The 56824-nt window shown below is 71.4% G+C and carries 54 protein-coding genes, 1 pseudogene and 1 riboswitch (1 of these 56 cut by a window edge); of the genes and pseudogenes, 33 read left to right on the top strand and 22 right to left on the bottom strand.

What is annotated here, in order from left to right; all coding sequences use genetic code 11:
• The 7 genes from H483_RS31530 to H483_RS31505 form a co-directional block, all read left to right on the top strand.
• A protein-coding gene (locus tag H483_RS31530) for a TIGR03767 family metallophosphoesterase (RefSeq protein WP_017837318.1) crosses the window boundary here: on the top strand, positions 1-1278 show its 3' portion. The gene continues 510 nt to the left of window position 1, outside the view; only the last 1278 of its 1788 coding nucleotides appear in the window; its start codon lies beyond the left edge, outside the window; it ends in the stop codon at positions 1276-1278.
• An 8-nt stretch (positions 1279-1286) separates the two neighbouring features.
• Positions 1287-1628, top strand: a complete 342-nt coding sequence (locus H483_RS31525; RefSeq protein ID WP_017837317.1) for a hypothetical protein — start codon at positions 1287-1289, stop codon at positions 1626-1628.
• The gene (locus H483_RS31520) at positions 1625-2248 is read left to right on the top strand and encodes a hypothetical protein (RefSeq protein WP_152427983.1); all 624 of its coding nucleotides are present in this window, start codon (positions 1625-1627) and stop codon (positions 2246-2248) included. Before H483_RS31525 ends, H483_RS31520 begins: the two co-directional genes overlap by 4 nt.
• A gap of 137 nt (positions 2249-2385) precedes the next feature.
• Positions 2386-3678 carry a lipase family protein gene (locus tag H483_RS31515; RefSeq protein ID WP_017837315.1) on the top strand — a complete coding sequence of 431 codons (1293 nt, stop codon included), beginning with the start codon at positions 2386-2388 and terminating at the stop codon, positions 3676-3678.
• A 172-nt stretch (positions 3679-3850) separates the two neighbouring features.
• A complete protein-coding gene (locus H483_RS0119755; RefSeq protein ID WP_017837314.1) occupies positions 3851-4360 on the top strand; it encodes a MarR family winged helix-turn-helix transcriptional regulator in 510 nt (169 codons plus the stop codon).
• Complete coding sequence (locus H483_RS31510) at positions 4357-5778, top strand: MFS transporter (RefSeq protein ID WP_017837313.1); 1422 nt, start codon at positions 4357-4359, stop codon at positions 5776-5778. The genes H483_RS0119755 and H483_RS31510 overlap by 4 nt, the downstream gene beginning before the upstream one ends.
• 20 nt (positions 5779-5798) lie before the next feature.
• Positions 5799-6506 carry a lysoplasmalogenase family protein gene (locus H483_RS31505; protein ID WP_042329904.1) on the top strand — a complete coding sequence of 236 codons (708 nt, stop codon included), beginning with the start codon at positions 5799-5801 and terminating at the stop codon, positions 6504-6506.
• A 226-nt stretch (positions 6507-6732) separates the two neighbouring features.
• Here H483_RS31505 and H483_RS31500 read toward each other — a convergent pair whose 3' ends face one another.
• Together H483_RS31500 and H483_RS31495 are read right to left on the bottom strand one after the other, a co-directional pair.
• Positions 6733-8094 (bottom strand): alpha/beta hydrolase domain-containing protein, encoded by a 1362-nt coding sequence (locus H483_RS31500; protein ID WP_152427982.1) that lies wholly within the window; start codon positions 8092-8094, stop codon positions 6733-6735.
• Positions 8095-8329: 235 nt separating this feature from the next.
• Positions 8330-8830 carry a hypothetical protein gene (locus tag H483_RS31495; RefSeq protein ID WP_031264954.1) on the bottom strand — a complete coding sequence of 167 codons (501 nt, stop codon included), beginning with the start codon at positions 8828-8830 and terminating at the stop codon, positions 8330-8332.
• Between the two features lie 150 nt (positions 8831-8980).
• Between H483_RS31495 and H483_RS31490 the strand changes: the two are divergent.
• From H483_RS31490 to H483_RS31480, 3 genes and pseudogenes are all read left to right on the top strand, one after another.
• A pseudogene (locus tag H483_RS31490) lies at positions 8981-9805 on the top strand (acyl-CoA thioesterase).
• Positions 9806-9834: 29 nt separating this feature from the next.
• Positions 9835-11469, top strand: a complete 1635-nt coding sequence (locus H483_RS31485) for an acyl-CoA dehydrogenase family protein (RefSeq protein WP_017837307.1) — start codon at positions 9835-9837, stop codon at positions 11467-11469.
• Positions 11470-11672: 203 nt separating this feature from the next.
• Positions 11673-13043 carry a cytochrome P450 gene (locus tag H483_RS31480; protein ID WP_017837306.1) on the top strand — a complete coding sequence of 457 codons (1371 nt, stop codon included), beginning with the start codon at positions 11673-11675 and terminating at the stop codon, positions 13041-13043.
• 151 nt (positions 13044-13194) lie between these two features.
• On the opposite strand, the gene H483_RS31475 is transcribed toward H483_RS31480, so the two are convergent.
• Positions 13195-14829, bottom strand: coding sequence for a long-chain fatty acid--CoA ligase (locus tag H483_RS31475; RefSeq protein ID WP_017837305.1), 1635 nt, complete (start codon positions 14827-14829; stop codon positions 13195-13197).
• A gap of 65 nt (positions 14830-14894) precedes the next feature.
• A complete protein-coding gene (locus H483_RS31470; protein WP_042329903.1) occupies positions 14895-15308 on the bottom strand; it encodes a carboxymuconolactone decarboxylase family protein in 414 nt (137 codons plus the stop codon).
• 163 nt (positions 15309-15471) lie between these two features.
• A riboswitch (cobalamin riboswitch) is annotated at positions 15472-15532 on the top strand.
• A 113-nt stretch (positions 15533-15645) separates the two neighbouring features.
• On the opposite strand from H483_RS31470, the gene H483_RS31465 reads away from it, so the two are divergent.
• Genes H483_RS31465 through H483_RS31450 form a run of 4 tightly spaced genes read left to right on the top strand, consistent with a single transcriptional unit; the run spans position 15646 to position 19221 of the window.
• Positions 15646-16563: an ABC transporter substrate-binding protein gene (locus tag H483_RS31465; RefSeq protein ID WP_017837303.1), complete on the top strand. Its 918-nt coding sequence runs from the start codon at positions 15646-15648 to the stop codon at positions 16561-16563.
• Positions 16560-17588 (top strand): iron ABC transporter permease, encoded by a 1029-nt coding sequence (locus tag H483_RS31460; RefSeq protein WP_017837302.1) that lies wholly within the window; start codon positions 16560-16562, stop codon positions 17586-17588. Before H483_RS31465 ends, H483_RS31460 begins: the two co-directional genes overlap by 4 nt.
• Positions 17585-18385, top strand: a complete 801-nt coding sequence (locus H483_RS31455) for an ABC transporter ATP-binding protein (protein ID WP_017837301.1) — start codon at positions 17585-17587, stop codon at positions 18383-18385. The genes H483_RS31460 and H483_RS31455 overlap by 4 nt, the downstream gene beginning before the upstream one ends.
• Positions 18385-19221: an MBL fold metallo-hydrolase gene (locus H483_RS31450; protein ID WP_017837300.1), complete on the top strand. Its 837-nt coding sequence runs from the start codon at positions 18385-18387 to the stop codon at positions 19219-19221. The genes H483_RS31455 and H483_RS31450 overlap by 1 nt, the downstream gene beginning before the upstream one ends.
• Here the strand turns inward: H483_RS31450 and H483_RS31445 are convergent.
• The gene (locus H483_RS31445) at positions 19218-19850 is read right to left on the bottom strand and encodes a TetR/AcrR family transcriptional regulator (protein ID WP_042329913.1); all 633 of its coding nucleotides are present in this window, start codon (positions 19848-19850) and stop codon (positions 19218-19220) included. The two genes, H483_RS31450 and H483_RS31445, sit on opposite strands and share 4 nt — an antisense overlap.
• The gene (locus H483_RS31440; RefSeq protein WP_017837298.1) at positions 19843-22275 is read right to left on the bottom strand and encodes an MMPL family transporter; all 2433 of its coding nucleotides are present in this window, start codon (positions 22273-22275) and stop codon (positions 19843-19845) included. The genes H483_RS31445 and H483_RS31440 overlap by 8 nt, the downstream gene beginning before the upstream one ends.
• A 196-nt stretch (positions 22276-22471) precedes the next feature.
• Here H483_RS31440 and H483_RS31435 point away from each other — a divergent pair, with 196 nt between their 5' ends.
• From H483_RS31435 to H483_RS31400, 9 genes are all read left to right on the top strand, one after another.
• Entirely contained in the window at positions 22472-23866 is a 1395-nt protein-coding gene (locus H483_RS31435) for an MBL fold metallo-hydrolase (protein WP_031264952.1), read from the top strand.
• Positions 23867-23971: 105 nt separating this feature from the next.
• Positions 23972-24568 (top strand): rhodanese-like domain-containing protein, encoded by a 597-nt coding sequence (locus H483_RS31430; protein WP_017837296.1) that lies wholly within the window; start codon positions 23972-23974, stop codon positions 24566-24568.
• A gap of 42 nt (positions 24569-24610) precedes the next feature.
• The gene (locus H483_RS31425) at positions 24611-25510 is read left to right on the top strand and encodes a sulfite exporter TauE/SafE family protein (RefSeq protein WP_017837295.1); all 900 of its coding nucleotides are present in this window, start codon (positions 24611-24613) and stop codon (positions 25508-25510) included.
• Between the two features lie 49 nt (positions 25511-25559).
• On the top strand, positions 25560-26105 hold the full coding sequence (locus H483_RS31420) for a DUF421 domain-containing protein (RefSeq protein WP_017837294.1): 546 nt from the start codon (positions 25560-25562) through the stop codon (positions 26103-26105).
• 76 nt (positions 26106-26181) lie between these two features.
• The gene (locus H483_RS31415) at positions 26182-26679 is read left to right on the top strand and encodes a hypothetical protein (protein ID WP_017837293.1); all 498 of its coding nucleotides are present in this window, start codon (positions 26182-26184) and stop codon (positions 26677-26679) included.
• Positions 26680-26881: 202 nt separating this feature from the next.
• Entirely contained in the window at positions 26882-27793 is a 912-nt protein-coding gene (locus H483_RS0119740) for a linear amide C-N hydrolase (protein WP_371204551.1), read from the top strand.
• A gap of 152 nt (positions 27794-27945) precedes the next feature.
• Positions 27946-28926 carry an ABC transporter substrate-binding protein gene (locus H483_RS31410; protein WP_017837291.1) on the top strand — a complete coding sequence of 327 codons (981 nt, stop codon included), beginning with the start codon at positions 27946-27948 and terminating at the stop codon, positions 28924-28926.
• Positions 28923-29942, top strand: coding sequence for an ABC transporter permease (locus tag H483_RS31405; protein ID WP_017837290.1), 1020 nt, complete (start codon positions 28923-28925; stop codon positions 29940-29942). The genes H483_RS31410 and H483_RS31405 overlap by 4 nt, the downstream gene beginning before the upstream one ends.
• 2 nt (positions 29943-29944) lie before the next feature.
• Positions 29945-30736, top strand: a complete 792-nt coding sequence (locus tag H483_RS31400) for an ABC transporter ATP-binding protein (protein ID WP_017837289.1) — start codon at positions 29945-29947, stop codon at positions 30734-30736.
• A 39-nt stretch (positions 30737-30775) separates the two neighbouring features.
• On the opposite strand, the gene H483_RS31395 is transcribed toward H483_RS31400, so the two are convergent.
• The 6 genes from H483_RS31395 to H483_RS31370 all read right to left on the bottom strand — a co-directional run bounded on the left by H483_RS31395 (position 30776) and on the right by H483_RS31370 (position 37250).
• On the bottom strand, positions 30776-31648 hold the full coding sequence (locus tag H483_RS31395; protein WP_031264951.1) for a glycosyltransferase family 2 protein: 873 nt from the start codon (positions 31646-31648) through the stop codon (positions 30776-30778).
• Entirely contained in the window at positions 31645-32706 is a 1062-nt protein-coding gene (locus H483_RS31390; protein WP_017837287.1) for a glycosyltransferase, read from the bottom strand. Before H483_RS31390 ends, H483_RS31395 begins: the two co-directional genes overlap by 4 nt.
• 30 nt (positions 32707-32736) lie before the next feature.
• Positions 32737-33855, bottom strand: coding sequence for a glycosyltransferase (locus H483_RS31385; protein ID WP_017837286.1), 1119 nt, complete (start codon positions 33853-33855; stop codon positions 32737-32739).
• 130 nt (positions 33856-33985) lie between these two features.
• Positions 33986-35359: a glycosyltransferase gene (locus H483_RS31380; protein ID WP_042329911.1), complete on the bottom strand. Its 1374-nt coding sequence runs from the start codon at positions 35357-35359 to the stop codon at positions 33986-33988.
• Complete coding sequence (locus tag H483_RS31375) at positions 35356-36378, bottom strand: hypothetical protein (protein ID WP_017837284.1); 1023 nt, start codon at positions 36376-36378, stop codon at positions 35356-35358. The genes H483_RS31380 and H483_RS31375 overlap by 4 nt, the downstream gene beginning before the upstream one ends.
• 5 nt (positions 36379-36383) lie before the next feature.
• Positions 36384-37250 carry a WcbI family polysaccharide biosynthesis putative acetyltransferase gene (locus H483_RS31370; RefSeq protein WP_017837283.1) on the bottom strand — a complete coding sequence of 289 codons (867 nt, stop codon included), beginning with the start codon at positions 37248-37250 and terminating at the stop codon, positions 36384-36386.
• A gap of 61 nt (positions 37251-37311) precedes the next feature.
• Between H483_RS31370 and H483_RS31365 the strand changes: the two genes are divergently transcribed.
• Complete coding sequence (locus tag H483_RS31365) at positions 37312-38490, top strand: glycosyltransferase (RefSeq protein WP_017837282.1); 1179 nt, start codon at positions 37312-37314, stop codon at positions 38488-38490.
• Positions 38491-38498: 8 nt separating this feature from the next.
• Here the strand turns inward: H483_RS31365 and H483_RS31360 are convergent, their stop codons facing one another.
• Positions 38499-39176: a DNA alkylation repair protein gene (locus H483_RS31360; protein ID WP_017837281.1), complete on the bottom strand. Its 678-nt coding sequence runs from the start codon at positions 39174-39176 to the stop codon at positions 38499-38501.
• A gap of 51 nt (positions 39177-39227) precedes the next feature.
• On the opposite strand from H483_RS31360, the gene H483_RS40380 reads away from it, so the two are divergent.
• The 4 genes from H483_RS40380 to H483_RS31345 all read left to right on the top strand — a co-directional run bounded on the left by H483_RS40380 (position 39228) and on the right by H483_RS31345 (position 42135).
• Positions 39228-39446, top strand: a complete 219-nt coding sequence (locus H483_RS40380; protein WP_017837280.1) for a pyrimidine dimer DNA glycosylase/endonuclease V — start codon at positions 39228-39230, stop codon at positions 39444-39446.
• 3 nt (positions 39447-39449) lie between these two features.
• Entirely contained in the window at positions 39450-40613 is a 1164-nt protein-coding gene (locus H483_RS0119735; protein ID WP_017837279.1) for an alpha/beta hydrolase, read from the top strand.
• A gap of 97 nt (positions 40614-40710) precedes the next feature.
• Entirely contained in the window at positions 40711-41148 is a 438-nt protein-coding gene (locus H483_RS31350) for a nitroreductase family deazaflavin-dependent oxidoreductase (RefSeq protein ID WP_017837278.1), read from the top strand.
• Between the two features lie 57 nt (positions 41149-41205).
• A complete protein-coding gene (locus H483_RS31345; protein ID WP_017837277.1) occupies positions 41206-42135 on the top strand; it encodes a patatin-like phospholipase family protein in 930 nt (309 codons plus the stop codon).
• 18 nt (positions 42136-42153) lie between these two features.
• On the opposite strand, the gene H483_RS31340 is transcribed toward H483_RS31345, so the two are convergent.
• Positions 42154-43410 carry a glutaminase gene (locus tag H483_RS31340; protein ID WP_017837276.1) on the bottom strand — a complete coding sequence of 419 codons (1257 nt, stop codon included), beginning with the start codon at positions 43408-43410 and terminating at the stop codon, positions 42154-42156.
• A gap of 173 nt (positions 43411-43583) precedes the next feature.
• Between H483_RS31340 and H483_RS31335 the strand changes: the two genes are divergently transcribed.
• Complete coding sequence (locus H483_RS31335; RefSeq protein ID WP_031264949.1) at positions 43584-44183, top strand: fasciclin domain-containing protein; 600 nt, start codon at positions 43584-43586, stop codon at positions 44181-44183.
• A 159-nt stretch (positions 44184-44342) separates the two neighbouring features.
• Here H483_RS31335 and H483_RS31330 read toward each other — a convergent pair whose 3' ends face one another.
• A complete protein-coding gene (locus H483_RS31330) occupies positions 44343-45803 on the bottom strand; it encodes an FAD-dependent oxidoreductase (RefSeq protein ID WP_017837274.1) in 1461 nt (486 codons plus the stop codon).
• A 79-nt stretch (positions 45804-45882) separates the two neighbouring features.
• Positions 45883-47364, bottom strand: coding sequence for a PLP-dependent aminotransferase family protein (locus H483_RS31325; protein ID WP_017837273.1), 1482 nt, complete (start codon positions 47362-47364; stop codon positions 45883-45885).
• Between the two features lie 96 nt (positions 47365-47460).
• Here H483_RS31325 and H483_RS31320 point away from each other — a divergent pair, with 96 nt between their 5' ends.
• A complete protein-coding gene (locus tag H483_RS31320) occupies positions 47461-48726 on the top strand; it encodes a pyridoxal phosphate-dependent aminotransferase (RefSeq protein WP_017837272.1) in 1266 nt (421 codons plus the stop codon).
• A 189-nt stretch (positions 48727-48915) separates the two neighbouring features.
• Here H483_RS31320 and H483_RS31315 read toward each other — a convergent pair whose 3' ends face one another.
• The 4 genes from H483_RS31315 to H483_RS31300 form a co-directional block, all read right to left on the bottom strand.
• Positions 48916-50103, bottom strand: coding sequence for an alpha/beta hydrolase family protein (locus H483_RS31315; RefSeq protein WP_017837271.1), 1188 nt, complete (start codon positions 50101-50103; stop codon positions 48916-48918).
• A 76-nt stretch (positions 50104-50179) separates the two neighbouring features.
• The gene (locus tag H483_RS31310) at positions 50180-50701 is read right to left on the bottom strand and encodes a glutathione peroxidase (protein ID WP_042329901.1); all 522 of its coding nucleotides are present in this window, start codon (positions 50699-50701) and stop codon (positions 50180-50182) included.
• A gap of 67 nt (positions 50702-50768) precedes the next feature.
• Positions 50769-52133, bottom strand: a complete 1365-nt coding sequence (locus H483_RS31305) for an MFS transporter (protein WP_017837269.1) — start codon at positions 52131-52133, stop codon at positions 50769-50771.
• Positions 52134-52295: 162 nt separating this feature from the next.
• The gene (locus tag H483_RS31300; RefSeq protein ID WP_017837268.1) at positions 52296-52637 is read right to left on the bottom strand and encodes a transglycosylase family protein; all 342 of its coding nucleotides are present in this window, start codon (positions 52635-52637) and stop codon (positions 52296-52298) included.
• A gap of 293 nt (positions 52638-52930) precedes the next feature.
• On the opposite strand from H483_RS31300, the gene H483_RS31295 reads away from it, so the two are divergent.
• Positions 52931-53812: an alpha/beta fold hydrolase gene (locus tag H483_RS31295; protein WP_017837267.1), complete on the top strand. Its 882-nt coding sequence runs from the start codon at positions 52931-52933 to the stop codon at positions 53810-53812.
• Positions 53813-53831: 19 nt separating this feature from the next.
• Here the strand turns inward: H483_RS31295 and H483_RS31290 are convergent, their stop codons facing one another.
• Positions 53832-54296 carry an SRPBCC domain-containing protein gene (locus H483_RS31290; protein WP_017837266.1) on the bottom strand — a complete coding sequence of 155 codons (465 nt, stop codon included), beginning with the start codon at positions 54294-54296 and terminating at the stop codon, positions 53832-53834.
• 96 nt (positions 54297-54392) lie between these two features.
• On the opposite strand from H483_RS31290, the gene H483_RS31285 reads away from it, so the two are divergent.
• Positions 54393-55274: a TspO/MBR family protein gene (locus H483_RS31285; RefSeq protein WP_017837265.1), complete on the top strand. Its 882-nt coding sequence runs from the start codon at positions 54393-54395 to the stop codon at positions 55272-55274.
• Here the strand turns inward: H483_RS31285 and H483_RS31280 are convergent.
• Positions 55244-56053: a hypothetical protein gene (locus tag H483_RS31280; RefSeq protein WP_152427981.1), complete on the bottom strand. Its 810-nt coding sequence runs from the start codon at positions 56051-56053 to the stop codon at positions 55244-55246. The two genes, H483_RS31285 and H483_RS31280, sit on opposite strands and share 31 nt — an antisense overlap.
• Positions 56054-56169: 116 nt before the next feature.
• On the opposite strand from H483_RS31280, the gene H483_RS38220 reads away from it, so the two are divergent.
• Positions 56170-56697 (top strand): DMT family transporter, encoded by a 528-nt coding sequence (locus H483_RS38220; protein ID WP_017837263.1) that lies wholly within the window; start codon positions 56170-56172, stop codon positions 56695-56697.
• Positions 56698-56824 lie beyond the last annotated feature (127 nt).

The following is a 56824-nucleotide window of genomic DNA, read 5'->3' as shown; positions in this document are numbered from 1 at the left end:
CATTCTCACCTCGAACTGCGGTGGTACATCGACGTCCTCGACGGGGTACCGGTGACCCCGAACAGCGGGTCCCCGACCCTGTTCGAGGGCGTGCAGGCCTGGCAGGACGCCCAGTGGGCGTACCGACCGGAGGACCCCTCGGGCGGCGCGTTCGGCGACTACGGGTTTCCCCGGCTGCCGGACCTGTTGTCCCAGGCCATGTCACGCCCCGTCGAGTCGGTGGGCCTGCCGGTGCCGTGGTATTCCGTGTACGGCAATCACGACACGCTCCTGCTGGGCACCTTCGGTCTGTCCCCCCAGCTCCGTTCCCTCGCGGTCGGTTCGCAGAAGTCCCACACGCTGGGCGCCACCGCGTCGTCGGCGCTCAGTGGATACGCCGCGACCGCGAGTCCGTTGCAGCGGCTCGGTGACGCGTTGGGTGTCCGGTCGGGCACCAGACCGGGATTCCGTGGGGTCACCGCGGATCCGCGGCGGTACCTGTTCGAGCAACGCGAGTTCATGGCCGAGCACTTCGACACCACGGAGACACCCGGCCCCGTCGGGCACGGATTCACCCAGCACAACCTCGACTCCGGGGAGACGTGGTGGACCGCGGACCTGACGCCCCACGTGCGCGTGTTCGGCCTCGACACCTGTAACGCCGTCGCGGGTGCCGACGGGGCGGTGCCGGGCGACCAGTTCGAGTGGCTCAGGGGCCACCTGGATCGCGCGCAGTCAGAGCAGAAACTCGTCCTCATCCTGACCCACCACAACAGCATGACCCTGGAGAACCGGGCGCGGCGACCGGGGTCGACGGCCACCCTCCACGGCGCCGACGAGTTCGTCGACCTGCTGCTGGCATACCCGGTGGTGATCGGCTGGCTCAACGGGCACACCCACCAGAATCAGATCCTCGCCCACCGCGGACGCGACAGCGGCTTCTGGGAGATCACGACCGCCTCCTGCATCGACTTCCCCCAGCAACAGCAGACCGTCGAGATCGTCGACAACCGGGACGGGACGCTGTCCCTGTTCACGACCGTTCTCGATCACGCGTCGCCCGTCACCCCGGGCTCCTCGGGCGGCTACCTGGACCTCGCATCGCAGAGCAGGGAACTGGCCGCCAACGACTGGGCCGAGAACCCCCTGATGAGACGCGGCTCGGCTCTCGACCGCAACACCGAACTCCTGCTGCCCGCCCCGTTCGACCTGGACGCGATCACGGATGCCTCACTGGAGGAGCAGCGCCTGCGTGAGCGCGCTCGACTCGTCGCCTACGAGCAGCGAGCGCAGCGATGAGGCGCCGGATGAGACGTGCGACGGGGGGAGCGATCTTCGCACTCGCACTGGCCGGATGCTCGCAGATCGACGCGCTCGCGCCGGTGGGGGGAGCCGAGATCGCGGACCTTCGATACGCGACGAACGAGGTCCTGCTCGAGCAGGGGGTCGAGATCCTCGTCGCGCCGGTGTGCGAGGGCCACGGGGCAACGCTGAGATGCGTGGGGGAGACCGTCGGCAACGAGACCATCACGGCGACGCTGACCTCCCAGGACGGCACGACATTCGACCTCGAGGTCGGGGAGAACCTCCTCTACTCCGGCTCTGTCCAAGCGGTTCTCGACCGCAACGGCACGGTGGGTGCACGATGAGCGGTGGGCGCACGATGAGCCGCTGGCGCACGACGGCCGGCACCTGGCGGGGCTGGGCCCGGGGTGCGACTGTGACGCTCCCGGTCGTGATGGTCAATGCACTCGTCCAGGCCCTGCTGACGGTCGGCGATCCGACCCCCGAGGCCGGGTGGGGATTCGCTCTCCGCGTGACGGTCTCGGGTCTGGCGATGATCGTCGCACTCTGGCTGGTCGTCGGCGCGGCTGCTGCCGCGGTCCGCCCCGACGAGGGGTTCTCCGCGCCTCCGGTGCGGCTCCTGGCGGGTTCCGCGCTGGCGGTCCTGCTCGGAGTCCTCGCCGGAGTCCTCTCACCGATACTGCCGATCGTCATCGCGTCCGCGGCGCTGCCCGTGCTGTCGGCGCTGGCCGCGACGCCGAGGGGGGCCGCCCGTCGCACTATCGCGCACTCCCCCGGCCGCGCCGCCCTCGCCTTTCTCGGGACCGTGCTGGTGCTCCTCGTCAACTGGATCGTGGCGCTGGTGCTCGGATTCTTCGTCACCGGGCCGATTTCGGCCGCGCTCACGTGGGTGGTCTTCGGATTGAGCGCGACGCTTCTCGCCGCCTGGTGGGCCACGTTGCATCGCCGGGCCGCGGGCGCCTGATCGGGGGGCCCTCCCCCCTCCCGGCGGCGGCGCTCTACACTCCGTTCGTCAGTGATACTCGCCACACCAAGTCCGGGGGGACCGTGCTACTTCGTCGAACCGCGATGTGCGCTACCGCACTCGCCAGCGCTCTCGCGATGACCATCGGGGGTGGGGCCGTGGCCGCGCCCGTCGCCTCGGCCCAGGGCTCGTCCAACGATCCTGCTCCCGCGTTCTACCAGCCGCCGGCCCAGTTGCCCGCCGGCGCGGGCGCGCTCATCAAGACCGAGGCGTTCCCGCTCGCCGGTGCCCTCCCGCCGATTCCCGGGGCGGAGTTCGTCTCCGACGGTGCCGGGCCGATCTCGACCGACGCCCAGCGGATCATGTACACCTCCGTCGGGTCGAGAGACCAGCAGATCGCGGTGACCGGGACCTACCTCCAGCCCCGCGCCCCGTGGGCGGGCCCAGGACCGCGGCCGCTCGCGGTGCTCGCACCGGGGACCCAGGGGATGGCCGACCACTGCGCGCCGTCGAAGACCTTCCAGAATCTGGCCAACGTCCGCACGGACCCGCCCGGTGTCGGTTTCGGCTACGAGCTCATCCAGGCCTACGCGTTCCTGGCCCGCGGTTACGCGGTCGCGATGACCGACCTCGAGGGCCTGGGCACACCCGGCCTGCACTCGTACGTCAACCGCGAGGCCTCGGCCCGCGCGGTGCTGGACCTCGCCCGGACCGCCCCGCAGATCCCGGGTGCGGACATCGGCCCCTCGCCGCGCACCGTGTTCTCCGGTTACTCGCAGGGCGGCGGCGCGGTGGCGGCAGCGGCCGAACTGCACCCGCAGTACGCGCCCGAGGTGAACCTGGTGGGTACCGCGGCGGGCTCCCCGCCCGCAGACCTCCTGGCCACACTCGAGCAGGCCGACGGGTCGGCGATCGCCGGGGTGATCGGGTACGCGCTCAACGGTCTGGTCGACGCCTATCCGGAGATGGGTCCACTGCTGGACCGCTATCTCAACGACGAGGGTCGGGGGATGCTCGCCGCCACCTCGCAGCAGTGCATCGGCGAGACCGCCATCCAGTTTTTCCACCAGCACACCAACCGCTACACGACGTCCGGCCAGTCGGCCGGCGAGATCGCCAGGCAGGATCCGGCAATCATGAGCTACCTGGAGCGCGAGCGGATCGGTCGCGTGGTGCCCAGCACGCCGGTGCGGATCCTGTCCCCGGTGAACGACGACATCGTGCCCGGCCACCAATCGCTGCAGCTCGGCCGCGACTGGTGTGCGCAGGGGGCCGCGGTCGAGATGGTCATCGACCGCACCCCGCCGGTGGCCACCGGGCTGGTGATCAACCATGCGGTGCCGATGCTCACCGGCCTCGGCGGGACGGTACAGTACCTGGCCGACCGGATCGACGGGGTACCGGCGCCGGCCAACTGCGGGACGTACTGAGCGGCGACCCCGCGCCCCCGCTGCACCATCCTGCATCGCCAAGAGCGTTCCGAACACGTCCGCCGAGAGGCAGGTGTTCGGGACGCTCTTGGCGTTGAACCGCCGCGCGCCAGCGGAGGCGACGGACCGGTCCCGCAAGTAGATTGCGCAAGCAACTTGTACAATCGCTCGGATGACCGACCAGACCGACCCCGCGGCCAGCTCAGACCCGGCCGGTTCAGACCCGAGCAGCGCCGCGCCCACCGACCCGGCCGCGCCCGTCGACCCGACAGCCCTGGCCGCCGACCTGCGCGAGGCGCTGCGCCCGCTGTGGCGGCGTCTCGGCGAGCACCGGACGCTGTCGATGGGAAAGGTCGGGATCCTGGCCCGCCTCGACCGCCACGGCGCCCTCACCGCGACCGACCTCGCCGCGCACGAGCGGATCAGTCACCAGGCCGTGGCGGGCGCGGTCCGCGAACTCGAGGAGATGGGGTTGGTCTCCCGCCGCCCCGATCCCGCCGACGGCCGACGGGTCCTGATCTCCCTCACCGGGACCGGCCGCACACGCCTGGACGGGGAGCGCTCGGCCGGACAGGAGTGGCTGATCCACGCGGTCACCGACGAGCTCAGCGAGACCGAGCGCGCCACCCTGGCCGCAGCTGTGCCCCTGCTCGGCAGGCTGGACGCCGAGGGCACGAGGTGACCTCGACCGACCGCGCTCCCGCACCCCGCTGGTTCCTCCAGGCCCTGGTCTACGCCGGGCTCACCAGCGCGATCGTCAGTTCCCTGGGCATGCTGCTCGTGCCGTCGGTGGCAGGCGAGTTCGGCATCACCGTCAGCGCCGCGCAGTGGATGCTCACCGTGAATCTGCTGGTGGGCGCCGTGGCCACCCCGATCATGGGTCGCCTGGCGGACGGCCCTCACACCCGGCGGTTGCTCCTGGTGTCGCTGGCGGTGATCTTCACCGGATCGGTTATCGCCACCGTGGCCACGCATTTCACGATCTTCCTGATCGGCCGGGCACTGCAGGGCCTGCTCTACGGCACCGTCCCGGTCACCATCGCCCTGGCCCGCCGACACCTGAGCTACTCCGAATCCCAGCCGGCCATCTCCACCCTGTCGGTCACGGTCTCCGTGGGGATGGGTCTGGGCTACCCGCTCACCGGCCTGCTGGCCGCGGGGTTCGGCCACCGGTCCGCGTTCGCCTTCGCCGCGCTGTTCGTGGCCACCGCGGCGGCCGGGGTGTGGCGCTTCGTCCCCGCCGGGCCCGATCCACTCGCCCCGCGGACGCCCCTCGACCTGCCCGGAGCCGTTCTGCTGGGCGTCGGCCTGGCCACCCTGCTGCTGTGGATCTCCGAGGCCCAGGGCTGGGGCTGGACCTCACCGCGCGCCCTGGGGGCCCTCGCGGTGGCCGTGGCCGCCCTGACCGCGTGGGGCGGGCACAGTGTGCGGACACGGCACCCGCTGATCAACCTGCGGGTGGTGCGCCGTCCCGAGGTGCTACTGGCCAACGCGACCGCGATCGGGCTGGGCACCGCCCTGTACATCGGCCTGTCGATCGCGAGCCTGGTGGCCCAGGCCCCCACCGATACCGGCTTCGGCCTCGCTGTCCCGCTCATGTGGGCGGGCTTCATGATGGCGCCGCTGTCCGTCGGCAGCTTCCTGGCCAATCGCGTGGTCCGGTCGCTCTCCCGCCGAGTCGACATGGCGGCCTTCCTGCCGATCGGTGCGGCGGTGATGACGGCGGCGTCGCTGCTGCTGTGGTCAGCGCACGGCAACTTCCTCACGCTCGCCCTCGGGATGTTCTTGTTCGGCGCAGGGATCGGTTCGGGGTACGCCGCCATGCCCGCGCTGATCGCCAGGAGCGTGGCCGTGGACCAACTCGGCAGTGCCGTGAGCTTCAACCAGGTCCTGCGCACGGTCGGCGGCGCGGTGGGTGCCGCACTGTCCGCCGCCGTGCTCGCCGCGCACCCGTCCGAGTCGACCTACTCCACCGACGAGGGCATCACCATGGCGTTCGGCGTGGGCGTGCTGTGCTGCGCCGCGGTGATGGTGGCGTTGACGGGGCACGCCGTCGCGCGACGACGACGAGGTGGCGCATCCCCCGGCGCGCGGCGGTGACCGACGATAGCGTCGTGGGAATGCGCGTACTGAGCTGGGCCCCCGTCACCGTGGTCACGGCCGTCCACCTGATCGCGCTGCTGACCGGTTCCGACGCGGTGGCAGCGTGGTCGCAGGTGTTACTCATGCCCGCGCTGGCGGTGGTGCTGCTCGTGTCGCCGCCCGGCGACCGCGGTCCCGCCTGGCCCTGGGCACTGGCCGCCTTGGCTGCCAGCTGGGTCGGGGACTCGCTGCCCAAGGTGATGCCGGAGGACGCGCAGTTCCTGGCGATGATCGGCGGGTTCGCCGTGGCCCAGGTGCTGTGGATCGTCGCGTTCACCCGCGTGGACCGGGGCCGGTCGCCGTTCGCGTGGACGCTGCTGCTCGTCGTGGTGGCGGCAGCGCTGCTGGCGGTGACGGTTCCGGAGGCCGGGATGCTCGCCCCGGCAGTGGTGGTATACGGGCTGCTGCTGCTCGCCGTGGCGTGGCTGGCGTCGAGCCACGGCTGGGTCGGCGCGCTCGGCGGCGCCCTGTTCGTCCTGTCCGACGGCCTCATCGCGCTGGGCGCCTTCCGGCCGGACCTCGTCGACTGGGCGGGCCGCGACCTCGTGGTGATGGCCACCTATGTGGGCGCCCAGGCGCTGTTCGTGGCGGTCATCCTGCTCACGCGATCACCCGAACTCACCTGGGGCCGGGCACCCCGCCGCGGCACACGTGTCCGCTCACCTCGCGGCCGGCATCCGCGCTAGCGCCCGCGCGGTCTGCCTGCCCCCGCTCGGGGCCATGCACTCCGGCCCGCGCAGTGGTGCACGCGGGCGTTCATCGACAGGGGCGGGCGGGCAGGCGCGGGAGCGGATGCCGAGGAAGTAGCGAGCGGTCGGGCAGACGCGGGAGCGGATGCAGGGGCAGCGCCGGGATGACGCCTCACCAGGTGAGACGCTCCAGTCGGGCGTCCGCCAGGACCTCCTCGCGGTCCTAGGGCAGGAGGAATCCCTCGGCGATGAGCCGGTCCGTGGCCGCGCGATAGGCCGCCAGGTACTGCTCACGACCCGACTGCCCTCCCCTTGCCTGCGCTCCCCTTGCCTGCGCTCCCCCTGCCTGCCCGCCGCCCGGCCACCGCTCCCGCAGCACCTGCTCGGGGAGCTCCACGGTCCGCCCAAGGAGCATGCACAGCGGCTGCGCCTCGGGATGCGGCACACCGGTGAGCTGCTCGACCGGGGCCTCCACGACGGGGGTCCGCACGCCACCCCGGCCATTGCCCATCTCGTCGGTGACGACTTCGTCGTCACCGATCTCCACCGGCGGCGCGGCCGGCGGGCGCGCACCACCGGCGACCCAGGACACCAGGTGCCTCAGGGCGGCGCGGAGGACGAACACCTGCTGCCCGCTGTTGACCGGGCCGTGGCAGTCGACGAACTGCGCGAACTCACCCAGCTGGTAGAGGTCCGCGTGCGCCTGGCCGGCGATCTCCCAGGTCACCACGAACTCCGAATCGGGCTGGCGGGCGGGCAGGGAGGCGATCCGGCCGATCAGGTCGCCCTCCGCCTGCACCACCATCACCGGCGCACCGACGTCCTCGCGGAGCGACGCCGGGCCGCGACTCAGGGCGGCGACGATGTCGCTCCCGCGGCCCCGGTCGTCGAAAGGCAGGTACCCGGCTCCGCGACTGTGGAGCAGGAACGCGTCGAACACCCCGACCCGTGGGTGGACGCCGTTGACGTAGGAGGTCAGCGCGAACGCCGACTGCGACTCGCCCACCGCGATCACCGACCGCGCGCGAAGGCCCGCGAGCGGCCCGACCCCGTCCGGCTCGCGCACGTAGCGTCCCACCTGCGTGACGATGTCGTAGGCGTACGCGTCGCCGGGGTGGTGCAGGTCCCCGTAGCGTTCGGGCCGCTGGGACCGGAGCCCCGTGGTCTGGCCACCGAGGCCCACCGCCGCGTCCCCGCCCTCGACCGCGATGAACTGGGCCGACACCCCGACCCAGGCGTGACCCGCCCGGAGGATCTCGTCCGCGAGGTAGGTGTAGTCCGGCGCGGCGTCCTGCCCACCACTGACGTTGAGCCACTCCACCAGGACCACGCCGCTGAACGCCTCCGGCTCCGGCCGCCGCACCAGGACGCGGGTCGCGAAGGGCGCGGACTCCGCCTCGGTGAGCTCAAAGCGCCCGTCGCCCGGTGTCGCCACAGGATCGTAGGAGACGGCCTCTCCGCTGCACGCCCACTCCGACTCGGTGAACCCGGCCGCCGCCAGGTCCGGGGCCGCACGGCCCGACATCGGCGGGACGGGCCTGCCCCCCGTCAACTCTACGAATGTGGCTCGCCGGGATCGGTGCATGGACCGATTGTGCCCGTTGGCGTCGCCCGGGCGACCCCCTTTCGGGCCGGGGAAGCCCGGTACCCGACGGACCCGAGCTCTTCCGCGGCTTCTGCACCCGTGTGCCCGAGACGGCCGGCGGGATGTCAGGGCGCCCCGTCGGCTACGGCGCCGGGGGCCGCGACCGTCGCCGCGACCGTCGTCGCTGACCCCGCGGTCGCCGTCGAGGTATCGGCGGCAGCCCCCGTCGCCCTAATCAGAGGGTCATCCCGGGCGGCAGCGAACCGACCGGGGTCGCGTCCCCCGCGCCGGCGAACGGGTTCCAGACGTAGACCGTGGATTCGTAGACGGACGCCGCAGTCGGTTGACCCGCCACCGGCTCCTGCTGCACGCGCAACTCCACGTGGAAGTCGCTGTGCTGACCGAGCAGGACGCGCGGCGTGGTGCCGGGCTGCGTCGCGACCTGCTCGCCTCGGTGGAAGAGCACGACACGGGTGGGCGACGAGGCCGTCCCGCCCGCGGTCTCCAGGAACAGGTAGCCGAGTTCACCGCACAGGTTTCCGCTCTGCCCGACCGTCCACCCGACACCGTCGAACGGCCCGGGGGTCTGAGAGGCGATCCGCTGCACGTCCACCGAACACCCGGCGGGCGGCGGCATGAGGGAGTCGGTGTTGACCGCGGAGGCAGCGGGCGCCCAGGACGCGAGCAGGCCGGCGGTCAGGGCCGCGGCGGTGAGTGTTCTGACGGTTCCGGGCATCGGGATCGCCTCTCCGATCGAGCCCACCGAGTGGTGACTTGGATCACACTATAGGACCACCGTGAGTTGTGGCCGGGCGCTCCCCGACCCCTCGGTACGGTGGGACCACCCGGCGGCGCACCCCTCACGCCGCCCGATGAGGAGAGCGCCGTGACCGGTCAGAACACCCCTGGACACCCTCTGGACCGGGCCGTCGCTCTCGAACGCGGCGGTGAGAACCTGGTCCGGGGCCGGACCGTCGACGAGTGGGCCAACATGGTCGGGCCGTTCGGCGGGACGACCGCGGCGACGATGCTGCAGGCGATCCTGCAGCACCCGGAGCGGCACGGTGACCCGCTGGCTCTGACGCTGAACTACGCGGGCCCGGTCGCCGAGGGGGAGTTCGAGATCGACGTGCTGCCGACCCGCACCAACCGCTCCAACCAGCACTGATGGCTCGAGATGCGCCAGGGCGATCACGTGGTCACCACCGCCACGGCGATCACCGCGCTGCGCCGCGAGACGTGGTCGGAGACCGAGGTCGGCCCACCCGAGGTCCCGGCACCCGAGGGCATTCCCTCTGCCGCGGCGGACCGCGGGGTCAGGTGGGTGGACAACTACGACATGCGGTTCGTGACGGGGGCGTGGCAGTCGGTCGAGGACGGGGAGACGAGCCCGGATTCGACGACGACGATGTGGATCCGCGACTCCCCACTCCGCCCTCTCGACCACGTCGCGCTCACCGCGATGTGTGATTCGTTCTTCCCCAGGTCGTTCCTCCGACTCGGCCGGCCGATCCCCGCGGGGACGGTCACCCTGACGATCCACTACCTGGCCACCACGGACGAGATCGCGGCCCAGGGCACGGACTTCATCCTGGGCAGCGTCCACGCCCACCGGTTCCACGGCAACTACCACGATGAATCGGCGAGACTGTGGAGCCGCGAAGGCACCCTGCTCGCCACCAGCCACCAACTCATGTACTTCAAGTCCTGAACACCACGGACCGGAGGAGGGCCCAGCTCATGTCGACCAGCCGACACCACACGACCCACGAGGTCCTCAACCAGGCGCCGCCGCGCGTGGACGTGGACGAGTTCGCCCTCAACACCGCCCTCCGCGAGGCCGTGGAGGTCTTCGCCCCCGGTGCGGGCACCGATCTCTTCCACGAGATCGGCCGACACGTGGGAACCGAGCAGTACCAGCACGACGCGGAGCTGGCCAACACCCTGCCTCCGGTGCAGCACGCCCACGACCGGTGGGGCAACCGGGTGGACGAGATCGAGTTCCACCCCTCGTACCACCGGATCATGGAGTACTCGGTGTCCCGAGGGCTCCACACCTCGGCGTGGGCCGACCCCGGACCGGGCGCGAACGTCGAGCGGGCGGCGGGGTTCATGCTGGTCTCGCAGATCGAGGCCGGCCACGGGTGCCCGCTGTCCATGACTCACGCCGTGGTGCCGTCCCTCCGGCTCAACCCCGGGCTGGCCGCGGAATGGGAACCGGCGCTCCTGTCCACCGTCTACGACCCCGAGCTGCGGGATCCGGCAACCAAGTCGGGGGTCCTGTTCGGCATGGCGATGACCGAGAAGCAGGGCGGCTCGGACGTCCGGGCCAACACCACCACGGCCACCCCTATGGGCGACGGCCTCCACATGCTGCGCGGCCACAAGTGGTTCTGCTCGGCCCCGCAGTCGGACGCCTTCCTGGTGCTGGCGCAGGCTCCGGAGGGCCTGAGCTGCTTCCTCGTCCCCCGCGTCCTCCCGGGCGGCGAGCGCAACCCCTTCCTGGTCCAGCGCCTCAAGGACAAGCTCGGCAACAAGTCCAACGCCTCGTCCGAGGTGGAGTTCGACGGCACGCTGGGCTGGATGGTCGGCGAACCCGGCCGCGGGGTGCGCACGATCATCGAGATGGTCGGGCGCACCCGCCTGGACTGCGTTCTGGGGTCGACCGCGGGCATGCGTCAGGGCGTGGCCGAGGCCGCATGGCACGCCCGACACCGGGCCGCGTTCGGCGCGACCCTGGTGGACCAGCCGGCCATGGCCGCCGTCCTGGCGGACCTCCAGCTCGAGGCGGAGGCCGCCACCTGGACGGCGACCCGCCTGGCCGCGGCGTATGACGACGACGAATCCGCCGCGTACCGGCGGCTGGCCACCGCGGTCGCCAAGTACTGGACGTGCAAGCGCGGACCCCACCACGCCTACGAATCGCTGGAATGCCTGGGCGGCAACGGCTACACCGAGGCGTTCCCGCTGGCCCGCCGCTACCGCGAGCAGCCGGTGCTGGCGGTGTGGGAGGGCTCGGGCAACGTCATCGCGCTCGATGTCCTGCGCGCGATGGCCCGCGAGCCGGAGTCGGTGGCCGCCTTCGATGCCGAGTTGGCCGCCCAGACCGGGCACCACGAGTTGTTCGACCGGCACATCGAGCGTGTCCGCGGGCTGATCGGGCGGGCGGCGTCCGATCCCGCCGCGGCGCCCGCGATCGCACGGCGACTCGTCGAGGCCATGGCCCTGGGCCAGCAGGGCGCAGTCCTGCTCGCCCACGCCCCGGCACCGGTCGCCGAGGCGTTCTGCCTGGCCAGGCTCGGCGATGATCGCTCGGCCGAGTACGGCGCGCTTCCCGACGGGGTGGATGTGGCGGCACTGGTCGCCCGCGCCTGATCACGGGACCGGGCACCACCGCGCGGCACCCGGAAGCCGCGCGGCGCCCGTTGCCCGGCACCAGTCCCCCGCTCCCTGGTAGCCGCGCCGATCTCGCTGTCCGGCACCGCCGTTCGGAGAAACGACACCGCCAGTTTCGCTATTCAGCTGACAACTGTGTGAAGGTGGTCACAGACTGGAGGGACCCGACAAAGAGGTGCAGTATGTCAATCGATGGCGATCCGCGCGATCCGGTCTACCGGCCGGGCCCGGCCCCCCTCCGCTCCCACCTGCCGATCCTGGGCAGGACGCTCGAGTACGTCGAGAACCCACTGGCGACCATGGCCCGTCGGTACCGCGACCACGGGCCGGTCTCGGAACTGAACTTCCTCGGGTCCACGTGGACCGCGCTCATCGGCCCCGACGCGTGCCAGATCGCCCTGCAGAACGCCGACAAGGCGTTCGCCAACGGGCCCGGGTGGGGCTATCTCGTGGGCCCGTTCTTCGACCGCGGGTTGATGCTGCTGGATTTCGCCGAGCACCACCACTATCGCCACCTGATGCAGGAGGCGTTCACCCGCCCCCGACTCGAGGGGTACGCCCGGACCCTGGCCCCACTGGTCGAGCGGGGGATCTCGAGCTGGACACCCGGCCGGGCGTTCGAGATCTACCCCGCCCTCAAGTCGCACACCCTCGACCTTGCCACCGAGGTGTTCATGGGCGGGACCGAGTACGCCGAGCCCGGGGAGATCGAGCGCGTCAACACCGCCTTCGTCGACTGCGTGCAGGCCGCCAACGGGTACATTCGCTCGACCGCGCCAGTGCCGTTCACCAAGTGGGGTCGCGCGACCCGTGGCCGGCGCCTGCTGGAGGAGTTCCTCCGGCGGCACCTGCCCGCCCGTCGCGCCAACCCCGGCGAGGACCTGTTCTCGGCCCTGTGTCAGGTGGCCGACGCCTCCGGCGGGATCGACGACGACGACATCATCAACCAGATGATCTTCCTTCTGATGGCCGCGCACGACACTACGACCAGCACGGTCACCTCGATGGTCTACGAACTCGGTCGGGACCGTGAATGGCAGGAGCGCTGCCGGCGGCAGTGTCTGGAACTGGGCTCATCCCCGACGCTCGCCGAGATCGAGGGGCTGTCCGACCTGGACCTGGTGATGAAGGAGACGCTGCGGTTGCACCCGCCGGTCCCGGTGCTGGCCCGGCGGGCCGTCAAGGACACCGAGGTTCTCGGTGTGCGGATCCCGGAGGGCCGGCTCGTCTCGGTGATGCCGCTCCTGTCGCACCACATGCCCGAGTACTGGACGGACCCGGAGCTCTTCGATCCCGAGCGGTTCGGAGAGGGCCGGCGCGAGGACAAGTCCCACCGCTACGCCTGGGAGCCGTTCGGCGGCGGGGTGCACAAGTGCCTCGGCATGATCTTCGCCAACCTGGAGTCCAAGCTCGTCCTCAGCGCGCTGCTCCGGCACTTCGAGTGGTCGGTACCGCTGGAGTACGTCCCGCCCATGAAGAACGACTCGCTGCCCTTCCCCGGTGACGGGCTGCCGGTGTCCCTGCGGCCCCTCGCGACGGCCCGCGCCGGCTGAGCCGACCCAGCCGACTGGCCTCCCGCCCGCGCCTGCCGCCCGCCACTCAGCCGACGAGAAGAGCGTTCCGCGCACCTGATCTCGGGCGATGTGCGCGGAACGCTCTTGACGACGGGGGGCGGCCCGCGTTGGTGGGGCGGCCCGCCCGGGGCTACTGCTCCAGGGCGTTGACCACGGTGAGCTCGCCGTCGGAGTGCGAGACGCGGATGCGCTTCTTGTCGAGTTTGCCGACGGAGGTCTTGGGGATCTCGTCGACGAACGCGAACTTCTCCGGCACCTGCCACTTGGCCATCCGGCTCTCGAGGTGCGAGCGCAGATCCTCGACGTCGGGGTCGGCCACCCCCTCCTTGACCACGATAGTGGCCAGCGGACGCTCGTCCCACTTGGGGTCGGGGATACCGATCACGGCCGCCTCGGCCACGGCCGGGTGCTCGAGGAGGTAGTTCTCCACCTCGACGGAGGAGATCCACTCACCGCCGGACTTGATGATGTCCTTGGCTCGGTCCGTGAGCTGAAGGAACGCCTCGGGACGGACGTAACCGACGTCGCCGGTGCGGAGCCAGCCGTCGTCGAAGGAGTCCGAGCTGTCGACCTTGTAGTAGCTGCCCGTGATCCAAGGTCCACGCACCTGGAGTTCACCGACGGACTCGCCGTCCCAGGGCAGTTCCTGGCCGGCGTCATCGACGATCCGTGCCTTGACCCCCGCGATGAACCGGCCCTGCGTGGTGCGCAGTTCGAACTGCTTGTCCTCCGGCAGGTCCGCCTTCGGCCGCGACAGGGTGCCGATGGGCGAGGTCTCCGTCATGCCCCACGCGTGGATGATGTCGATCCCGTAGTTCTCCTTGAACTTGCGGATCAGAGCGGGCGGGCAGGAGCTGCCGCCCACCACCACGGCACGGAAGCTCGACATGTCGATGGGGTGATCGACCGAGTAGGCGTCGACGGCCTGCCAGATCGTGGGGACGGCGGCGGCCAGAGTCGGCCGCTCGGAGGCGATCATCGCGGCCAGCGGCTCCGGCTGGAGGAAGCGCTCGGGCATGAGCAGCGACGCGCCCACCAGGAACGCCGCGTACGGCAGGCCCCATGACATCGCGTGGAACATGGGGACGATCGCCAGCACGTTGTCGTCGAGCGAGATGTCCATCCCGTCGGACATGCACACCTGCATCGAGTGCAGGTAGATCGACCGGTGCGAGTAGACGACCCCCTTCGGGTCACCCGTGGTGCCCGAGGTGTAACACATCGCGGCGCCGGAGTTCTCGTCGACCTCGGGCCACTCGAACTCGGTGGGCTGGGCCGCCAGGAGCGCCTCGTAGTCGTGCACCTGCACGCCCTCGGGTGCCTCGAGGTTCGCCGCGCCGCCACCGGTGACGATCACGTGCTCGACCGTCGAGAACCGCGGCAGCAGGGGCTGCAGGAGCGGGATCAGGCTGGGGTCGACGATCACGACCTTGTCCTCGGCGTGGTTGGCCACGAACTCGAGCTGATCCGGGAACAGCCGGATGTTCAGGGGGTGGAGCACCGCGCCCATCGAGGGGATGGCCAGGTACGCCTCCATGTGCTCGGAGTTGTTCCACTGGAAGGTCGCGACACGCTGGTCGGCGTCGATCCCCAGTGATCGCAGGGCGTGGGCCAGCTGCGCGGCGCGCCGGCCCAGCTCCCCGAACGAGATCTTGCGGGGGCCCTGATCGGTCCAGGTGGTGATGACCGCGTCCGAGTGGACGGTCGCGCCGAACGTCAGGATGGTGCTGATGTTCAGCTGTTCCGGCTGCATGGTGCTGCGCATGCGAGGGGCTCCTGTTCAGGGGTGTCGGGTATCAGGGGTGTCAGGGGTCACTTCTGGACGCGACCCTACCTGTCGTCCAGCGCGTCGAAGACCTCCTGGACCGTCTTCATGGCCGAGAGGGCCGCCGGCGCGCCGCAGTATCCCGAGGCGTGGATGACGGCCTCGGTGATCTCTTCGCGGGTGAGGCCGTTGGTCAACCCTCCGCGCACGTGGCCGGCCAACTCGGCGTTCGCCCGCAATGCCACGAGCATGCCGATGTTCAACAGGCTCCGGTCCCGCCGTCCCAGTCCCGGACGGGACCAGATGTTGCCCCACACGTTCTCGGTGACCACGTGCTGGATGGCCTCGGACGCGGTGCCCTCGGCCCGGTCCATCGCGCGGTCCACGAAGTCGTCGCTCATCACCTCACGTCGGGTCGCGAAGCCCCGGGCCCGCAGATCCTCGGCCGTAGGCCCCTCGCCTGAACCTGTCGTCGTCATCTGGTGGTCCTTCCCGTCGGTGCGTGGTTGCCGCTGTGTGATTGCCGCTGTGTGACACCCGGCGTGCCCGGGCGCGGTCACAGCCCATCCTGCCGTCGCCCCGGTGGTCCGCTACCCTCGGAGGGTCCGGCTCCCTGCCGGACACCCGTGGTACCCGGCGGAAGTCGGTGTGAGTCCGACGCTGTCCGCGCAACTGTGATCCCGCTCCGGGCGGGCGAGCCAGGTCGGCCGGGGCCGCGACACCGTACGAACTGACCTCGCACGAAGGGCGGTTGCGTGCCGTGGCGTCCGCGCCGCAGCCGAGCTGCACTCGTCCGGGCGACCACCGGAGGATGCCATGACCGAGTCCCGAGCCCGGGCCCTGCCCGGATCCCGCTCCCTGTTCGCCGCCGTCCTCACCGTCGTAGCCCTGGTCGCCTCGGCGTGTTCCGGGGCCGACGACAACGACGCCGGCCCCACCACCACAGGCCCCGGCGGCGGCGAGCCCGACGCGATCGTCTCGCTCAGCCCCACCACCACCGAGATGCTGTACGCCGTGGGGGCCGGCGACCGGGTGGTCGCGGTGGACGAACGCTCGGACTTCCCGGCCGACGCCCCGGTCACCGACCTGTCGGGATACACCCCGAACCTCGAGGCGATCCTCGGGTACCAACCGGATCTCGTCGTGGCCACGGATGACATCGGCGACATCGTGGCCGGGCTCGAGCGGTCCGGCGTCGAGGTCCTGCTACTCCCCGCCGCTCGGACCCTGGACGACACCTTCACCCAGATCGAGCAGGTCGGCGCGGCCACCGGAACCGTCGGCGAGGCCGCCGAGCTGGTCTCCCGGATGCGCGGCGAGATCGACGAGATCGTGGCCTCGCTCCCCGAACGCGAGACCCCGCTGACCTACTTCCACGAGCTCGACGACACCTACTACACCGTCACCGACGACACCTACATCGGCGAGGTGTACTCCCTGCTCGGGCTGACCTCGATCGCGACCGGTGACGACGCCTACCCGCAGCTGTCCGAGGAGCTGATCCTGGAAGCGGACCCGGACCTGGTGATGCTCGCCGACGGCCAGTGCTGCGGGATCACGCCGGAGGTCGTGGCCGAGCGGCCCGGGTGGAGCGAGCTCGGCGCGGTCAGGCAGGGCCGCGTCTTCGTGCTCGACGAGGACCTGGCCAGCCGGTGGGGGCCGCGCGTGGTGGACTTCATGCGCGAGGTGGCCGGCATCGTCGCGACCGTCCCCGAGAGGGAACCCGCCTCGTGACCCGTGGGTCGCCCCGCCCCGCCCTGGTGCTGGGCGGGGCGACACTGTTGTTACTCCTGGCGCTGCTGGCGGGCACGCTCGTCGGGCCCGCCGGGTTGACCCCGCGCGGGGTGTTGCTCGAGCTGGTCGGCCAGCTGCCGTTCGTGCACGTCGACTCGGGGCTGACGCCCCGCCAACAGGTGATCCTGTGGGAGATCCGGATCCCGCGGGTCGCGCTCGGGGGGATCGTCGGCGCGATGCTGGCGATCGCCGGCGCCACCTATCAGGGCGTGTTCCGCAACCCGCTCGCCGACCCCTATCTCCTGGGAGTGTCCAGCGGCGCCGGGCTGGGCGCCACACTGGCGATCGTCCTGGGCGGGGCCGTGGGATCGGCGATGGTGCCACCGGCGGCGTTCGTCGGCGGCATGATCGCGGTGATGGCCACCTACGCCCTGGGCCGCAGTGTCGGCGGCGGGCGGACCGAGGTCGTGATCATCCTCGCCGGGGTCGCGGTCGCCGCGTTCGCCAGCGCCGTCCAGACCTTCTTCATGCAGCGCAACGACGAGACCCTGCGGCAGGTGTACTCGTGGATGCTCGGTCGGCTCACGACCAGCGGATGGGCCGAGGTGCGGACCGTCCTGCCGTACGTCGTCATCTCGGTCGCGGTGATCGCCCTTCACCGGCGCACCCTCGACGTGATGTCCGTGGGCGACGTCGAGGCCTCCACCCTCGGCATCGCCCCGGCCCGGGTGAGGCTGGCGCTGATCAGCGTCGCCACCCTGGGTACGGCGGCGGTGGTGTCGGTGAGCGGCCTCATCGGATTCGTGGGCATCGTGATCCCCCACGCCGTCCGCATGGTGATCGGCCCCGGCCACCGGTTGCTCCTCCCGCTGTCGCTGCTGGTGGGGGCCGCCTTCCTGGTCCTCGCCGACCTCGTCGCGCGCACCGCGATGAGCCCGGGCGAGCTGCCGATCGGGGTGGTGACCGCCGCGATCGGCGCGCCGTTCTTCCTGTTCGTCCTGCGCCGCAGTCGGGGGGTCATATGACCTCCACCCGGGATGCGACGACGGCGTTGTCCTGTCGCGGCCTCCACGTGGCCCGGGACGGTGTGCCGGTTCTGCACGGGATCGACCTCGCCGTGCCGACCGGGTCGTGGGTCTCCCTGGTCGGGCCGAACGGGTCGGGCAAGACCACGTTGCTCTACGCGCTGGCGGGGCTCATCCCGTCCCGGGGCGAGGCTCAGGTCATGGGTCTGGCGACGCGACGAGCCGGTCGCCGGCCGGTCGCCCGGATGGTGGCGCTGATGCCGCAGCGCCCGGTGGTCCCGGAGGGCGTGAGCGCCCGAGAGCTGATCCGGCTGGGCCGCACTCCCCACATCCCCCGGTTCGGGACCGAGACGCCCCACGACCACGCCATCGTGGAGAGCGTGATCGACCGACTGGCCCTCCACGACCTGGCCCCGCGCATCGCCACCACGCTGTCCGGGGGCGAACTGCAGCGGGTGGTCCTGGCCCGGGCCCTGGCACAGGAGCCCCGCGTGTTGTTGCTGGACGAGCCGACGAGTGCACTGGACATCGGGCACCAGCAGCAGGTCCTGGACCTGGTCGACTCGATGCGCCGCGAGAGCGGGCTCACCGTGGTGGCGGCCATGCACGACCTCACCTCCGCCGCGCACTACGGCGAACGCGTGGTCATGGTGGACCGTGGCCGCCTGGTCGCCGATGGCACCGGCGAGGAGGTTCTCACCGTCGAGCGACTGGCCGAGGTGTACGACGCCCGGGTCGAGGTCCTCGACCGCCCCGACGGCCGCGCCGTGCTGCCGCTCCGCGAGCCGGGGGCCTGATGGAGATCGTGCTGCTGGGCACGGGCGCGGCCGACGGGTGGCCCAACCCGTTCTGCCGCTGCGACTCCTGTTCCGACGCCCTCCGCCGCGGGGACGTGCGCGGGCAGACGGCGGCGTTGGTCGACGACGAGGTGCTGATCGACTGCGGCCCCGAGGTGCCGGGGGCCGCGTGCCGTCACGCCCGGACCCTCGCGGGGGTCCGACACCTGCTCCTCACCCACGCCCATTCCGACCACCTCGGACCCCAGTTCCTGCTCTCCCGGTCCTGGGTCTCCGGGGCCTGCGACCTCGAGGTGATCGGCCCCGCCGGCGCGCTCGAGGCGTGTCGGCCCTGGGTCGGTGCCGGAGACCCGGTCCGGTTCCTCCCGGTGGTGGCCGGGGACCGGATCTCTGTCGGCGGGTACGACGTGCGGGTCCTGCCCGCGGGCCACCGGGTCTTCGACGACGGTGACGCGGTGCTCTACGACGTGACCGGCCCCGACGGCCGCCGCGTCCTGTGGGCCACCGACACCGGCCCGTGGCCCGCCGGATGGTTCGCGGCGGTCCGGGACGCGGCATACGACGCGGTGTTCCTCGAGGAGACGCTGGGCGACCGGGAGGAGATCTCGGACGCCCACCTCGGGCTGGGGAGGTTCGGCGAGATGGTCGGGACGCTGCGGTCCGTCGGGGCGATCACGGACCGGACCGAGGTCGTGGCCGTGCACCTCGGTCACCACAACCCGCCGTTCGACCGGCTGGTCCCGCGGCTGCGCGAGCACGGAGCCCGGCCGGGAGTGGACGGCGAGGTGGTGAACTGTGGGCCGCCCCGACACGCCCGTGCCCGGCAGACGAGCTAGTCGGATCCCGCCTGACCCGGGGTCGTCCGGAACTCGTGACCGGCTCCCTTCTCGAACAGGTCGAAGGCCTCGTCCATCACCGCATCCCGCTCGTCTCCCTCACCGCCCGGCTCGCCCTCGGGCGGCTGGTGCCGGAGAACCGACGCGCCGGCCGCGAGGCCCAGGTCGACGATCACGCGGACCCGGAACGGGCTCAGATGCGGGGCCCGGCGTTCCACGGCCGCGTACAGAGGATCGAGCACGTTGGCAGCGCAGTCCCGCTCCCCGGTGCGGAGCAGCAGCATGACCTGCTCACCGACCACGAGCAGGTTCTCCGCCGCGACGATGTCGTCCTGTGATCGCCCGTGGGACTCCCGGAATATCGACCGCAGGACGTCGAGCGGGGACATCCCCGCCGGCGCCCCGTCCACACGACGGACCCACTCGGAGACCTGTTCGCGCAGGAAGTGCAGGAACGCGTCCTCGCGGTGCGCGAAGTAGTTGTGGAACGTGCGGGTGGAGACACCGGCGCGCTCGGCGATCGCGGACACCGTCGCCCCGTCCAGCCCCTCGGCGACCAGGAGTTCGACCGCGGCCACCGAGAGGCGGGTGAGGGTGTCCGCCTTCTTCCGCGCCCGCAGGTCAGCCATCGGACCGCGTCCCGGAATCACCGCCGTCTGCGTCACCGGGAAGCTCGTGCCTGCCCGGCCCCGGGCTCTGATCGACGACGGTCTCGGCGGAGTGCCGTCCGGACCCCTGTTCGGCCTCCAACGCCGATCCCTCCACGTCGACGGCGGGCAGGATCCTGTCCAGCCACCGCGGCAATCCCCAGGCCCGCTCGCCGAGGAGGAACATCACCGCCGGGATGATCGTCATGCGCACCACGAAGGCGTCGAACAGGACGGCGATCGCCAGCGCGAAGCCCATCACCTTGATGAACTGCTCGTCGATCGTCATGAAGGCGGCGAAGACGCTGATCATGATCAGGGCGGCGGCGGTGACGACGCGGGCTCCGTGCTTGAAGCCGTTGGATACCGCGTTGTGCGCGGTCTTGCCGTGCACCCACCCCTCGCGCATGCGGGTGACGAGGAAGACCTGGTAGTCCATCGCGAGGCCGAACACTATGCCGATGAGCATGATCGGCAGGAAGCTGATGACCGGTTGCGGGTCGGAGATGATCCCGAGCCAGCCCTCCTGCCAGATCGCCACGGTGATGCCGAAGGTCGCCGCGACCGAGAGACTGAAGCCCAGCGCCGCGATCAGCGGTACCCAGATCGACCGGAACACCAGCATGAGCAGGATGAACGCGAGTGCCAGCACGATGGCGATGTACGGGATCAGGACCTCGGTGAGTCGTTCGGAGATGTCCTCGTAGATCGGGCTGACGCCGGTGACGGAGTAGGTCCCCCCGGTCTGCTGCTCGAAATCCGCGGCCCCGGCCCGGATCTCCGCGAGGGCGTCCGCGGCCCGCTCGTCGGTGGCCCCGTACTCGGGTGTGATGAGGACCTGTGCTGCGTCACCCGCCTCGTTGGTCTCGATGATCTGGGCGTTCCGGACACCGTCGAGTGCCTGGATGTCCGCCGCCGCGGTGGCCCACGCCGCCGGACGCTCCTCCTCGGGCACCTGCAGGGTGTCCACGAGGGCGATCATGGGCGCGTTGCGACCGGGGCCGAACGCCTCGTCCGTCATGTCGTAGGCCGTGCGGTTCGGGGTACCGGGGGCCATAGTCCCGTCGGACGGCATGGCCAACCGCAGTTGCGTGGCGGGCAGCGCCAGCAGGATGAGCAGCAGGATCCCGGCGGTCGCGAAGAGGACGGGACGGGCGCGGATCCGGCGGACCCAGGTCAGTCCCATCGTCGGGTTCTCGTCCTCCGGGTCGGGCGCCCTGACGCCCTTGACCCGGGCCGCGAAGAGCCGGATCCCGACGGCGCCGAGGATGGCGGGCAGCAGCGTGATGGCGACCAGCACGGCGATGGCGACGGTCGCGGCGGCGGACAGCGCCATCGCGGTGAGGAACGGGATGTTGATGATGGACAGGGCCGAGAGGGCGACCAGGACGGTGAGCCCGGCGAAGACCACCGCGGAGCCGGCCTTGCCGACCGCCAGCCCGGCCAGGTGCGCGCGGGTGGACGCGTTGATGCTCTTGAGTTTCTCGGCGAGTTCCGCGGGCTCGAGATCGTTGCCGCCGATGTGTTTGACCAGCTCGGTGCGGAAGCGGGAGACGATGAACAGCGCGTAGTCGATGCCCACCGCGAGGCCGATCATGGACGCCAGCGTCGGCGTCATGGTGTTGATCGTGTCCGTGAAGGCCGTGGCGGCGAAGATGCCCGCGATGCCGATCCCCACGCCGATGACCCCGGTGAGTAGCGGCATCCCGGCGGCGATCATCGAACCGAACGTGATGAGCAGGATCACCGCGGCCACGGCGATGCCGATGAGCTCGCCGATGGCGCTGATCTCCGAGAGCTGGAAGGCGTTGCCGGAGTAGGCGATGGTCAGGTCACCCTCGTGCGCCGCGACCACGTCGGCGAAGGCCTCGCGGTCCTCCGCGGTGATGTCCATGGTGGTGTCCGCGTCGAACAGGATCTGGACGGTGCCGGTCGTCTCGTCGGCGCTCAGTGGACTCACGGCCGCGATGTCGGCGTCGATCTGTTCCTGCGGGACCCCCTGGGCGGCCTGGGCCTCGGTGAGCTGCTGCGCCACCCCCTCTGCGGCGATCACCGGGTTGACGATGGCATCCGTGCCGGCGAGGAAGTCCAGCTCCCGCACCTCCCCGAGGAAGGCGTCGACGTCGTCCGTGACCGCCGGATCGACGAGGGTGCTGCCCTCCGGGGCGCGGATGACGACGGTCCCCGACGGCGCGTCCAGCTGGTCACCCGCCCCGGCGAACCTCTGTTGCATCTCGTCCTGGGTCTCGATCGACTCGAGGCCAGGGATCGAGAAGGTGGTGCTGGTCTGCTGGGACATGGTGGCCGCGGCGGTGCCGACGCCGAGGATCACCAGTACCCAGGCGGCGATGAACCGCCATCTGAAGAGGTAGGCGGTCCGCCCGATGCGGTAGAGGAATGACGCCATGCGCTGGCTCCTGGTGCGTAGGTGCTGGTAGCGATCCTTCGCAGTTTTGCATGCCGACTGCACGATTGCACAGTCCGTGCAAGAAGATGTGGCGTAGGACACCCCCGAGGGGCCGACTCGTCGCCTTGCAGATACCCCCCGGGGTATGTATGGTCGGGAACACCGCACCCGAACCCCGATCGACAAGGAGATCTCGATGCTTCTCGAGCGCATCTACGACGAGGACCTCGCCCAGGCCGGCTACTTCATCGGCTGCCAGGCCAAGGGGGAGGCCGTGGTGGTCGACGCCCGTCGCGACATCCGCGAGTACCTCGACCTCGCCGCGCAGCACGGTATGACCATCACCGCGGTCACCGAGACCCATATCCACGCCGACTACCTGTCCGGCACCCGCGAGCTCGCCGAGGCGACCGGCGCGACCGTCTACGTCTCCGGCGAGGGCGGCGACGGCTGGCAGTACGGCTTCTCCGCCGAGCGCCTGCACCACGGCGACCGGCTCACGCTGGGCAACATCACGGTCGAGGCCGTGCACACCCCGGGCCACACCCCCGAGCACCTGTCGTTCCTCATCACCGACGGCGCCTTCGCCGATACCCCGGGGTACATGCTGACCGGCGACTTCGTCTTCTCCGGCGATCTCGGTCGACCGGACCTGCTCGACGAGGCCGCGGGCGGTATCGACACGCGCTTCGCCGGTGCCACGCAGATTTTCCGCAGCCTGAAGGAGTCGTTCGTCTCACTGCCCGACCACGTCCAGGTCTTCCCCGGCCACGGCTCCGGCAGCGCCTGCGGCAAGGCGCTCGGTGCGCTGCCGTCGACCAGCGTCGGTTACGAGCGTCGCTACGCCTGGTGGGCCGGGTATATCGAGCGCGACGACGAGCAGGGATTCGTCGACGAGCTGCTCGAGGGCCAGCCGGACGCGCACGCCTACTTCGGCCGCATGAAGCGGCAGAACCGTGACGGCCCGACCGTGCTCGGACCGCTGACCCCGCTCCGCGAGTACGCCCCGGCCGAGCTCTCTGCCGCTCTGGAGTCCGATGAGGTCGTCGTCGTCGACACCCGGGGCCAGGACGAGGTCCACGCCGGCACCGTCCCCGGGGCGCTCAACGTCCCCGGCGTCGACAAAGCCGCCTCCTTCGGCGCCTGGGTCTACGACCCCGAGAAGGAGGACACGCCCCTGGTTGTCCTGGCCGAGGACGGCGAGACAGCCGAGTCGCTGCGCGACCACCTGCTGCGCGTGGGCATCGACACGGTCACCGGGTACACGACCACCTTCGAGGGGCTGCCGATGACGACCCCCGAGATGATCGGGCCCGACGAGCTGGCCTCGTACGACGCCGCGATGGTCCTGGACGTCCGCAACAAGACCGAGCACGCCGACGGTCACATCCCGGGCTCCGAGCAGCTCAGCGGCGGCCGGGTCCTGTGGAACCTCGACCGGCTGCCGACCGACGGGCCGATCGTCACGTACTGCCAGAGCGGCGTGCGCAACTCGGTCGCGGCCAGCGCCCTACGCCGCGCCGGCTACCGCGTGGTCGAGCTCGAGGGCAGCTACGCCGCCTGGTCCGAGCACAATCTCGTCTCCGCCTGAGCGGACCCACCCCACACCCCGGGGGCCGGACCACCCGTCCGGCCCCCGGCTCCGCGGCGACCCGCCGCCGCTCCCACTCGCCACACGAAAGGGCTGACACCACCCATGCTCTCCACCCTCACCCACGCGCCGACCATCACTCCGGCCGACCTGCGCGACGCGATGGACTCCGACACCCCGCCCACAGTCATCGACGTGCGGACCGGCGCCGAGTTCTCCGCGCTCCACGTCCGCGGCTCCTACAACGTGCCGCTGTCCCTGCTCGCAGAGCACGGCGAGGAGTTCGCCTCCCGCCTGCCCGGGCAGGTCGTCCTCATCTGCCAGTCAGGCAACCGCGCCCGACAGGCAGGTGAGCGACTCGAGACCGTGGGCGTCGACCCCGACACCGTGACCGTCCTCGACGGCGGCATCGCCGGTTACGAGGCCGCCGGTGGCGAGATCGTCCGTGGGAAGGGCGTCTGGGCGATGGACAGGCAGGTCCGGATGGTCGCCGGCTCGCTCGTCCTGGCCGGCGTCACCGCCTCCAAGGTCGTCTCCCCGAAGTTCGCCTACCTGGCGGGCGCGATCGGCGCCGGGCTCACGTACTCCGCCGCGAGCAACTCCTGCGCCATGGCCGCGGGCCTGGCCAAGATGCCGTGGAACCGCTCGGCCGACGAGCCCGGCCTGGGCACCGTCCTGGACTCCCTGCCCACCCGCCCCTGATCCACCGCGACCCCGGCGCCTCCGCCGGAGAAAGGCACTGCCATGGAGATCACCCTGATCATCGTCGTGGCGCTGGCCGTCCTGGTCGGCCTGTCCCTGGGCGTGCTCGGCGGGGGCGGTTCCATCCTCGTCGTCCCGCTGCTCACCTACATCGGCGGACTCGACCCCAAGGAGGCCATCGCCACCTCGCTGTTCGTCGTGGGCGCCACGTCGCTGGTCAGCCTCATCGGCCACGCCCGTAAGGGCAACGTCCAGTGGCGGACGGGCCTGATCTTCGGCGCGGCCGGCATGGTGGGCGCGTTCCTCGGCGGGCTGGCCGGCGGGTACATCCCCGGCACCGTCCTCATGGTCGCCTTCGCGACCATGATGATCGCCACCGCCGGCGCGATGATCAGGGGCCGCAGGGACCGCGACGGTCAGACCCTGCCGACCCCGTCGCACCACCACCCGGTCTGGCGGATCCTCCTCGATGGACTCGTCGTGGGCGCCGCGACCGGGCTGGTCGGCGCGGGCGGCGGCTTCCTCGTCGTCCCGGCCCTCGTCCTGCTGGCCGGGCTGCCGATGGCGGCCGCGGTGGGTACCTCGCTGCTGGTCATCGCGATGAAGTCCTTCGCCGGCCTCGGCGGCTACCTCACTTCGGTCAATCTGGACTGGCCCCTCGTCGCCGCGGTCACCGCCGCTGCCATCGCGGGCTCGTTCGTCGGGATCCGGCTCACCTCCGCGGTGCCGGAGAAGGCCCTGCGGAAGGGCTTCGGGTACTTCGTCCTGCTCATGGGCGCGGTGGTCCTGTCCCAGGAACTGCCCTTCCCGGCCGCGCCGATCATCCTCGGCACTGTCGTGGTCCTGGCCACGGCCGCGGTGACCTGCCTCGTCGCCGCGCGGGACCGATGCCCGCTGCGGCCCCGCCGTCCCTCGGCCACGCCGGCCGCGACACCGGCCTGAGCGCGACGGCCGGTTGCCCTGACCGCGCCGTACGCGCACGATGCGCGTCATGGACTCCACCCTGCTCTGGGACGGTTGGGACCCGATCGTCCACTCCGTCGTCATGGTCGCCTGCGGTTTCGCCGCCCTGGTGCTCATCCTCCGGGTGTCCGGGCCGCGGACGATGGCCAAGATGACCCCGCTCGACTTCATCGTCGCCGTCACCATCGGCTCGGCGTTCGGCCGCACACTCACCGCGACCGAGGTGCCGCTCGTCCAGACGGTCCTGGTCGTGGCACTGCTCGTCGGTATCCAGTGGCTGTTCGCCGCGGTCCGTGCACGGTCACCGCGGGTCAGGTCGCTGCTGGACAGCCCGCCGGTCCTTCTCTACTACCAGGGACGGATGCAGGGCCGGGCGTTGCGGAGCCACCGCCTCCTCGAGGACGATGTCCACACCGCGGCCCGGCAATCGGGAAAGGGATCGCTCGAGCAGGTCGCGGCGGTGATCCTCCAGCAGGACGGCAGCCTGGGCGTGATAGGACGGGACGATCTGGGCGATGCCTCGAGCCTGCTGCCGTTCACCGGCCGACCCGACATCCGGGACAACGAGGGGTGAGAGCCCGCCGCTACCGGTGGCGTGAGTAATCTCACATAGTTACCGTGACCCCACTCTGATATCCAAAGGCGGGGTCATGGACCATTTCAACCGGAGGGCCTTCCTCGCGCGGGCGTCTCTCTTCGGCGCATTCGTCGGCGCCGGCGTCTCGTTCCCGGGAGCTGTGGACCACTCGGTAGGGCCGGTGGGTCGAGCCCGCGCCCAGGGAACCGGCAGCGCCGTGCTCGACGCGGTCGAGGAGTTCTCCCTGGACACCATGCGCGCCCTGTGCGTGATGGTCATGCCCGGGCCGGACGAGTGGTCGCGGCAACAGGGCACGCCACGCGAAGACCCCGGTCCGATCGAGGTCGGCGGCGGCGAGTTCATGAAAGACCTGTTCGACAACTACCTCGCGATGGGCGACCAACTCGCTCGGCCCCTCGCCCTGGGGATGGGGACCGCACTGTCGGACATGGGGATTCCGACCGAGCCCTTCCTCGGACTGAGCGAGCCCGACGGCCGCCGGATCGATCCGCTGCTCGGGTACGTCTACAGCGATCGTGTGCTACCGACCCCAGGATCTCCGCCCGTATGAACGCGATGGGGGCTCTGAGTGATCGAGGACCGACCCCGGGCCGCACCCCCACCGCGTTCGCCTCCCGACCCGGAACCGGAATGATAGTTTTCCTTCACCTCCGTTCGCGGCGTCGGGAAGGCAGCCCATGTGTACGAGAACGCTCTGGTCCCCGTCCGAGAACCTGGTCCTGGCCGGCCGCACCATGGACTAAGAGGTCGATCTGCGCACCAACCTGTGGGCGTTCCCGCGGGGCTTGACCCGCGACAACGGGGTGGACGACAGCCTCAGCTGGACCTCGTCGTACGGCAGCGTGGTGGCCGCGGCCTATGACCTCGCGAGCACGGACGGGATCAACGAGGCTGGCCTGGGCGGACACCTGTTGTGGCTGTCGGAGTCCGACTACGGCGAGCGCGATCCGGAGCGCCCGACGTTGAGCGCCTCGGCGTGGGTGCAGTACATGCTGGACAACTTCTCCACAGTCGCCGACGCCGTGGACTGGATGCGGCGGTCCCGGGTCCAGATCCGGACCTCCGGGGATCCGGTCACTGGCGCGACCGTCACCGTTCACCTGGCTCTCGACGACCGCAGCGGGGACTCGGCGATCATCGAGTACACCGACGGTGAACCCCACATCTGGCACGACCGGTCCTACACGGTGATGACCAACTCGCCCCCGTTCGCCGAGCAACTCGAACGACTGCGGGAGATAGAGGGTTTCGGCGGTGACCGCCCCCTTCCCGGAGGCACGGACGCCGACCAGCGGTTCGCCCGCGCGGCCTACTACCTGGACCGGCTTCCGGCCCCCACCGACCGGACGCGGGCCGTCGCGGAACTGCTGAGCGTGATGCGCAACGCCTCGCAACCGTTCCGCGAACCGGATCCGGACCACCCGAACGCCTCCACGACACTGTGGCGGACCATCACCGACCACGTCGACGGCGTGTACGTCTTCGAGGACACCAGCCGGCCCAACACCGTCTGGGCCCGGCTGGACGGACTCGACCTGTCCGAGGGCGCAGCTGTCCGCAAACTCGATCTGGTCGCCGACACCGGACTCGAGGGCGGACTGGTCGGGGAGGTCAGCGCGCACTTCGAGGTGAGCGAGCCCATGGAGTTCCTCCGCGCGTCCTGAGCAGGTGACGGTCCCCGTCGACGACCGGCGCCGCACCCCGCGAGGAGAGTCCGGGGTCACGCGGTCGGTGTGACCCGGTACCCTCATGTGCCAGCACTGTTAACGCATCCGGTCCCTCACGCTCACCCGTGACCGTAGACAAGGCATGGCACATGGCATTCTCACGCGCGACGCTCTTCACCGGACTGGTGGCCACCTCGGCGCTCGTCCTCGCAGGCTGCACCGGCGGCTCCGACGACGCCGCCGGCGACGGCGCCGAGTCCTACACGATCGGCATCAACCAGCTCGTCCAGCACCCGGCTCTCGACGCGGCCACCGCGGGCTTCAAGGAGGCCTTCACCGACGCTGGCGTCGAGGTGGAGTTCACCGAGCAGAACGCCAACGGCGAGCAGGCCACCGCCCTGACCATCGCGCAGCAGTTCGCCGCCGACGACCTGGACCTCGCCCTGGCGGTGGCGACCCCGGCCGCCCAGGCCATGGCCCAGAACATCATCAACATCCCGCTGCTGTTCACCGCGGTCACCGACCCGGTCTCGGCGGAGCTCGTCGACTCCATGGAGGAGCCGGGCGCCAACGTCACCGGCACCTCGGACGCCGCCCCGATCGACGAGCAGCTCGAGCTGCTCAAGCAGATCGTCCCCGACGCCGAGCGCGTCGGCATCGTCTACGCCTCCGGCGAGGTCAACTCCCAGGTCCAGGTGGACCAGGCCGAGGAGGCCGCCGGGCCGCTCGACCTGGAGATCGTCACCCAGACCGTCACCACGGTCAACGAGATCCAGCAGGCCGTCGAGGCCCTCGGCGACGTCGACGCGATCTACGTCCCGACCGACAACATGGTCGTCTCCGGAATCGCCTCGCTGGTCCAGGTGGCGGAGACCAGGCAGATCCCCGTGATCGCCGCGGAGGAGGGCACCGTCGAGGGCGGCGCCGTCGCCACCCTGGGCATCGACTACACCGAGCTCGGCCGCCAGACGGGCGAGATGGCGCTGCGAATCCTGCGCGACGGCGAGGACCCGGCCACGATGCCGGTCGAGACCGCGACTGAGTTCACCTACGTCGTCAACGAGGCCGCCGCCGAGCGCCAGGGCGTCACCATCCCGGAGGACATCCTCGCCGAGGCTGAGAAGAAGTGATCGGCGCCGTCGAGGTAGGCCTGATCTACGGGGTCATGGCGCTGGGGGTCTACCTGACCTTCCGCGTGCTGAACTTCCCCGACCTCACCGTCGACGGCAGCTTCACCACCGGCGCCGCCACCGCGGCGACGGCCCTCCTCGCCGGATGGAGCCCGGTGAGCGCGACCCTCGCGGGGTTCGCCACCGGGTTCCTGGCCGGCATCGTCACCGGCCTGTTGCACACCAAGGGCAAGATCGACGGGCTGCTGGCCGGCATCCTCACCATGATCGCCCTGTGGTCGGTCAACCTGCGGATCATGGGCGGCGCGAACGTCCCTCTCCTCCGACAGGAGACCGCGTTCACGCCGCTCCGTGAGGCCGGAATCCTCGGTACCTGGGGGGGCGTCGCCGTCCTCGCGGTGGCCGTGATTCTGCTCGGCCTCGTCGTGGTCTGGTTCCTCACCACCAATCTCGGCCTGTCGATCCGCGCCACGGGCGACAACGGCCCGATGATCTCGTCTTTCGGCGTGTCCACCGACTTCACCAAGACCCTCACTCTGGCGCTGTCCAACGGCCTCGTGGGCATGTGTGGCGCCCTGATCGCGCAGTACAGCGGATTCGCCGACATCTCGATGGGAGTCGGGTTGATCCTCGTGGGACTGGCCTCGGTCATCCTCGGGCAGGCGATCCTCGGCCAGCGCAGGTTGGTGATCGCGGTGTTCGCCGTGGTCGTGGGCGCGGTGCTCTACCGCCTCATCATCTTCGCGGCCCTGCAGGTGGGCCTGAACCCCAACGACATGAAGGCCATCACGGCGATTCTCGTGGTGATCGCACTGCTCGTGCCACGGTGGAAATCCGTGGGTGGTCGGTTCGGCCGCAAGCCCACCACCGCGGTCGCCGCCAACGAACGGGCGATCGCGGGCGCCGGGACCGCCGTCGACGCGGGGCCCGACTCCGCCGGGACCGCCGCGACCGCTCCCGGCGCCGCAGCCCCGGGCCCAGATCCGGCCACCGGCGCCGGCGGCAAGGAGAGCTGACCATGCTGACAGTCACGGACGTGTCCAAGACCTTCTTCCCGGGCACCGTCAACGAGCGCCGGGCGCTGAACGGGCTCAGCCTCACGATGGCCGAGGGCGACTTCGTCACCGTGATCGGCTCCAACGGCGCCGGCAAGTCGACCCTGCTCAACGCCGTGTCCGGGCGGTTGATCCCCGACGACGGACGAATCGACATCGACGGCAGGAACGTCACCCGCCTGCGCGATCACAGGCGTGCAAAGTATGTGGGCCGCGTCTTCCAGGACCCACTCGCCGGGACCGCCCCCAACCTCACCATCGAGGAGAATCTGTCCCTGGCGTTCCTGCGCGGCAAGCTGCGAGGGCTCGGCCCGAGCCTGAACAAGAAGCGTCGGCGGCAGTTCGTCGACCAGCTCGCCATGCTCGAGCTGGGCCTCGAGGACCGACTCACCGCGAAGGTCGGATTGCTCTCGGGCGGGCAGCGCCAGGCGCTGTCGCTTCTCATGGCCGGATTCACCCAGCCCCGGATCATGCTGCTCGACGAGCACACGGCGGCGCTGGACCCGCAGCGGGCCGAGCTGGTCACCACCATCACCGAGCGGATCGTCCGGGAGGGCGGGCTCACCACCCTCATGGTCACGCACAACATGGAGCAGGCCATCCGGCTGGGCAACCGCCTGATCATGATGCACGAGGGCCAGATCGTCTACGAGGCGGACTCCCGGAAGAAGGCCTCGCTCACCGTGCAGGATCTCCTCAAGGAGTTCGCCAACATCAAGGGCGCGACACTCTCCGACAAGGCGTTCCTGGGCTGAGGTCCGCCCGCTGCGGCCCGGCTGCCTCAGCCCCCCGCCTCAGCCCCCGCCTGAAGAGTTCCGGTGGGCGGGAGCCGCGATCCACCCGTCGCCGTCGCGGCGGACCAGTCCCCTCCGCTCGAACTCCTCGAACCACCCCGGTGCGGGCCATTCACCCCAGCGTTCGGCGTAGTGGGCTCCGTTGCGCAGCAGATCCTGCAGGTGCTCCACCGGCGGAGACGAGACGGGATGCCACCGGTGGTAGGCGTGGGCGCCCGCCACCAGCACCACCGGGATCCGCCGGTACAGCAGTCGGCGACCGAAGTCGGTGTCCTCCGCGCCGTATCCCGTGTAGTGCTCGTCGAACCCACCGAACTCCCTGCGGAGCCGTGTCCAGAGAGCTGCGTGCAGGGCGAACGACAGCGACCAGAACATCCCGAACTCGCCCGCCTCGAGTCGCTGCAGGCCGTGCTCGGGGAACGGTCGCGCCGGGTGCGGGTCGGTGAGGCCCGCGAGCTCGGCGGGGTCCGGAGCACCCACCGACTCGGGCAGATAGGTGACCGGCCCCATCCCCACCGTGTCAGGCGGAAGATCCGCGTACCTGGAGCCCAGGTCCGGGCCGGGCATGCAGTCGACGTCAAGGAAGATGATCAGCTCTGCGCCGGTCTCGACGGCCCGGTCCCCGCCCGCGTTGCGGCAACGGGCCACCGGCAGGTCCGGCCCCGCCGGGAGCTCCAGTGGGTCCGCGCCGTCCACGAGGAGCTCGGCGGCCAGCTCCTCGCTACCGGGGCGTTCCGGAAGAACCACCACGTGAGGGGCACCGGGCAGGTGCGCGTCGAGCGCGCGCCGCTGCGACCTCAGGTGATCGGCCCGCGTGGGGGTACACACGGTCACCACGGCGACTGATGACGGGGTGGGATCGCGACGTGTCATCGGGCACCGGCCATCGAGTCCGCCGCCACCGTCTCCAGCACCGCGGCCAACCGCCCCGCCGCGCCGTCGATCTCCCAGGCCTCGCGCAGCCCGGAACCCGCCCCGGGCGTCGACCGGGAGCGTTCGAGGGTCCGCCGCACCGCGCGGACGAGGTGCGCGACGGTGGAGTCACGACCGACCACGGCGCCGTGGCCGAGCCCGTCGAGCTTGGCAGCGGTGTCGTCCTGCTCGCCGAAGGGCCGCTCCTCGGGCACCGCGACGACGTGGGCGTCGGCGGCGGCGAGGTCGGCCACCGAACTCTGACCGGCCGCGCTGATCACCACGTCGGCGCGGCACAGTTCGCTCCACGGATCAGACACCCAGCGACCACCGGGGCCCCCGAGCTCCACCCACTCCACACCAACGAGCTCGTCGCGGACCGCGTCCCACCGCCGGTCGCGACCGGATCCTCCGCTTCCCCGCAGGTGCAGCACCCGAGCGCGGCCGTGTCTTCTGTCGGCCTGGTCGGGGTGGCGGCCGGCGAACCGCGACACCCCGCCCACCGGGATCAGCGGTTCGGTCGCCCCGGCGGGGACGGGAGCACCGGCTGAGCGAGGCCACCCGGCGACCAGGGCCGAGCACACCCCGTGCGCGAGGGTGTGCGGGATGTCGTCACGCCGTCCGGGGAGAACGGTGGAGACGACAGGGGTGCCCGTCAGGCGCGTGGCGAGCGTGACCTCGACGGAGATGTCTGTCCACATCACGGTGGGCCGGTGGGTGTCGATCCACCCGGTCAGCATCGCCGTGCGTCGTCTCAGGCCCGGCTGCCCCAGCGGGGCCCAGTGCAAGCGGCCGCCGGCGGTCGGCTCGAGGACCGGCCGGTCGGGCTCCGCCACCGCGCCCGGCCCGTCGTGATCCAGTGGCAGGGGGAGCACCCGGATGCGAGTGGGGTCCGGGTTGGTCGCCGCTTCGACGTTCGCCGATGTCAGGATGGTGACCTCGTCGTCCACATGGGCGGCGACCGCGAACGCGCGCTGGAGGTGCCCACTGCCGTGATGGTGGGCGTACATCCCGATCATGCGGCCGTGCCGATCATCCGACCGTCCCGCTCATACGGCCACCCCGATCGGGAGCGCCCTCAACCGCGCCTCGACCCGGTCGATCCGCCGCTCGTGGGAGAACGCCGCGGCGGCAGCGCGGGCGGTGGCCACGCGGTCGAAGGTCAGGGCCACGGGGACGGCTGCCGCGAGGGCGGAGGCCGGGTCGCGGCCCGGTTCGACCAGGACGACGCCGGGTTGGCCGCGGAGGATCTCACGGATGCCGCCGCGGGCGAGCGCGACCACGGGGGTCCCGCACGCGAGCGGTTCGATGGCGGTCAATCCGAACGGCTCCTCCCAGCACGGGGTCACCAGGGCCACCGCGGCTCCTGCGACCAGGGGGACCAGTGACTCGCGTTCGAGCGCACCGTGAAACCGGACCGAGTCCCCGGCCTGGCGAAGACGCGGGGCCAGGACTGTGCGCATGTATCGGTCGTCGCCGATCCGGCCGGCCAGGTCGAGCTCCATGCCCGCGCGCAGAGCGGCGTCGACCGCCAGGTGCGGGGCCTTCTCCGGGACGATGCGCCCGCACCACACCGCCCGCGGCGGGATCCCGGACGTGTGCGTGGTCGCGGACGGGGAATGGGGCCTCCAGATCCGGGTCTCGACCCCGTTGGGGATCACTTCGGCGCCCTGCGGCACCCGCCACGACCCGAGGACCGACCGACTGACGGCGTGGACCATCCCGGTCAGTCCCCCGAACTGGTCGAAGGCGTCCTGCATCGGGGCGAGCGCCGGACAGTGCAGCGTGGTGATCATGCGGGCGTCCATCTCCGCGGCCCGGATGAGGGGGACGTGGCTGAGGCTGTGGTTGAGGATCACGTCGTACCTGGACTCGGCGAGGTGATCCATCAGCCTGTGGAACTCGGCGGAGTCCGCCTCGTATCCACCCTTCGGGTAGAAGCTGTCCCCGAAACCGGCCACACCGGACATCGCGGTGAACTCGAACCGGGGGTCGTGGCCGTCGCTACCGGCGGCGGCGAACAGCGTCACATGGTGCCCTCGCGAGCGCAGGGCCGCGACCTCCTTGGCCACCACCACCTCGAGTCCACCGGCGTACGGCTCGCGGATGGGGAACCGTGAGGGCCCTATCACCGCGATGGTCATCGGCTCGTCGCTCTGTGCGTCCACGGGCCCCCTCTCGCTCCTGGCATGCCGGACGCTCCGAGTGGTTCGGGCGTCCGATTCTCGGTCGGTTGCCCCGAGACTCAGATGGTGACCCCCCGGGGGGCCCGCCGCCACCGGAGGGGCCTCGTCGGGGTCACCAGCCGCCCAGGATCCGCTCGAGTCGGACCCCCGCGTCGTCCGCCGGGAAGCGCGTGACCCCCAGGTCCGCGGCGGGGATCACGACCGGTTCGCCGGGGCGGTCTCCCCAGAGGTGCTCTCGCGCCAGAGCGCGCGAGGTGCGGATCCGCGCGAGGACGCGGCCCTCGTCGTCGTCGAGCGTGAGCATCCCCACGGGCGGGCACAGGGCGCGCAACCGCCCCGGGTCGAGCGCCCCGAGTGCGCAGGGACGGAAGAGGTCGATCAGGACCTCGGGACGACGACGAGGTCCCGCCCCCTGCGATGCCGGTTCCCACCACCGGGGTCGCGCGGCGAGCCGGACCCGGGGGTCGGCGCCGAAGAGCTCCGCGATCTCCGCGGCGTCGGAGCTTGCCGGGTCTACGGTCACCGAGACATCGCCCCAGCGGACGAGGGAGGCGCAGGCCGCCGCGTCGGCCCCGCTCCCCCGCTCCCCGGCGTGGACGTGCACGGCGACGAGTGGGACCCCGAAGATGCCGCCGGACGGACGGGTGAGCGGGGAGACGATGAGGCGGGCCAGACGGGCGGTCTCGGCGTTCTTCTGGGCGACGTGACCGGGATCGTCCTCCCCCCGCCCGCTCCAGTCCGGGCCGTCGTGCCAGGCCACGGCACCGGGAACGTAGCGCAGGCGGCCACCGGCCTGCTCACAGCGCCAGGCCAGGTCCCAGTCCTCGCCGCCGTATCCCACGATGTGGGGGTCGAACCCGCCGGACAGCTCGTAGAGGCGTCGGTGCAGTCCGCACACCGCCGAGAGCACCCCGCGCCACAGGCCCGCGTGCCAGCCGCCGTGGTCGCGGGTCAGGTCGTCGGTCTCGGCGTAGAGCGAGGCGGGCCAGGCGGGGTCGGGGAGCACCTCGATCGGCTCGGTGGCCGCACGGTCCGGGTCCGCACGGTCGGGGTCCGCGCGGTCCGAGTCGGTCACACCCGCGGCCGCGAACCGCCCGTACCTGCGTCTGCCCACCACCAACAGGTCCGGACTCTGATCGAGGGCGGCGAGAAGTGCGGCCACGTACCCGGGAGCGGGGACGGTGTCGCCGTCGAGGAACAGGATCACCTCGCCGTCGCCGGCCGACGCGCCCAGGTGGCGTGCGGCGGACGCCCGGAACCCTCGATCGTCCTGCCGCACCACGGTCACCTCGGGCGGGACGATCGGTGGGGTGGGCGATCCGTCGTCGGCGACGATCACCTTCGGAAGCCGGGCCAGGCCGGCCTGGCGGTCCAGGGCCGCCACGATCCTGTCGAGCATCCGCTGGTCCCGGTAGTACGGGATCACCACGTCCACGCTCATCGGGTCCCCGAGCTCCGGGTCCACACCCGTCCGACGCCCGTTCATGCCCCCCAGCCGTCCCACGCGTGCAGGTACGCTCGGCCCAGTTCCTCCAGCCCGGGGCCGGGCGGGTCGATTCGGGTCGGGGCGGGGTCGTCCAGAAGTCGCCGCAGGTCACCAGGCAGGTCGGAGCCATCGGTGAACAGAAGCGATCCGGGGTGCCTCGACTCCATCTCCCGCGTGTAGTCCGACGTGGTGACGAGCGGGCGGCGACCGGCGGCGGCCCAGGTGTTGATCGACCCCGAGGCCGAGACGTTGCGGAACAGTGCGACCGGCACCGTCACCTCGCCGAGGACGCGGGCGAGATCGTCGTCGTCGATATGCCCGGTCACTTCGGCGCGCCCACCAGCCGCCCGCACGGTCTCCACCGCGACTCGCACGTAGTCCTCGTGCCCGTCGGCGGGCGCCCCGAGCAGTCGCAGGCTGACCGAGTGGTCGCCGGCGGCGGCGAGCTCGGCGACCGCCTGCGCCACCAGGTCCACAGCCTTTCCGGGGTGCAGGAACCCGAAGACGCCCACCGATCGCTCGTCCCGCCGGGCCGCCTCGGGGTGCGAGCCGACGCCCGGTTGGGTCGGTGAGCCGACGACGCCGAGGTCGGGGACGGGCAGGGGGATCACCGCATCGACGACGATCCCCGCCTCGTCGCAGAGGCGACGCTCGTGCTCGGAGCTCACCACCACCAGCCCCGCCGCCGCCGCGATGCGTTGATAGGCCGCCGCCCGTCGCCGACACCGCTCGGCGCCCTCGGCCGGCTGCGGGACGTCGTGGAGCGTCACGGCCACCGGACGATCCCGGGCCAGCGACTCGACGGCCTCGGCCGCCTCGTCCGGCGTCGCCCCGAACAGCGTCTCCGTGAAGTGCAGCTGCACGGCGCCGCCCGGATGAGCGGTCAGCTCCTGCGTCAACCGGGCCACGTCCGGCACCTCCAGCAGCGGGGTCCCGGCGGCACGGGCGCAGTCGGCGGCGAACCGGGTCACCCCGTGCGTCGGGGGACCGAGGGCGATCGTCAGCGGCGGGGTCGACATCCCCCTCACCTCAGTCCCAGGAGGTCGATCCTGTCGGCGTGGCGGCGCAGGCCCTCCTCGACCACCCCCGGCGTGGTCGCGTACCAGGCCAGGTGCGCCTCAGTGACCTGGTCGCCGGAGAAGCTGATGCCGTCGACCAGCCAGTCGCGCGGGCCGGACTCGGGCAGGCCGAGCGCACGTTCGACCGCCGGGTCCACCGGCGCCCTCGTGGCCCCGAGCGGCTCGCGGTCCCCGATGTGAGGCGGGTCGTCGAGGAGGCCCGCGGGGAGGGAGTCGAGGACGCGGCGGAAGACCTCGTGCAGGGTGTGACGGTCCGGGTGGTTGATGGTGTGCCATCTCGGTGTGCCCTCGAGCAGATCCGAGGCAGTCAGCGTGCCGTGGGCCTGCTCGCGGGTACGCAGTGCCTCCACCGACTCCCGCGCCGCCGCGCGCGCCTGAGCGGGGTCGGGGGCGGCGTCCAGTACGTCTTGGTCACCGGTCGCGGCGGCCACGATGGCCCGGAGGTCGTGGTACGGGGCGATCGGCGGCACGAGTGAGCGATCGTGCGGGGGCCGGATCAGCACCTGATACGGGTGCAGTCCGGCGTACCGCAGGACGGGCACCAGCACCACGGTCGCCGAGGCTGGCAACCGGGCGGCGAGTTGGCGATGGCCCAGGGGAAGGTCCCGGTAGTCGTCGCGGACGGGCTGGATGATCAGCACGTCGGTGCGCGCGAGATCCGCGTGCAGATCCGGAATGTCGCGGGCCGTCATCTCGTAGACCGGTCGCACGTCCCTCACCGACACCCCGTCGGCGCTGCGGAGGAGGTCGCGGTAGACATCGGCCTGGCAGTTGCCGATCACCATGACGGACGGCTGGGCGGTGGTGCTCATCGCGACGAGCGTAGGCAGGGCCCCAGGTGGCGGCAACCGGCAGACGTGGCACGGTGACGGGGTGACCCACAGCCACTCCGCGTCCGCAGGCCCCCTCCGGGTCCGGTCGATCCCCGCCGGCCACGCCTACGTGCGTCACGCCCTCGGCCCCGCCGCCGAGCGGGGGGACATCGTGGTGCTCGCCGATCCCCTCCTCGACCCGGGCGAACCCACACGGTGGTGGCCGCACCCCGCGCTCGAGGCCGCTGATCATCCCGAGGCGCTGGACGGCACCGACCTCGTCCACGTTCACTTCGGCTTCGAGCACCGCAGCCCGCGCCAGATCGCGGAGTTCGTCGCTGCGGTCCGGACACGGGGGGTCGCGTTGGTGGTGACCGTGCACGACCTGACCAATCCCCACGAGCCCGATCCGGCCAAGCATCTCGAACGCACCGGGATCCTGGTACGGGGGGCGGACGCGGTCATCACCCTGACCGCGGGCTCGGCGGATGAGATACGGCGGAGGTGGGGCGCGGACTCCCGGGTCGTCCCCCATCCCCGGCTCATGCCGGTCGGGGTCACCGAGCCGCACCGCCTGGGCCGTCTCGAGAGGGCCGGCCGCACCGGGCCGCCCGAGCAGGACGAACACCCCGCTGAGCCGCCCTTCCCACAGCCATCCGGCCGGCGGACCGTGGGTGTGGCGCTGGGCTCGCTGAGGGCCGGGGTCGCCGCCGAGGGCCTGCTGCCGCGCCTGGCGGACGCACTGCCCTCCGATGCCGACCTGGTGGTGATGGTGCGCTCCGACGCCCTCGCCGGCGCCCGAGCTCCCGGTCACACACGCCATGAGGCGGCGCACGCTCTCGATACACTGACCGAACTCCCGCACGTCGAGGTCCGCCCCCACGACCTCCTGACCGACGACGAGCTCTGCCGGGCCCTGTCCGGGTTCGACGCCCTGGTCCTGCCCCACCGCCACGGGACGCATTCCGGATGGCTGGAATTGTGCCGGGATCTGGGCCTGCCACCGGTCATCCCGGACGTCGGCTATCTGATCGAGCAGTGGGGTCACCCGGCGGTCTCCTACGACCCCATAGAACCGACCGTCGACGAACTGCGCCGGGGGCTTGCCGCCGCTCTGAGCACCCCGCCGGTCCCCGTTCGCGCGGCCGCTGCCGAGGACGGCGCGGTCGCCGCGGCCCATGCGGAGCTCTACCGCACGGCCCTCGCGGCCGTCGCCTCTCGTCGCGCGGGCAGTTCCTAGTCAGCACGTCAGCCCCCGTTGCGGCGCACCATCTCGTCGATCCACTCGGGCGCGTAGGGCGAGGTGCAGCCCGGCGGGGTCGGATAGTCCCGGAGGACCCCGAGCCGCTCGCCGATACCCCGGGCGCGGTCACGCAGGTCCGGGTTCTGGATCCCGATCTGCGCGAGGCACGTGTTCATCTCCCACTGCAGCCTCTCGTGCGCGCCTGACATCTCGACCTCGATCGCGTCCAACAGTCCCGGCAGGTCCAGTCCCTCGGGCTTCTTGACCACCCGGTCCGCGGTGAGCGCCCATCCGGCGGCGGCGACCACCGGATCGGGATCACCCAGCCACTCCAGGCGCAGTTGTTCGGCGTGCGGGCCCTTCATCACCACGTACCCGACCAACCAGTCGTGCACCTTGCGGGTGCGGGCCTCGCGCAGCATCTCGTCGAGTCGGCCGGGAGGGAACTCCTTGGGACGGCAGATCAGCAGCGCGAGCAGGCGCGCCGCCGAGTCGCCGGTGGCCCACAGTTCCTCCGCGAACGCCTGGTTCTTCTTGATCCTCTTGGCCACCGCGCGCAGCGTCGTGAGGTTGACCGCGTGGTCGTCTCCGTGCCGCTCGTTGACCGCCAGGATCCTCGGGTCCTCCAGTGCGGCCAGCTCGGCCATCACCTCGTCGAGATCCGGCTCGCTCGTCGTCGTCATCTCGGTCTCCTCCTCCGCGCCGCCCCGCGCCCACGGTCCTATACTCGCCGGATGCGCCTGTGGAGCATCCGTCCCGACCTGCTCGACCGCGTCGCGCTGGTCGCCGGGTGGCGTGAGGGACTCCTGGCTCAGAAGGTACTCCGCGGGCACCCCGGGGGCTATCACCGTCACCCGCCGCCGGGACGCTTCCGCACGACGCCTCACTCGACGTTCGATCTCGTCCCGGGGCCGCTCGCGGCCCGGCGGCGCCCACCCCACCCGGAGGCCTGACCCGTGCTGCCGTTGCTGCTCACCCCACCCGCCCTCTCCACGGCCCTGGCGCTGCGCCCGGTGCGCGCCCCCTTCCCCGCCGCGGCGGCGGGGTGGGCGATGGGTCTGCCTGCGCTGGAGATGCCGCTCCATGTGGGAGCGGGGGTCGCGGCGGTGACGGCCGCGCGACTGACCCGCCGCCCGGTCACCCGAACCGACCTCGCCGGGGCGGGCCTGGCCGCCGTCACCTGCGCCGGGCTGGCGGTGGTCCAGGCCAGGCAGCTCGCCGCCGGACGCGCCCTTCAGGGGGCGTTCGACGAGTCCGAGCGAGCGCACGCTGGCACCACCGGGCCCGCAGCCCGCGGCCGCACTCCCTGGCAGAAGGTGCTCCTCCAACCGTGGCCCCTCCGACCGCGCGGCATCGAGGCCCGTACGCGCCTCGCCTACGGGCCCGACGCCCGCACCACCCGATTCGACCTGTACACCGGAAAGGGCGCCGGTCAGGGCGGCGGTCGCGTCAGGGGCGTGCTGATCCACATCCACGGCGGGCACTTCCGCGCGGGCGGTCCGAGCCGTGAGTCGCGGGCCATGCTCTTCGACCACGCGCTCCGCGGATGGGCCGCCATCAGCACCACTTATCACCTCTCCCCCACACCGGAGGCGGGGTTCCCGCAGCACCTCGTGGACATCAAGAGCCTGATCCGCTGGATCCGCACGGAGGGCCCCCTGCACGGCATCCCGGCGGATGCCCCGATCGTGGTGGCGGGTAGCTCGGCCGGCGCGCACATCGCCATGATGACCGCGCTGACCGCCGGTGACCCGCGGTTCCAGCCCGGCTTCGAGGACCTCGACACCACGCTGGCCGGCGCGATCGGGCTCTACGGCTACTACGGCCGCCTGGGCGCGGAGACCAAGGACGTCTCCGATCCGGTCCGCCACCCCGCGGAGGGGGCGCCCCCGGTCGCGATCATCCACGGGACGGACGACATGTACACCCCGGTCAAGGGCTCACGCAGGCTGGTGCGTCACCTGCGGGGTGGGTCGTCGAACCCGGTGGTCTACGCCGAGCTGCCCGGCGCGCAGCACGGGTTCGACGCTGTGAACTCCGCCCGCTACCTCGCGGTGGTGGCGGCGATCCGGAGGTTCACCGAGCCTCTCGCCGCGTCGGGCGTAACGTCGCCGGGGTAGAAGTCACGCGGGTGGACATCGCCGGGTTACACACCGCCGGAGCGGAGGCCACCCCGACTACTTACGGCGCAGGATCGCATCGACGAGAGAGGCCACCATGCCGTTGACCGGTGAGTACGAACCCAGCCCCAGCACCTGGGTGCGGGAGCACGTCGAGCGGTACGAGAAGAGCAACGGGGCGTCGGGCTCCGAGCTGTCGGGCATGCCGGTGGTCATCGTGACCACGGTGGGCAAGAAGTCGGGCAAGCTGCGCAAGACCCCGTTGATGCGGGTCGAACACGAGGGTTCCTACGCCGCCGTCGCCTCTCTGGCCGGCGCTCCGACCCATCCCGTCTGGTACTGGAACATCAAGGCCCACCCGCAGGTCGAGCTGCGGGACAAGGACAGGGTCGGCGACTTCCTCGCCCGCGAGGTGACCGGTGCGGAACGCGACGTGTGGTGGGATCGGGCGGTCGCGGTATATCCCGACTACCGCGACTATCAGGCCAAGACCGACCGGACCATCCCCGTCTTCGTACTCGACCCCCGGGACTGATCCCATTCCCCGCCGGATCCCCTGGCCCCGTCGCCCTCTCACCTCAGGAGGCCTCGAATGACCCGAACCGCCCTCGTCCTCGGCTGCGGTGGCACCATCGGGGGCGCCTGGGCGATCGCGGCCATGCACGCCCTCGCCGAGCAGACCGGATTCGACCCCCGCGACGCGGACGTCCTGCTGGGCACCTCGGCGGGGGCCGAGTTGGTGACCATGGTGGGCGGCGGCGTCGGGGTCGACGAGCTGGTGGACATGCAGCGCGGACGGGCCCAGGACCCCAGGCTCCGCGAGCACATCGCGTCCACCCCGCCGGGCAGGCCGCCTCTGCCCCGGCCGCCCCTGCTCAATCCCGGACTGCTGCGCACGCACTCCGGTCTGGCCGCCTACGCCGGGATCGCCCCCAGCGGTCGCGGCGACCTGGGATGGCTGCAGCGGTTGGCCGAGGGGTTCGAGGTGGGTCCCTGGTTGCCTCACCCCGCCGCCCGGATGGTCGCCTACGACATCCGCGCCGGTGAGCGGGTCGTGTTCGGCGCACCGGGTTCGCCGATCGCGACCGTCGGCGAGGCGCTGCGGGCGTCCTGGTCGACCCCCGGGTGGATGACCCCGGTCCCCATCGGCAACCGCATCTTCGTCGACGGCGGAATGGGGTCGACCGCCTCCGTGGATCTGCTCGCGCCCGAGGACGCGGACCTCATCTACGTCATCGCTCCTATGGCCTCGACGCCCGGCGTCCGCGTGCCCGGGCCCGGCGGTCGGCTCGAGCACCGCCTGATCAGACGACCGATGTCCGCGCAACTTGCCGCCGAGATCGCGGTCGTCCGCGCCCGGGGCACCACGGTCGTCCCGATCCTCCCGACGGCCGCGGACCTCGCGGGGCTGGGCGCCCACTTCATGAGCAGAACCCGCCGTGTGGCGGCGTTCGAGTACTCGATGAAGACCGCGCCGGACACCGTCCGCTTGGCGTTGTCCGAGGCCGGCGTGGGCGCGTGACGCCGACCCGACCCCTGGTCAGCGGGTCGCCCGCCGCGTGATCGGCCGGGACCCGTCACCGAGGTCCGGTTCGGGAAGTCGGCGGCCGGGATCCGCGAGACCCACGGGGTGCCCGTCCGACGCCAGCCGTCGCATGGATTCGAGGAGCATGCGTCGCGCGGTCGCGTTGACCGAGGAGACCCGGCTCAGGTCGAGGGTCACCTCGCCGTCACCCGGCGGGATCTCCGCGAGTCGACGCAGCACCTGTTCGGCGCTCGCGAAAGTCATGGGCCCCTGGAGGCGGAATGTGCGTCTGCCGGTGACCTCGTCGAACCGCACCGAGCGGACGGCCTCCACCTCGGTGACCGTGGTGTTCATGAGGTGCAGTTCCAGATCGCGGGAGAGCCGCTCGAAGGTCCGCACCCCCTCGACGCTGTGGCCGTGTTCGTCGAGCCGAGGGGAGAACACCCCCAGGCCCACCTGGCCGGGCAGTGCGCCGAAGATGCCGCCCGACACCCCGCTCTTCGCGGGGATCCCGACGGTGGACATCCAGTCGCCGGCCGCGTCGTACATCCCGCACGTCGTCATCACCGCCAGCACCTGTCGGGCCACCGGCGCCGAGATCACGCGCTCATGGGTGACGGGGTTGACCCCGCCGTTCGCCAGGGTCACCGCCATCACCGCCAGGTCGCGGACGGTCACCCGGTACGCGCACTGGCGGGTGTACCCGCGGACCGCCGCGTCGGGGTCGTCGTCGATGATCCCTCCCGCCCGGACCAGATTGGCCATCGCCCGGTTCCGGAACGCCGTGCGTAGCTCGGACGTCATGACGGCCGCGTCGACCTCCAGGCGCCGGCCGGCGAACGCGGACAAACCCGCGGCCAGTGCCTCGTCGCGCTCGTCCTCGTCAGCGCCGACCGGACCGACCAGGGTGTGGGTGGTGATGGCGCCGATATTGATCATGGGGTTCCGGGGTCTGCCGCTGGTCCTCTCCAGTGAGATCTGGTTGAACGCGTCCCCGGACGGCTCCACGGCCACCTTCTCCAGGACCGCCTCGATCCCGCGGTCACGCAGGGCCAACGCGTAGGCGAACGGCTTGCTCATCGACTGGATGGTGAACTCGGCGTCCGCGTCACCGGCGGTATAGACCACGCCGTCCATGGTGCAGGCGGACACGGCGAACCGATCCGGGTCCACGGCCGCAAGTTCGGGGATGTAGTCCGCGAGGTGTCCACCCGCGCCCGTGGAACACAGGTCGCGGATCTCTTGTAGGTAGTCAGGTACCGGCGTCTTCACGGCCTCAGGGTGTCATGCCGGCCGACCTCGCGCGCCGTGGCGGGCAATCCCGACGCTCCGATCGAGCAACGCGGAGGTTAACGGCACTACAACGATTGTGTCTCACCGGTTTCGTCCGTCGATCGCGTCCCCCCACACTGAGATCACCCCCGACCAACGACGAAAGGTTGCTCATGAAGCGGACGATCGCAGTAACGGGAGCTATCGGGCTCGCAGTGTTCATGGGAGCGTGTGGCACGGACGATACGAACGGCGATGCCACCGCCACCGACGAGACCACCATGACCACGGAGATGACCACCGAGGAGACGACGGAGGAGATGACGGAGGAGCCGGCCGCGACCGGCAACATCGTCGAGACCGCGATGGCCGCGGGCGACTTCACCACCCTCACCCAGGCGCTCGAGGCCGCGGGCCTCGTGGAGACCCTCGAGGGGCCGGGCCCCTTCACGGTGTTCGCGCCCACCGACGAGGCGTTCGCGGCGCTTCCCGAGGGACAGCTCGAGGAGCTCCTCGCCGATCCCACCGGTGACCTGGCCCAGATCCTGCAGTTCCACGTGATCGAGGGCGACGTCATGGCCGAGGATGTGATGGGAATGGACGGCGAGATGGTCCAGACCCTGCAGGGCACCGAGTTCATGGTCGAGGTGGAGGGCGAGACCGTCGCCCTGGTGGACGGCGCGGGCAACCGCATCACCGTCGTCCAGACCGACATCCCGGCCACCAACGGCGTCATCCACGCCATCGACGGGGTCATGATGCCCCCGGCCTGACCCGCACCACGGGGCCGTTCGACACGGCGGCCCACAGGTCAGAGAAACACGGTCACGCCCCGCTCGGCCCGTCACGGGTCGGGCGGGGCGTTCCCTCTCCCACGGACCCTGACCATAGGCCCGTCGGAGAACCGGACGGCCGTCCAGTTCGGCCCCCGGTCAGGTCGTGTCGTAGCGCGTGAGATCCCGCGTCGCCGGACCCTCGAGCAGTTCGCCGCACGCCGAGAACCGCGAACCGTGCCAGGGGCAGTCCCACGACCGCTCGGCCTCGTTCCAACTCAGCGCCGCGCCCATGTGCGGGCACAGGAGGCCGACCCTGCAGGTCTCGCCGTCATCCGCTGTCGCCTCACCGATCGGTCGCACGGTCGGCCGGGGAGGACGTACGGCCGCCTGCACGGCGGTGGCCGCGAGTTGAATAGGAAGATCGGCGTACAGCGAGACGGAGGTGCGCAGCACACCGGTGAGCGAGGGCTTGCCAAAGGAGACGCGCGGCTCCCGCCCGCTGAGCCGGTCCACCATGATGCCCGCCGCCGCGGGCGCCCCCGTCAGCCCCCATTTGCTGTACCCACCCGCGAAGTGCACACGCCCCTTGCCCCACGGCATCGGGCCGGACTTGGGGAGCAGCGTGACCGGGTGGAAATCCTGCGCGGACCAGCCGTGGGTGAACTCGGCGGAGGGGAAGTGCTTCGCCGCGTACTCGCGCAGCGAGTCGATCTTCGACTCGGTTCCCGCAGCCGTGCCGGTGCGGTGTCCGTTGCCACCGACGAGCAGGACCTCACGGTCGCCCACGGGTACTGTCCGCAGCGAGCGGACCGGGCTCTCGACCGACCCGTACATCCCCTCCTCCAGACCGCCGGGGTACTCGAACGCGCATAGGTAGGACCGTTCGGCCTCCATCGAGGCCACGGTGGGCCCGCGGTCCAGGGCCGGTGACGCGGTGGCCAACACGACGTCGCGCGCGGAGCACGTCCCGCCGTCACTGCGCACCTGGACGCGGGCGTCCCCGTCGTGGCCACGCACGTCCAGCCCCGTGACTCGGGAGTGTTCGATGATCCGGACGCCGAGCGCCGACGTGGCACGGACCAGCGCAGCGAGAGCCTCGACGGGATCGAGTTGCATCTGATCGGGCAGCTCCACGGCGGACCGGGCGGGGAACGGGACGTCGATCCGGTCGTACCACCGCGCGGGCAGACCCAGTGCGTCGAGCGTGCGCTTCTCCGCACGCAGGGTGTTCGTCCCCTTGACGCCGCGCGAGAAGGTGACCGCGCGCGGCCGCTGTACGTCCACCCCGTGGGACCCACAGAACTCCGCCCACCAGTCCAGGCCGTACTGGTTGGCCTCCGCGTACGCGCGGGCGGTCTCGAGACCGTGGTGCGAACGGATGGTCGACAGTCGCGTCCCCTGCAGGACCGAGACCTTGGCCGTGGTCGAGCCACTGGCCCCCGCGCCCACGGTGTGGGCCTCGAGCACCACCACCGAGCTGCCCCGTGCGGCCGCGATCAGCGCGGTGATCAGGCCGGTGAAACCCGCCCCCACCACCACGATGTCCACGTGCTCACCCTCGGGGAACTCCGCCTCCGGGGGATCGATCGTCGTGCGTCGCCAGAATGATGTGCCCATCGTGCGTCTCCTCTGAGCTCGGTACGAACCTCGCGCGGCAACTGTAAGGCCGCGCACCGTGGCTCGCACCCGCTCGGGATCACCGCCCGATCACTGTGCGCAGGGTCGCGGCGAACTCCTCCGCGTCGCGCGCGACGAGTCGCGAGTAGCTCAGGACGAGGCCGGCGGTCGGGTTCCGCGCGGACTGCCCGCTCAGCGCCCGCGTACGCCAGCCGGCCCGCTCGAGCTGGCGCACCACCTCGTCGTCGTCATGGCCGGGCAGCAACACACAGAGATGCAACCCTGCCTCGACTCCTGTGACACGGAGCTCAGGGCACTCCCGAGACAGGGCGGAGACGAGGCGGTGGCGCCGGTCGCCGTACACCCGCGCCGCTCGCGCCAGGTGGCGGTCCATCGCTCCGGAGGCGATGAACGCGCCCAGCGCCTCCGCGGACAGCGTCGAGGGGCCGCGCCTGTGCACGACGAGCCAACGGTCAACCTCGCGACGCAGCGCGGTCGGCGGGAGACACCACGCCACCCGCAGGTCGGGGGCCACCGACTTGGACGACGTGCCCACGTACGCCACGTGCTGCGCCGCGGCGGGGAGCGTGGCGAGTGCGGGCAGAGGGGCCACGCCGTAGCGGAACTCGCCGTCGTAGTCGTCCTCGATCACCAGCGACCCGGTGCGGTGCGCCCAGTCGACCAGGGCCACGCGCCGGTTCACACTCATCCGGTGCCCCAGCGGGAAGTGGTGGGCGGGGGTCGTGAAGACGATCCCGCGGCCCGGACCCAACCGCGCCGCGTCCAGACCACCGGGCTCGACCGGGTGGAACCGCGCCTCGAGGCCCTGTTCGCGGGCCATGAGCAGGGCGCCCCGGTACCCGGGGTCCTCCATGTGGAACGGCACCGGGCCGTGGGCCGCGACGAACGCCGAACACAGGGCGGCGATCGCCGAGCGGGAGCTGTCGAACAGCACCGGGTCCGCCGCCGCGATGCCGCGGTGTCGGCGCAGGTGCCCGGCCAGTGCGGACCGGAGCGTGGGGCTCGGCTCCTCCCACGGATTGAGGCCCGCCAGCCCCTGCGCGGCCGCCGCCCGCACCGCGGAGCGCCAGGCCCGCTCGTCCACCAGCGCGACGTCCGGGATCCCGGGACGCAGATCGCGCGGCGACCTGCCCCGACGGGGCTCGGGGACGGGAGACGACGGCGACGGCGACGGCGACGGCGACGGCGACGGGGAGGATCGTGACGACGGGGCGTGTGACGACGAGTACGACGACGACGAGGTGTCGCCCCTTCCCCGTGTCCGCGCCCCGGCTCGCGCCGCCTGGCCCGCCCCGTCGGCGACCCGGGTCCCCGAGCCCTGGACGGAGTCGACGAACCCGGCGGCCGAGAGCTCGTCGAAGGCCCGGACCACGGTGCCGCGGGAGAGCCCGGTCTGCTCGGCGAGCGCGCGCGTGGAGGGCAGCCTGTCGCCGTCGACCAGGGAACCGTCGGAGATCAGGTCGATGATCGCGTCCACCAGATCCTCAGCGCCCGAGACCTCACCCAGGACCACCGATCCGGGACGGGCGGTGCGGGCCATGCTCCCCATCCTAGGCGTGCGAGGCCGCAAAGTGGTCTCTCGAATGTGCGGGAAGTGGACCTTCTCGCCTGTCCACTTGTCCGATGGGATGACCCCATGCAGATCTACCGCCAGTCCCGACGCCTCCGCGACGTGCGCTACGACGTGCGCGGCCCCCTGCTCACCGAAGCCGAGCGTCTCGAATCCCAGGGCCACGACGTACTGCGGCTCAATCTGGGGAACATGTACCCGTTCGGTCTCGAGGCGCGGCCCGAGATCGTGGAGGCGGTGAGTCGCGACCTCGGCAGCGGCCAGGCCTACTCGGACTCGCGCGGGATCCCGGAGGCCCGGGCGGCGGTGGCCGACCACTACCGGCGCTGCGGGGTGGCCGGGATCCGCGCCGAGGACGTGTTCCTGGGCAACGGGGTGAGCGAACTCATCACGCTGGTCCTGCAGGCGTTGATCGACCCGGGCGACGAGATCCTGGTCCCGGCGCCGGACTACCCCACCTGGACCGGCGCGGTGAACCTCACCGGCGGTGTGCCCGTGCACTACCTGGCCGACGAGTCCGACGGCTGGAACCCGTCGCTCGCGGACATCGAGTCGAAGGTCACCGCGCGGACCACGGCGCTCGTGCTGATCAACCCCAACAACCCGACCGGGGCCGTCTACAGCGCGGAGACAGTCCGGGGGATGGCCGACATCGCCCGCCGGCACGGGCTCGTCCTGCTCAGCGATGAGATCTACGAGAAGCTGCTCTTCGGCGGGGCCCGCCACCACCACGCGGCGCTCGCCGCCGGGGACGACGTCCTCTGCCTGACCTTCGGCGGGTTGTCCAAGGCGTACCGGGTGTGCGGATACCGGGCTGGATGGGTGGCCGCGACCGGGCCCCTCGAGCGGGCGCAGGACCTGCTCGAAGGACTCACCCTGCTGGCCAACATGCGGGTGTGCCCCAACGTCCCGGGTCAGTACGCGATCCCGGTCGCGCTGGCGGAGGACTCACCGTGGGGCGGTGACGTGATCGACCCCGACGGCCGGATCGAGCGCCAACTCGCGCTGGCGACCGAGCGCCTCAACGCCATTCCCGGCGTGAGCTGCGTGGCCCCCCGCGGCGCGCTCTACTGCTTTCCCCGGCTGGACACCGAGCGGTTCGGCATCCGGAGCGACGAGGACCTGGTGCTGGACCTACTGCGCTCCGAGCACGTGCTGGTGACCCACGGCACCGGCTTCAACTGGCCGGAGCCCGATCACTTCCGGATCGTGTGCCTACCCGACGCCGCGGTGCTCGAGAGCGCGATCGGCAGGATCGCCGGGTACCTCGAGCGGCGTGCCGGCCTCCACCGGCAGCCCGGCACTCCGGCGCGGACCCCGCATCCCGCGTGAGCCCGGCCCGGGCCCCGGGGCTCGGGCGCGACCGCGAGCGGGCCCGGGCCCGGGCCCGCGCCAACGAAAAGAGCGTTCCGCACACATCGCCCGAGAAGGGGGTGCGCGGAACGGTCTTATCGATGATGGGAGCGAGCGCGACGGCGCTAGGGCGAGCAAGGGGCGATCGCGAGGGCGCTGGGGCGGGGGTCAGTCCTCGAGAGCGGGCTTGATGTGATCCCACCCGGCGCCGAAGTTCTTGAGGAAGTTCGGCCAGTTGTGGAAGCCGGTGTCGGAGTAGTCGACCCGGTAGTCGACTCCGGCGCGGTCCAGCGCCTTCTCGAACGCCTTCGACCCCTCCAGCACGCCCATCTCGAGCACCTGGCCGACGATCATGCTCAGGGCGTCCGCACCACCGCGGTAGTGCTCGAGGTCGGCGGGGCCGGCGACGTTGCTCCCGGAGGAGAAGTACACCGCGGTGTTCCTCCGATCCCCGGCATGGGAGACGGTGCCATGCCGCTTCCACTGCTCGCTGCGGTGCGGGCCCCACATGTTCTCGACGTCACCGCCGCGGGTCTCGATCGTGCCGCGGACGGACTGGTATCCGAGCGCGTCCATGGTCGAGTAGTACCCGCTGAACGACATGACGCCCCGGTAGATCTCGGGATAGGTGGCCGCGAGGTGCATGGCCGCCTGACCACCCATGGAGGCACCGCCGACGGCGCTCTTGCCGTTGGTCTCCAGCCCCTTCGTCGCGAGCCCCTGCTCGACGATGCCCGGAAGCTCCCGGGTGAGGAAGGTCTCCCACTTGTTGTAGCCGAGCACGGGGTCGGCGCGGTCCCAGTCGGCGTAGTACGAGGCGTACGCGCCGGTCGGGATGACCACGTGGACGTTGTCCTCGCGCACGCGGTCGTGAATCCGCGCGTGATGGTTCCAGCCGGAGTTGTATTCGAGGGCGTCGACGCCGTCGAGCATGTAGAGCACGGGTGCCGGGCCTTCGTCGGTGATGCGCGAGGGCACGACCTCCAGGATGACCTCGCGCTTCATCGCCGCGGACGTGACCAGCCAGTACTCGTACTCGTCGGACGTGCGCTCGACCCCGATGAACTCGGATGTGGTGATGTTCTCGTCCACCGGGCGGGGCGCGTTCGGCAGCGGGTTGGCGGAGCCCTCACCGTCCAGCGGGAAGTCCGCAGAACCGACGGAGCCGATGAACCCGGTGGCCGACCCGAGCGGAACCGAACCGGCCGCCCCCATGATGGCCCCGAGGCTCTCGGAACCCAGCGTCGAGGGATCGATGCTGGCGGTCTGGGCAAGAGCAGGCGTGGCCGACCCGAGGGCCAGGGCGAGGACGAGAGCGCCGGCGGTGGCGGCGAAGCGGGGGATCCGGGAAGACATGCAGCTCCAAAGTTCCCAGTGACGACTCAGGAACCATAGCTGCCACCACCTCTCTGCCGGAATGGGCCAGCGGAGTTCACTCCCCCCGCAGCGCCTTCTCGACCGCGTCCCGTAGGTCCTCCGGCTTGCGGGTGGGACCGAACCTGTCGATCACTTTTCCGTCGCGGCCCACGAGGAATTTGGTGAAGTTCCACTTGATACGCCCACCGAGCAGCCCGGATTTCTCTGACTTGAGCCAGTCGTAGAGTGGGTGGGCTCCCGACCCGTTGACCTCGATCTTGGAGAACACCGGGAACTCCACGCCGAAGTTGCGCTCGCAGAAGGACCCGATCTCCTCATCAGAGCCCGGCTCCTGGTGCGCGAACTGGTCACACGGGAAGCCGAGTACCACGAAACCCTGGTCGCGGTACTCGTCGTACAACTCCTGGAGTCCCTTGTACTGCGGGGTGAAACCGCATTTGCTGGCCGTGTTGACCACCAGGACGACCTGTCCGGCGTAGTCCGCCAGGTCCTTCTCGCTCCCGTCGAGCAGATCAGCCCGAAAATCCGTGAGAGAGGTGTTGTCAGCGGGCACGGCGCGGCTCCTCGTCGTCGTCATGACGGGCGGGGGACACCCGCCGTCCGTCCCCGAGGCTTCCACACCCTCGCCCGCCCCGCACCTGGCTTCACCTCGCCCCGGATGCCCCGGACGCCCCGGACGGACCTGACACCTCGGGCATCCGCAACCCGGACACCGCCCCGATCACTCCGAGCACCGCGAGGAAGACCAGCGCCCACTCGACCCCTGCCAGAGCCAGAGCGGAGGTGATGCCGCCGATCACGAGCAGTATGACCCCCATGGCTGAATTGGAGACCGCGACGTAGGTCGTCCGCAGGTCTCCCTCCGCCACGTCCACGACGTAGGTCTTGCGGCCCACCCGCACCCCGGAGTGCAGGAGGGTGAGCAGGAAGTAACCGCCTACGAAGAACGCGGTACCCGGGCCGGACGAGCCGTCGACACCGAACAGTGGGACGGCGGCCACGAAGCCGAGCGTCACCACTGACGCGGCGGCAGCGGCCCCCGCCATAAGCCGGCGGCTGGACCGGTCGGCGACCCGGCCGAAGATCCGCCCCCCGATGAGCGAGGCGACACCGGAGGCCAGGATGAAGCCGCCGAGTCCGGCGAGCGCCCCGGTGCCCGCCGCCACGGACATGGACACGATGAACGGCGGGCTCAGCGAGGACACGAGGACCAGGCCTCGCACCGTGACGAACCGCCGGAACGTCCGGTCCTCACGGAACAGGCGGGCGGCCTCGGCGAACCAGGATCCGCCGCCCTCGCCCACCGGGTCGTCGGAGGTCCCGGCGGCCGACTCCCCCGCCGGCTCGGTGACGCGCGCGTAGACCAGGGCCGACAGCACCCACAGCGCGGCTCCACCGGCGAGGAGCAGGGCGAGGGCGCCGGCGCTCAGGTCGTCACCTCCGAGCGCGCGGATCGCCAACCCCAGGGTCACGGCCACGATCCCGGCCGCCGACGTCGCGAGACCGATGATCTGCCCTCGTTCCCCGGAGGGGATGGTGCGGCCCTGGACATCCTTGGACGCGATCGAGCACAGGCACCGCCCGAGGGAGAACACCACGAGCGCGGCCAGGATCCCCACCCCGGCGGCCGTGCCGCGGCCGAGTGCCGCGATCCCGGCCATCACCGCCACCGCGGCGGCCTGCACCGCGGCACCGGTGACGAAGACCCACTTGCGGTGGGTGACCCGCAGCACGAGTGGGGTGAGCAGCACCTGAGGCAGCATCGACCCCGACTCCCTGATGGGCACCAGCAGACCGACCAGCGCCGCGGGCACCCCGAGGACGTGGAACAGCCACGGCAGCACCGTGGAGGCATTGACCGCCTGATCTCCCGAGGACTGCAGTGTGTTGGCCGCCACCAGCCGCAGGCCGTTGCGGGGGATGTCGCGTTCAACCCGCTCCGGAAGATCGCCCCCGCCGGAGTGCTCGCGGGTGACGAGGGCGGAGTAGACGGTCTCGGCAGCGGTCACGGTCTGGAGAGCCTAATCGCCGCCCGCCGTAGCTCCCGGGGTACCCGGGATCGAGCGCTCCCCCATCGACAAGAGCGTCCCGCACACATCGGCCGAGAGACGGTGTGCGGAACGCTCTTATCGATGGCGCTGCGGCTGCAATGCCGCCGATGGCGCTGCGGCTCAGGCCAGCGGGCCACCACAGGTGGGCCAGGCGCCCGGCCCCTGTCCGGCGAGCACGCGCTCGCCGATGTCGATCTGCTGCTCGCGGGTGGCCTGGTCGGCGGTCGGGGTGTACTCGCCGCCACCGAAGCCGGTCCACGTCTGGGCGGCGAACTGCAGACCGCCGAAGTATCCGTTGCCGGTGTTGATGTGCCAGTCGCCGCCGGACTCACACTGGGCCACCTGGTCCCAGGCGCTCGCGGGCGCGGCGGAGGCGGCGGGGGCCGCCAGCGAGGCTCCACCCGCGGCGATACCGCCTGCGAGCATCGCGCCGGTCAGGGTTCGGACGAGCTTCCTCTGCATCTCTCGTGACCTCCTGAGGTCTCGTGTCGTGCATCGGGTGTCCAGCATCGGCCGTCGACCATCGACGGGGACGGCGGACGACCCTACGAGCGGGGTACGGGGGCGACGCAACCCCCGCGCGGCGAAAACGGGTGATCCGGGCGGGCTCGGGCGGCGGGAGTCGGGACCCTCACGGGCATCAGCGCTGCTCACAGGGTCGGTTCGGTGCGGCACCGCGACCGCCGGGCTCTGCAGTGAGATGGCTCACCTCGCCGTCGTCCCGCGTCGCGCTCCCGACCCATAGGCTCGGCGGCATGTCCGATCACATGATCCGCGTCGACGGGCGGCGCATCGCCGTGCACGAGTGCGGCGACCCCGCCGGGCAGCCGGTGATCCACTTCCACGGCACCCCGGGCTCGCGTCTCGAGATGGACTTCGGCTCGGACCTCGCCGAACGGGCGGGCGTACGGGTGATCGGCGTCGATCGCCCCGGTTACGGCCTGTCCGACCCCGGGCCGATCAGCCCGGGCGGGGTCGCGCGGGACGTCCTGGCGGTCGCCGACGAGCTGGGGGTGGCGCGGTTCGCCGTCTCGGCCTGGTCGGGTGGAGGGGCGTTCGCGCTGGCCACCGCCGCCGCAGCGCCCGATCGCGTCATGCGGGTGGGAATCGCCGGCGGCCTGGCCCCGTTCGATCGAATGCCCGGGGCGCGCGAGGCGCTGACCGCGGGAGATCTCGAGGCGCTCTCCCACTTACCGGGGGACCCCGCCCGCGCGGCCGAGCTGTTCCGGTCCGGCAACTCCGGGATCCTCGACGCGATGCTCTCGGTCAGGGACGACGAGACCGCGCCGTGGGTCGACTGGATGTGGGCGGACAGCGACGCGGCGGTGATCGCCGACCCCGCGGCCCGGCGGGCCCTGTTCGTGAACTTCCGCGAGGCGCTCCGGCAGGGCACCGGGGCGATCGCGTGGGACAACGTGGCCTTCGTCGGCCCGTGGGGCTTCCGGGTCGAGGACGTCCGCGCGCCCGTGCACCTCTGGTACGGCGACGACGACGAGATGGCCCCACCGGCCAACGGGCGGTGGCTGGCCGAGCACCTGGGCGCGGCCGACCTCACGATCTACGCGGGTGAGGGCCACCTGCTGCCGCTGGCCCACTGGGGCGAGATGCTGCGGGCGCTGACCACCTGCGGGAGCTGACCACCCCGGGGCGAACGGCTCAGCCGGCGACCGCGGCGGCGAGGTTGGACAGCGAGTCCTCGAGCTGCTGCTCGGACACCAGCGGGAAGGACACCTTCTTGAGGATCTCCTTGTCGGTGACCTTGCCCCAGTCGTAGGTCAGGCGGACCAGCGTCGACTCGGGCCCGCGGCTCTCGAGCTCCCAGACCCACTCCCAGCCGGGGGGCTCGGTGCCGGCGGGCGCGGTCTGCCACGCCAGGATCTTGTCCTTGCCGTAGCCGGTGACGTGGTTCTCGGTGCGGTACTCGCCACCCATGTGCTCACCCTCCATGTCCATGGAGAACACGTCGCCCACCTGCTGGATCCGGTCGGACTTGTAGTCCCCGCGGACGAAGCCCGAGCCGTCCAGCCTGGCGTGGTTCTCCGGGTTGGTGAGGATGTCGAAGATCTCGGCCGCCGAGTGGTCGATCACGCGCTCGACGGTGACGCTCGTAGATGTGGTCATGTCTCCCACCTTGCACGTCGGCGCCGTCCCGTGCATCCGGTCGCCGCGACCCGCGCCGGGTCGCCACCCCGGTGTGCTGCCGCTACGGTCGTCACCATGGACCAGTCGACACCGCCCCGGACCGAGGCGTCCCCGTCCGAGCCGACCCCGACCGGGGCCCACGCGACCCGGGGCACGGGGTGGGCCATGCCCGTCATCACGCTCCTCGGGGTGGCGGCCGCCATCGTGGCCGCGTTCGTCGGCAGCGGCGCCCTCGGCGGCACCCCGGTGGCCGAGGCCGCGGGCGGGGCGCTGTCCGCGGACGCCACGCCGGTGGCTCCCGCGGGCTCCGCGTTCGGCATCTGGAGCGTCATCTACCTGGGTCTGGTCGCCTACGCACTCTGGCAGCTGACGGCCACCGCGCGCCGGTCGGCCCGGCATCGGGCGCTGCGCCCGTGGGCGCTGGCCTCCGTCCTGCTCAACGCCGCCTGGATCTGGACCGTGCAGCTCGACCAGATCGCGGCCTCGGTGCTGGTGATCGCGGTCCTGCTCGGCGTGCTGGTCCGCATCATGTACCTCCTCGGCGCACCGCGGACCGGCGGCGTGGTGGAGCTGGTGGTCACCGACGGCACGTTCGGCCTCTACCTGGGCTGGGTGTCGGTGGCCACGCTCGCCAACACCTTCGCGTGGCTCGCGGCCGAGGGCGTCGACCCGGTGACCGGGGTCCCGCTCGGGCTCGTCGGCATCGTCGCCGCGGCGGGGATCGGGGTGGCCACGGCCGTGCTCAGCCGCGGCCGGGTGGCCCCGGCCCTGGCGACCGCGTGGGGACTGGCGTGGGTCGCCGTGGGGCGCACCAAGGGTCGGTTCGAGTCCGGGGCGCTGGTCTGGACCGCCGCCGTGGCCTCAGCCGTGGTGCTGGTGGTGGCCGTCGTCAACTGGCTCCGGGTCCGCCGGGCGACGCCGCCCCGTCAGGACGCCAACCTCCCCGGCAGGTCCTGAGGCGGGTCGTGCCGGGCGCGCACCTCGTCGACGATCCGGTCGCCGAGGATCTCCATCGGAGACCTGCCGTCGGGTCCGGGTTCGGAGTACTGCGCGGTATACGCGCGGTCCTCGTACCTGAGCAGCGCCGCGCGGGCCTCGTCCAGTCGGCGACCGAACACCATGGGCCACTCGGCCGGGTGCTGCAGCACGTGCAGTCGCATGGCGAGCTGGGTGCGGGACTCCGGGAGGTCCTCGAGCACCCCGCGGTACACCTGATCCGGGGTCAGCGGGGAGTCACGGACCGCCGCCCGGAGGAGGCTGTCCCTCTCGATGCCGCTCAGCGGGTCGCCGGGAACGGAGACCCAGAACGTCCGGTCCGGAACCGGGCCCACGCGCCTGCCCGCCACCCCCTGGCCGCCCGGGTCGCCGGTGCCCGGCAGCCACCGGTCGCGGGGACGCAACGGGTCCGAGAGCAGGCCGACGGCGAGCACCCGGTCCAGTTGCTCGGGGTGGGCGTCCAGCCAGTCGTGGATCACGCGGCACCCGCAGCAACAGCCCAGGAGGACTATCCCGTCGGACGTGTGGAGACCCACGAGCCGGGCCAGGTCCGCCACACCGGCGGCCGAGGCGGCGTCCCAGCTCCGCGGACGGTGGAGGCGGGTCTGTTCGGGCTCCGGCCACCGCACCCGGACCGCGGCGCGGGCGCCGAGGCGGACGGTGAGGTCGTCGACGAAGGCGTCCATCACCCCGGAGGACCGGCGATACGCCCCCTCGCCGTCGGCGATGAGAATCCTCATGATGGCCACCCCTCTGGCGGTCCGCGATCCAGGGGGTCGGCCTGGCGCGGGACATGCCTGTCCGCTGAACGTAGGACAGCTATGTAGCCATGTCAATAAGTTTTCATTGATAACTCGTGTTGGCGACCAACGCCCTTCCCGGCCCCGTTCACTTCACGAGTCGGCACTCGCTCGCCCTCGGACTCGGCGCGGTCGCGCTCTGCGTGGGCGTCGCGGTCCTCACCACCGGCATCGCGATCGAGCCGACGGCCCGGTTGGCGGGTTCGCTCGCGTGGCTGGTGGTCCCGGCCGGGCTCGGGGGTTACGGGGCGTACATCCTCGCCCTGCGCACCCTCGGCGCCACGCGCACGAGCATGCTGCTCTACCTCACCCCTCCGGTATCGGCGATCTGGGCGTGGGCGATGCTCGGGGACCGTATCGGGGCACCACAGGTCATCGCGATGGGGCTGGGGATCGTGGCGGTCCTGCTCACGGCGAATTCCGGCAGCGGCGGGCGGCCGGTCGCCGACTCCCCGGCCAGCCCCGGCGTCGTCCCGGACACCCCTGGCGTGGTCCCGGGCGGGGATACTCCGCGGCCGGACCGGCCACGACCTCCAGCGCACTCACATGCCGGCGGCGGGGCGGCCCCCGGACGTCTGCCCTAGGTGTATTGACCACGCAGGTTGTGTCACCCGTCGGCATGGCGAGATGAAATGAGGAAGACCTCCGTGTGAGGTGTGGAAGCGACCAAGCACCCACATCCACAACGGAGGTCTTCGTGTCCCACGCTAA

The organism is Dietzia sp. UCD-THP (assembly GCF_000349585.1).
GTDB lineage: Bacteria > Actinomycetota > Actinomycetes > Mycobacteriales > Mycobacteriaceae > Dietzia > Dietzia natronolimnaea_A.
Note: the sequence above shows the minus strand (reverse complement) of the source record. Positions and strands in the feature narration are given on the sequence as shown.

Coding starts and splice junctions, on each gene's coding strand:
- H483_RS31525 (WP_017837317.1), top strand. CDS start 1,287: ATGAGACGTGCGACGGGGGGAGCGATCTTCGCACTCGCACTGGCCGGA.
- H483_RS31520 (WP_152427983.1), top strand. CDS start 1,625: ATGAGCGGTGGGCGCACGATGAGCCGCTGGCGCACGACGGCCGGCACC.
- H483_RS31515 (WP_017837315.1), top strand. CDS start 2,386: ATGACCATCGGGGGTGGGGCCGTGGCCGCGCCCGTCGCCTCGGCCCAG.
- H483_RS0119755 (WP_017837314.1), top strand. CDS start 3,851: ATGACCGACCAGACCGACCCCGCGGCCAGCTCAGACCCGGCCGGTTCA.
- H483_RS31505 (WP_042329904.1), top strand. CDS start 5,799: ATGCGCGTACTGAGCTGGGCCCCCGTCACCGTGGTCACGGCCGTCCAC.
- H483_RS31500 (WP_152427982.1), bottom strand. CDS start 8,094: ATGCACCGATCCCGGCGAGCCACATTCGTAGAGTTGACGGGGGGCAGG.
- H483_RS31495 (WP_031264954.1), bottom strand. CDS start 8,830: ATGCCCGGAACCGTCAGAACACTCACCGCCGCGGCCCTGACCGCCGGC.
- H483_RS31485 (WP_017837307.1), top strand. CDS start 9,835: ATGTCGACCAGCCGACACCACACGACCCACGAGGTCCTCAACCAGGCG.
- H483_RS31480 (WP_017837306.1), top strand. CDS start 11,673: ATGTCAATCGATGGCGATCCGCGCGATCCGGTCTACCGGCCGGGCCCG.
- H483_RS31475 (WP_017837305.1), bottom strand. CDS start 14,829: ATGCGCAGCACCATGCAGCCGGAACAGCTGAACATCAGCACCATCCTG.
- H483_RS31470 (WP_042329903.1), bottom strand. CDS start 15,308: ATGACGACGACAGGTTCAGGCGAGGGGCCTACGGCCGAGGATCTGCGG.
- H483_RS31465 (WP_017837303.1), top strand. CDS start 15,646: ATGACCGAGTCCCGAGCCCGGGCCCTGCCCGGATCCCGCTCCCTGTTC.
- H483_RS31455 (WP_017837301.1), top strand. CDS start 17,585: ATGACCTCCACCCGGGATGCGACGACGGCGTTGTCCTGTCGCGGCCTC.
- H483_RS31450 (WP_017837300.1), top strand. CDS start 18,385: ATGGAGATCGTGCTGCTGGGCACGGGCGCGGCCGACGGGTGGCCCAAC.
- H483_RS31445 (WP_042329913.1), bottom strand. CDS start 19,850: ATGGCTGACCTGCGGGCGCGGAAGAAGGCGGACACCCTCACCCGCCTC.
- H483_RS31440 (WP_017837298.1), bottom strand. CDS start 22,275: ATGGCGTCATTCCTCTACCGCATCGGGCGGACCGCCTACCTCTTCAGA.
- H483_RS31435 (WP_031264952.1), top strand. CDS start 22,472: ATGCTTCTCGAGCGCATCTACGACGAGGACCTCGCCCAGGCCGGCTAC.
- H483_RS31430 (WP_017837296.1), top strand. CDS start 23,972: ATGCTCTCCACCCTCACCCACGCGCCGACCATCACTCCGGCCGACCTG.
- H483_RS31425 (WP_017837295.1), top strand. CDS start 24,611: ATGGAGATCACCCTGATCATCGTCGTGGCGCTGGCCGTCCTGGTCGGC.
- H483_RS31420 (WP_017837294.1), top strand. CDS start 25,560: ATGGACTCCACCCTGCTCTGGGACGGTTGGGACCCGATCGTCCACTCC.
- H483_RS31415 (WP_017837293.1), top strand. CDS start 26,182: ATGGACCATTTCAACCGGAGGGCCTTCCTCGCGCGGGCGTCTCTCTTC.
- H483_RS31410 (WP_017837291.1), top strand. CDS start 27,946: ATGGCATTCTCACGCGCGACGCTCTTCACCGGACTGGTGGCCACCTCG.
- H483_RS31400 (WP_017837289.1), top strand. CDS start 29,945: ATGCTGACAGTCACGGACGTGTCCAAGACCTTCTTCCCGGGCACCGTC.
- H483_RS31395 (WP_031264951.1), bottom strand. CDS start 31,648: ATGACACGTCGCGATCCCACCCCGTCATCAGTCGCCGTGGTGACCGTG.
- H483_RS31390 (WP_017837287.1), bottom strand. CDS start 32,706: ATGATCGGGATGTACGCCCACCATCACGGCAGTGGGCACCTCCAGCGC.
- H483_RS31380 (WP_042329911.1), bottom strand. CDS start 35,359: ATGAACGGGCGTCGGACGGGTGTGGACCCGGAGCTCGGGGACCCGATG.
- H483_RS31375 (WP_017837284.1), bottom strand. CDS start 36,378: ATGTCGACCCCGCCGCTGACGATCGCCCTCGGTCCCCCGACGCACGGG.
- H483_RS31370 (WP_017837283.1), bottom strand. CDS start 37,250: ATGAGCACCACCGCCCAGCCGTCCGTCATGGTGATCGGCAACTGCCAG.
- H483_RS31360 (WP_017837281.1), bottom strand. CDS start 39,176: ATGACGACGACGAGCGAGCCGGATCTCGACGAGGTGATGGCCGAGCTG.
- H483_RS40380 (WP_017837280.1), top strand. CDS start 39,228: ATGCGCCTGTGGAGCATCCGTCCCGACCTGCTCGACCGCGTCGCGCTG.
- H483_RS31350 (WP_017837278.1), top strand. CDS start 40,711: ATGCCGTTGACCGGTGAGTACGAACCCAGCCCCAGCACCTGGGTGCGG.
- H483_RS31345 (WP_017837277.1), top strand. CDS start 41,206: ATGACCCGAACCGCCCTCGTCCTCGGCTGCGGTGGCACCATCGGGGGC.
- H483_RS31335 (WP_031264949.1), top strand. CDS start 43,584: ATGAAGCGGACGATCGCAGTAACGGGAGCTATCGGGCTCGCAGTGTTC.
- H483_RS31330 (WP_017837274.1), bottom strand. CDS start 45,803: ATGGGCACATCATTCTGGCGACGCACGACGATCGATCCCCCGGAGGCG.
- H483_RS31325 (WP_017837273.1), bottom strand. CDS start 47,364: ATGGCCCGCACCGCCCGTCCCGGATCGGTGGTCCTGGGTGAGGTCTCG.
- H483_RS31320 (WP_017837272.1), top strand. CDS start 47,461: ATGCAGATCTACCGCCAGTCCCGACGCCTCCGCGACGTGCGCTACGAC.
- H483_RS31315 (WP_017837271.1), bottom strand. CDS start 50,103: ATGTCTTCCCGGATCCCCCGCTTCGCCGCCACCGCCGGCGCTCTCGTC.
- H483_RS31310 (WP_042329901.1), bottom strand. CDS start 50,701: ATGACGACGACGAGGAGCCGCGCCGTGCCCGCTGACAACACCTCTCTC.
- H483_RS31300 (WP_017837268.1), bottom strand. CDS start 52,637: ATGCAGAGGAAGCTCGTCCGAACCCTGACCGGCGCGATGCTCGCAGGC.
- H483_RS31295 (WP_017837267.1), top strand. CDS start 52,931: ATGTCCGATCACATGATCCGCGTCGACGGGCGGCGCATCGCCGTGCAC.
- H483_RS31290 (WP_017837266.1), bottom strand. CDS start 54,296: ATGACCACATCTACGAGCGTCACCGTCGAGCGCGTGATCGACCACTCG.
- H483_RS31285 (WP_017837265.1), top strand. CDS start 54,393: ATGGACCAGTCGACACCGCCCCGGACCGAGGCGTCCCCGTCCGAGCCG.
- H483_RS31280 (WP_152427981.1), bottom strand. CDS start 56,053: ATGAGGATTCTCATCGCCGACGGCGAGGGGGCGTATCGCCGGTCCTCC.